Genomic DNA, 53,603 nt, shown 5'->3' on the forward strand with positions numbered 1-53,603 from the left:
CCGGGAACCACGACTCGGCCCGCCGCCTCGGCGTCGGCGCGGGACTGATCGACCGCGCGGGCATCCATCTGCGCACCGAGCCGTCGGCCTGCGGGACGCCTGTGGTGATTCCGGACGCGTTCGGCGACGTGGCCTTCTACGGGCTGCCGTATCTCGAACCCGCCCTGGTGAAGGCCGAGTTCGGGGTGGAGAAGGCCGGGCACGAGGCGGTGCTGGCCGCCGCCATGGAGCGCGTCCGCGCCGACCTCGCCGGCCGCCCGCCCGGCACCCGTTCCGTGGTCCTCGCCCATGCCTTCGTCACCGGCGGCGAGGCCAGCGACAGCGAGCGGGACATCACCGTCGGCGGGGTCGCCGCCGTACCGGCCGGTGTCTTCGACGGCGTCGACTACGTGGCGCTCGGGCATCTGCACGGCTCCCAGACCATCACCGGACGCGTGCGCTACTCGGGCTCACCGCTGCCGTACTCCTTCTCCGAGGCCGACCACCGCAAGAGCATGTGGCTCGTCGACCTGGACGCCGACGGGACCGTCGGCGCCGAGCGCGTCGACTGCCCGGTTCCGCGCGAACTGGCCCGGATCCGGGGCGCGTTGGAGGACCTGCTCGACGATCCGGAGCTCGCGCGGCACGAGGAGGCGTGGGTCGAGGCGACGCTCACCGACCCGGTGCGCCCGGCCGACCCCATGGCCCGGCTCACCGAGCGCTTCCCGCACACCCTCAGCCTGGTCTTCGACCCCGAGCGGTCCCCGGACGACCCCGACGTGTCGTACGCGAGGCGCCTCGCGGGCCGCACCGACCAGGAGATCGCCGACGACTTCGTGGCCCATGTGCGCGGCGCCGGACCCGACGACGACGAACAGACCGTGCTCCAGGAGGCGTTCGACGCGGTGCGCGCGGACGCGGTGGTGCGGGAGGTGTCGCCGTGAGCGCGCGGCTCTCGGTCGGAGAGGGTGTGCGATGAGGCTGCACCGGCTCGACATCACCGCCTTCGGGCCCTTCGGCGGGTCCCAGACCGTCGACTTCGACGAACTGTCCTCCGCGGGCCTCTTCCTCCTGCACGGACCGACCGGCGCAGGCAAGACCTCCGTCCTGGACGCCGTGTGCTACGCGCTCTACGGCTCGGTGCCCGGCGTCCGCCAGAGCGGCCAGGGGCTCACCCTGCGCAGCGACCACGCGGCGCCCGCCACCCGCACCGAGGTCCGGCTCGAACTGACCGTCGCCGGACGGCGGTTGGAACTCACCCGGCAGCCGCCCTGGGAGCGCCCCAAGAAGCGCGGCACCGGCAGCACACTGGACAAAGCACAGAGCTGGCTGCGCGAGTACGACGCGACGGCCGGCGACTGGAAGGACCTCAGCCGCTCGCACCAGGAGATCGGCGAGGAGATCACCCAGCTGCTCGGGATGAGCCGGGAGCAGTTCTGCCAGGTCGTGCTGCTGCCCCAGGGGGAGTTCGCGCGGTTCCTGCGCTCCGATGCCGAGGCGCGCGGCAAGCTGCTCGGCCGGCTCTTCGACACCCACCGCTTCGCCGAGGTCGAGAAGCGGCTCGCCGAGCGCCGGCGCGCCACCGAGGCCCAAGTCCGCCAGGGCGACGCCGAGTTGCTGGCCGACGCGCACCGCATGCAGCAGGCCGCCGGAAACGCAATGGAGCTGCCGGACCTCGCACCGGGCGAACCCGGCCTCGCCGCCGAGGTGTTGGGCGCGGCGGCCGTCGCCCGCAGCACCGCGCGCGAACAGCTGACCATCGCGCACAGCCGCCTCACCGCCGCCGAGTCCGCCCGGGCCGCCGCCGACCGGAACCTGGCCGACGTACGCGAACTGGCGCGCCTGCAGCAGCGGTTCGCGCAGGCGCGGGAGCGGGCCGCGCTCCTGGAGGAACGCGCCGACGGCTATCGGCAGGCGCAGGCGCGGATGGAGCGGGCGCGCAAGGCGGAGGCGGTGGCGCCGGCGCTGGAGCTGCGGGAGGCCGCCGAGGGCGAGCACCGGGACGCCGCCCGGGCCGAGGCACGCGCGCGTGACCTGCTGCCGGAGACCTTCGCGGGTGCCGGAGCGGCCGGGCTCGCCGCCGCCGCCCGCCGGGCCGCCGAGGAGCTCGGCGGCCTGGAGTCGGCCCGCCGCGCCGAACAGCGCCTGACCGAACTCGGCGTGGAGCGCGCCGAGTTGGACCGGCAGGAGCGCGCCGACGAGGACGTACGGCAGGAGGCCGAGGCCTGGCTCGCCGGGTGGGACACGAACCGCGCGGAGCTGCGGACCCGGATCGAGTCGGCCCAGGAGGCCGCCAACCGGGCCGAACAGCTCGCCGTCCGCCGCGAGCCCGCCGAGCGGCGGCTCCGGGCGGCCCGGCAGCGGGACCAGTTCGCCAGTGACACGGAGGACGCCCAGCGGCAGGTGCTCGCCCGCGCCGAACGCGCCGTGGAGGCCCGCGCCCACTGGCTCGACCTCAAGGAGCAGCGGCTGAACGGCATCGCCGCCGAACTCGCCGCCCACCTCACCGACGGCGAACCCTGCGCGGTCTGCGGCGCCTCCGAACACCCCGCCCCCGCACGCAAGTCCGCGGAACACGTCGACCGCGCGGCCGAGGAGCAGGCCCTCACCGCCCACCAGCGCGCCGAGGAACAGCGCACCGAGGCCGAGCGCCGCCTCGGCGTCGTACGGGAAGCGCTCGCCGCAGCCACGGCGGAGGCGGGGGACGCGCCGACCGATCAACTGGCCGGCGAAGTGGCGGAGTTGGAGCGGCTGTACGAGCAGGCGCGCCGGGACGCGTCCTGGCTGCACCCCGCGACCGAGGAGCTGCGGCGGGCCGAGCAGGAGCACGACCGGCGGACCGGCATCCAGCAGCAGGCCGCCCTCAGAGCCGCCTCCCGTACGGCCCTCCGCGACACCCTGGACCGCGAACGCGCCTTGTTGGAGGAGGAGTTGGCGCAGACGCGGGGCACCGCCGACAGCGTGGCAGTGCGCGCCGCCCAGCTGGAGCGGCGGGCCGCGCTGCTCACCGACGCCGCCGACACCGCACGGGTCGCCGAGGACACCGCGCAGAGGCTGAAGGACGCCGACGCACGGCTCGCCGATGCCGCCTTCCGCGCCGGGTTCGAGACCCCGCAGGCGGCTGCCGACGCCCTCCTCGACGACAGTGCCCATCGCGAACTCCAACGGCGCCTGGACGCCTGGCAGTCGGAGGAGGCCGCCGTACGGTCGGTGCTGGCGGAGACCGACACGGCCGCAGCCGCCCAGCAGCCGCCCGCCGACCCGGACGCGGCGGAGCTCGCCGCGAGCGCGGCCGAGCGGCGGACCCGGGACGCGGCCTCCGCGCGCGACGCGGCGGCCCGGCGCTGCACCGAACTCGACCGGCTCTCCGCCCGGTCGGCGGCCGGAGCACGTCAACTGGCGCCGCTGCGCGAGGAGTACGACCGGGTGGCCCGCCTCGCCGCCCTCGCCGCGGGCACCTCGGCGGACAACGAACGCCGGATGCGGCTGGAGTCGTACGTCCTCGCCGCCCGCCTGGAACAGGTCGCCGCCGCCGCGACCGTACGGCTGCAGCGCATGTCGTCCGGCCGCTACACCCTCGTCCACTCCGACGACCGGGCCGGGCGCGGCCGCAGCGGACTCGGACTGCATGTCGTCGACGCGTGGACCGGGCGGGAGCGGGACACGGCGACGCTGTCCGGCGGCGAGACGTTCTTCGCCTCGCTCGCCCTCGCGCTCGGCCTCGCGGACGTGGTCACCGACGAGGCCGGCGGGGTCCGGCTCGACACCCTCTTCATCGACGAGGGCTTCGGCAGCCTCGACGAGCAGACCCTCGACGAGGTCCTCGACGTCCTCGACTCACTGCGCGAACGGGACCGCAGCGTGGGCATCGTCAGCCATGTCGCCGACCTGCGGCGGCGCATCCACACGCAGCTGGAGGTCGTGAAGGGGCGGGCGGGGTCGGCCGTACGCCAGCGGGGTCAGTGAGATCAGTGACCCAGCGGGCGGCGGGGGAGCGGTGAGGAGTAGACGACGCTGGTGGTCACCGAGCCCAGCGCGCCGATCCGTCCCGAGACCTCCTCCAGGTGGCGCATCGAGCGGGCCGCGACCTTGATCATGAAGCAGTCGTCGCCTGTGATGTGATGCGCCTCCAGGATCTCCGGCGTCACCGCGACCAGATCGTGGAACGGCTTGTAGTTGCCGTTCGGATAGCGCAGCCGCACGAACGCCAGGATCGGCAGGCCGAGCCGCTCCGGGTCCACGACCGCCGTGTACCCCTGGATCACCCCCGCCTCCTCCAGCCGCCGCACCCGCTCGGTGACCGCGCTCGCGGACATGGACACGGCACGGGCCAGCTCGGCGAAACCGGCCCGGCCCTCCCGCTGGAGGACGTCGAGGATGCGCCAGTCGGTGGCGTCCGGGGAATACGCGGTCATTCCTGAGAAATAGCAGGGGAATCCCCGGCAGATCAAGGGGGACGCCGGGAATCGTCACTTCAGGGGGCAGGCCGCCGACCGTAGATTTCCGGGTGTCAGGACACCTCGGTGAAAGGCCGGTCATCCATGAGCAGCACCACCCCCGCGGCAGCCGCCGCCCACTTCCACGCGAGCCTCGCCTTCCACACCGACGTCTCCGACGTGGCCGCCGCGCTGGCCTCCCGCGACCCTGCTTTCGTCCTCGTGGACTCACGCTCCACCGAGTCCTGGGACCAGGGGCACATCCCCGGAGCGGTCCACCTCCCCACCGCGCTCATCCCCGAACAGGCCGGGCGACTCCTCGACAGGTCCGTGCCGGTGGTGACGTACTGCTGGGGCCCCGGCTGCAACGGCGCCACCCGAGCGGCCCTCGCCCTCGCCGAACTCGGTCACCAGGTACGGGAGATGCTCGGCGGCTTCGAGTACTGGGTGCGCGAGGGCTTCGAGTTCGAGACCTGGGAGGGGCGGGAACGGCGCCCGGCCGACCCGCTGACGGCGCCGGTCGGCGCGGACGACTGCGGCTGCTGAAGCCGGCGCCGACCGCGAACGAGCCGTACCCGCAGGCGAGTTGGCGGCGCGCGCGGCAGCTCGAACCACGAACATGTGGGCTCGCTGTGCGTTAGGTTCTGCCCATGGCGCGATATGCGGAGCCGGACACGGCGGTGCAGTGGGTGGAATCGGGCGGCGGCCCGCTCATAGCGGTACCGGAGACGGTGCTGCCGTTCTGGACGGGAGCCGACGGCGACGAACTGGCCTCGGACTACGACCGGGCGTGCGAGGTCGGCGGGTGTGTCGGCCTGCTGCCGGTGGGGGACAGCGCGGCCCTGGTCCTGGGGGACGAACCCGCCTCGACGTCCTTCCTGCCGGAGCACGGCACGTTCGTACGGTGGTGTGCCGCGGACTCCGAGGACGAGGTGCTGGCCGGCGTACCCGCCGCGCTCGCCGGCGCGACCTGGGAGAACGAGGTGCGGTGGGACGTACCCGGACCGCTGGTGCTGTTCGACTCGGCGTGGCCCGGGCGGGACTCCGAGGGCACCGAGCATCTGAAGGTCGACCTGGAACCGGGACGCTACGCCGTCCGCGCGGGCCGCGCCCAGCCGGGCCCGGAGACCTGGCTCGGCCTCGTCCAACTGCGACGACTTCCCAACTGACCGGGGGCTGAAGGGACTTCGGCCCCTGGTGCCGGATGCCTCCGGTGCCGAATGCGGAGGGCGGGCCGGATCCCGAACTCCCGGACCCGGCCGCCGATACCGCACCCGGCGTCAGAGCTGCGACAACTCGTCCACCAGGTCGTCCAGACCCAGCGAACCCTGCGACAGCGCGGCCATGTGCCAGGCCTTCAGGTCGAAGTCCTCGCCGTGCCGCTGCCGCGCGTTCTCCCGGCCCAACAGCCAGGCCCGCTGGCCGAGTTTGTAGCCGATGGCCTGACCCGGGATCGTGAGATAGCGGGTCAGCTCGCTCTCCACGAAGTCGGCGGGACGGCTGCTGTGCGCCCCGAAGAACTCCTGCGCCAGCTCGGGCGTCCACCGTTCACCGGGGTGGAACGGCGAGTCCGCCGGGATCTCCAGCTCCAGATGCATGCCGATGTCGACGATGATCCGGGTGGCCCGCATCATCTGCCCGTCCAGAAAGCCGAGTCGCTCCTCCGCGTCGGTCAAGTAACCCAGCTCGTCCATCAGTTGCTCCGCGTACAACGCCCAGCCCTCGGCGTTGGCGCTGACCATGCCGACGGACGCCTGGTAGCGGGACAGGTCCTCGGCGACATGCGCCCACTGGGCGAGCTGGAGGTGATGGCCGGGCACCCCCTCGTGGTACCAGGTCGAGACGAGGTCGTAGACCGGGAACCGGGTCTGTCCCATGGTCGGCAGCCAGGTGCGGCCCGGCCGCGAGAAGTCCTGCGAAGGGGACGTGTAGTACGGCGCCGCCGCACTGCCCGCGGGCGCGATCCGCGACTCCACCCGCCGTACCCGCTCGGCGAGTTCGAAGTGGGTGCCGTCCAGTTCCTCGATCGCCCGGTCCATCACGCCCTGGAGCCAGTCACGGACCTCGTCGACACCCTCGATGTGCCGCCCGTGCTCGTCGAGGTGGGCGAGCGCCACCCAAGGGGTCTCGGCGCCGGGCAGGATCTTCTCGGCCTCCCGCTTCATCTCCGCGAGCAGCCGGTGGTACTCGGACCAGCCGTACGCGTAGGCCTCGTCGAGGTTCAGCTCCGTACCGTTGTAGTAGCGCGCCCAGCGCGCGTACCGCTCACGGCCCACCGTGTTCGGCGCGCCGTCGATCGTCGGCGCGTACACGTCCCGCAGCCAGTCCCGCAGCTCCACCAGGGCCGCGGTCGCCCCGCGGGCGGCCTCGTCCAGCTCGGCGCGCAGGGACTCGGGTCCCGCCGAGGCGAAGTCCTCGTACCAGCCGCGCCCTTCCCCATCCGGGTCCGACCACTCGGTGAGCTGGCCGATGAACGTGGCTGTCGGGCGCGGGCCCGCGAACAGCTTGCGGTCCAGGCCCAGTTGGAGGGACTCGCGGTAGCCGGCCAGCGCGCTGGGCACCGCGCGCAGCCGCTCGGCGATCGCCGCCCAGTCCTCTTCGGTCTGCGCCGGAGTCACCGTGAACACATCACGCACCGAGTGCGCGGGGGTGTGCAGGTTGCCCACCTCGCGCAGACCTTCGCCGGTGTCGTGCACGCCGAGTGCGGCGGTCAGCCGCTCGCGCAGCAGGCGCGCGCACCGGCGCTCGACACCACTGTCCGCCCCGGGTCGGCGCTCTGCCTCGTCGAGCTTCGCGAGGGTCGCCCGCTGAAGCTCCGCGAGTCGTTCCTGACCTGCGGGGGAGAGATCGGGCAGCCTGCTCGAACTCTCCTTCACGCCGAGATACGTACCGATGACCGGGTTGAGGGCGATGAGATCGTCGACGTAGGCGTCGGCGACCTGCCGGGGCAGCGGAGTATTGGTCTGCGACATGGGGACCATCCTCATACCTGGGACTTCTCCCCGTCACCCCGATTCAGCTACGGGCGTGGCAAGGGGCAGCAAGGGCCCGCAGTCCCACTGCTGGAAGATCAACCGGGTCTCCACGCGCGCCACTTCCCGCTGTGACGTGAACTCGTCCAGGACCAGCCGCTGCAGGTCCGCCATGTCCGCGACGGCCACATGGACGAGATAGTCGTCGGGCCCGGTCAGATGGAACACGCTCCGCGACTCCGGCAACGCCCGCACCCGCTCCACGAACGGCCCCACCAGCTCCCGCCGGTGCGGCCTGACCTGCACCGACAGCAGCGCCTCCAGACCGCGCCCCAACTTCGCCGGATCGAGCCGCAGTTGATGCCCGAGGATCACACCGGCCCGGCGCAACCGCGCCACCCGGTCCAGACACGTCGACGGCGCGACCCCGACCTGCGCCGCGAGCTCGCGATACGTCGCCCGGGCGTCGTTCTGCAACAACCGCAGCAGATGAAGATCCACCGGATCGAGTACGACACTTTCGCTCATCGGTCGAACGTAACACGGAGGTTCGGCACGCAAACCCGGTGGATGTTCACTCTTCTCCCCATGGACCCAACGAGCCTGTACCCCTCTCCGGCCCGGCGCGCACTGGACACCGAAGCCGTGCACGCCGGCCGCGACGACCTCGCCCGGCAGGGCCTGCACGCCCCGCCCATCGACCTGTCGACCACCTACCCGTCGTACGACAGCCGTGGCGAGGCCGCCCGCATCGACGCCTTCGCCACCACCGGCGCCGAACCCGACGGCCCGCCCGTCTACGGCCGCCTCGGCAACCCGACCGTCGCCCGCTTCGAAACCGCCCTCGCCCGCCTCGAAGGCACCGACAGCGCGGTCGCCTTCGCCAGCGGCATGGCGGCCCTGACCGCGGTCCTGCTGGCGCGCGCCTCGACGGGGCTGCGCCATGTCGTGGCGGTACGACCCCTCTACGGCTGCAGCGACCACCTGCTCACCGCCGGGCTGCTCGGCTCCGAGGTGACCTGGACCGACCCGGCCGGCATCGCCGACGCGCTGCGCCCCGACACCGGGCTGGTAGTCGTCGAGTCACCGGCCAACCCGACCCTCGCCGAACTCGACCTGCGCGCCGTCGCCCACTCCTGCGGCTCGGTGCCCCTCCTCGCGGACAACACCTTCGCCACCCCCGTCCTGCAACGCCCCGCCGAACACGGCGCACGCCTCGTCCTGCACAGTGCCACCAAGTACCTCGGCGGGCACGGCGATGTGATGGCGGGCGTGGTGGCCTGCGACGAGGAGTTCGCCGGGCGACTGCGCCAGATCCGCTTCGCGACCGGCGGCGTACTTCATCCGCTGGCCGGCTATCTGCTGCTGCGCGGCCTCGCGACCCTGCCGATCCGGGTACGGGCCGCTTCCGCCACCGCCGCCGAACTCGCCCGCCGCCTCTCCGCCGACCCGCGCGTGGCCCACGTCCACTACCCGCGTATCGGCGGCGCGATGATCGCCTTCGAGACCTACGGCGACCCCCACGAGGTCATTGGCCGCGTCCGCCTTGTCACCCCGGCGGTGAGCCTCGGCAGCGTGGACAGCCTGATCCAACATCCGGCGTCGATCAGCCATCGGGTGGTGGAGGAGGCGGACCGGCGGGGCGCCGGGGTGAGCGACCGTCTGCTTCGGTTGTCGGTGGGCCTGGAGGACGTCGAGGACCTGTGGGCGGACCTGGACGGCGCGCTGGCGCCATCCAGGGGCGCGGGGCTGTATTCATATGCGGCTCCGCCGAGGGGTGCGACCAGCCACAACGCACCCGCACCCGCCAACGAAACCGCAACCCCTACGGCGCTTCGGCCCTTCCGAACTCCGTGACCTCGGCAGCTCCCACCGCCGTACCCAACCGAGCCGTGACCACCAACGTCCCCTCCTCGATCTGATAGTCGAGCGGCAGCTCAAGCCCCCGCATCGCCGCCACCATCCCCGTGTTGGACGCCTGCGTCACGGCATACACGCTCTCGCACCCGGCCTCGACGGCCATCCCGACCAGCCGCCCCAGCAACTCGCTCCCGATCCCCCGCCGTTGCCAGTCGTCCTCGACAAGCAGCGCGACCTCCGTCTCGTCCCCGTCCCACAGCAGGTGCCCGAGTCCGACGATCCGTCCCGACGCTGTCTGCACGGCGAGTGTCCGGCCGAAGCGCGGGGAGAGCAGGTGGTTGAGATAGCGGTCGGCGTCACCGATCGGCCCGTGATACCGCATGCCGAGCGTGCGCGCGGAGCAGCGCTCGTGCATCTCCCGCGCCGCGTCCAGGTCGCCGGTGTCCGCGCGCCGCACGGTGATCGCGTTGCCCTCGGGCAGCGTCAGCACGTCCTGGCTGCGCGGGATGCGCGGACCGAGCCGGGCGTCCAACTCCACCAGCGCCCGCGCCCGGGCGAACTCGGTGGGAGTGAACGGCAGATACGGCCGCTCCACGGTGATCACTCCGCCTTCCGGCGCCCGCAGCCGCATCACCGTGTCCTCCAACGCCCCGTCCGTCGGCACCGACTCCGGCTCGCGTCCCTTGCCCGAAGTGGCCGCGGGCAGCGAACGAATGGTGCAGCGGCCCAGCAACTGCCGCAGCGCCAGCGGCAGTTCCGCCGCGTCCAGGGCCGTGCGGGTGGCCAGGCCCAGGACCCGGGTCGGCGCGTCCACCAGATCGTGGGCGTCGGCCCGCTCGATCCAGGTGCTCGAACCGCCGGCCGCCGCCACCACCCGGGTGATCTCGGACGCCGCGATCTCGCCCGGCGCCCGCAGCAGGAACTCGTCCACCGTGCCCTCGGCCAGCGGATGCGTCTGCAGGCTCAGGATGTCGACCTGCCGTCCGGCCAGCGCCGTGCACAGCGCGGCCAGCGATCCGGGCGCGTCCCGCACCGTGGTCCGCATGCGCCACAGCGTGGCCGGCTCGGCGACGCCGTCGGGCGCCACGGACGACTTCTGGGACTCCGACTCGGACTCGTGCGGGGACTCCGATTCGGAGGGCCCGGCCTGCCGCACCAGCGCGGCCGACCGGGCACCGGTATCGCCCGCAGGAGGCGCATGACCGTGGCGGCGTGACCACCATGTGTGGAACCCCGCCGTGGCGATCAGCGCCAGCGCGGAGATCGCCAGCAGCGCCGGGCCCCCGGGCCCGTGCCCCACCAGATTCGCCACGACGTCCGCCACCGCGACCGCCGTGAACAGCGCCGCCAGCTCCACCAGGTCGCGCCGCCAGTGGTGCACCGGACGCCCGTGCCTGGCACGCGTCACATCAGACATGTCTCGACTCATGCAACCACTGTGAAGGAAGGGTGTTGCGTGATCACGAACGCTCTGTGACCGACCGGTAAAAGCGTGGTTCTGTACCTTTTGCAGTTCTTTTTACGAGTGTGCTGCCCTGAAGGTCAGCCCCGGCGTCCTACGTCATGCGGCCACCCCGGTCACCAGCGCGCTGCGCAGCCGACGTGCCTGCGTGACCAGTCGGGACGAGCCGGTCCGGTCCGCCGTCTGCGCCAGATGCGGCAGCTCGCCCCGCGCCCCGGACCGCTCCGCGCACTCGGCGGCCACGGCGAGCAGATCCCCGAGACCCCGCGCCGGCGCGGGCTTGATGTCCCCGTCGAGATCGGCGAGCAGCGCGGTCAGGGTGTGCCGGAGGATCCCCCATATGCTCGTGTTCGCCCCGGTGGCGGCCCCCGTCCGCATCGACTCGGCGAGCCGCGAGGGCTTCACCGCACCGCTCCGCACCAACTGCCCGAGATCCGTGCCCAGCCGGTCCCCGTCCAGCTGTCCCCGTGCCGCGAGCACCAGCAACGCGTCCACCGCGGCGAGCCGGTCCCCGGGGTGCCGGGCGCCGAGCCCGTACGCCAGACACAGGTGCGTCGCCTCACCGGCCGCGCCGTCGGACTCGGCGAGCGACGGGAGGACGGTGGCCGCGCCCCGGGTGTCGTCCACGGCCGCGGCGGACACCTCCCGCACCAGCCGCACCGCCACCAGCTCGCGCAGCTCGGGAAGTATCGCGAGCCAGTGCTGCTGCATGTCCCGGTTCCAGTGGTAGCAGTACCAGCGCTCGCCGTAGACCGTCGTTGGCTGCCCCAGCTCCCGGAACCCCGCCGGGAAGTCGGCCTGCAGCGACACGAGTTCACCGAATTCGAGCTGGACGCGGGCCCCGGCGGACCGTCGTCGGCTCGTGGGCAGCACGGGTTCCCCGGACGACAGCCATCGGGCGAGCCGGCCTCCCTCCGCCGTACCGAGCGCCGCCGCGCGCTCGGCTGCCGCCGCTGCCGCCGCCCGGTCCCCGCGGCGCACCCGCAGCAGCGCCTGCGCGAAGTCCGCCGTCGAGACCCGCGCGCCCAGGCGCCGATAGGTGTCGAGTCTGGCCACCAGCTCGTCCGGCTCCAGCAGGCCGGTGCTCCAGCTGGGGGTCGACAGCAGGAACGGCAGCGGCTCCGCGCGGATGCGGTACGCCACCTCCCAGATGCGCGCGTCGAAGGCTCCGGACAGCGGGCTGTGTCCGCACACCGGGGACCGGGAGCCGCCGTGCTGGACGGCGTCGTGGAGTGTGGCGGTGTGCACGCTGTCCCGGAGGGTGGCCAGCAGGAGGTCGAGACTCTCTGCCGCGCTGTTGAGTCCGTTGTGTTTCCTGCTGAAGTGGTTGTCCGCACGGACGCTCACTGGATCGGGGCTGTCCCACCAGCGGCGCGCGAACACCGGGCCCAATGCCTCCACCAGGGCGTCCCGGTCCTGGTAGGTGTGACGGACGAGTCCGTCCAACGCGCGCTCGAACGCCGTCACATCGCCGTCGGACGCCAGCAACGCCCCCACTTCCTCGGCGAGTTCGACCGCCGACACGGGTACCGGCGCGAGGCGGGTCGGCACCGGGGGCGGCGGAAGCACCTCCTCGTGGACTACCGCCGCCGCTGTCGCTGGTGCCGCTCCCAGCGTCTCCACCGCGCGGGCGCGCAGGGCGGGGATCAACTGGTCGGCCGCCGCGGCGAGTTCGGCCCGTACCTCGGGGGAGTCGACCTTCTTGAGGTGCCGCTCGACCAGTTTCAGCGCCCGCTCCTGCACCTCGGTGTCCGCGTGCCCGAAGGCGAACGCGAGGGCGGGCAGCACCTCGGCGGCGGCAGACGCGTCCCGAGCCAGCACCTTTCCCAGCAGCACGAGCTGTGCCCGGACGAGCTTCTTCTCGGACCTGAACAGCACCGCGTCGGACATCTCCGCCAGTCGGCGCGGCGTCAACTCCCCGTCCAGAGCGAGGGAGCCGAGCACCCCCTGGGCGTGCGAGGCCACGGTGGGCACCGCGTCCGAGGCCAGGGCCAGCCAGTCGGCGATGTGCGCCCGCTCCTCCTCGCGGGTGAGGGCGAGCCCCTTCAACACGCGAAGGAACGCCCGCTGATCGAGAGTCGAACCGCCCCGCAGCAGCCGGGTCACACAGGCGTCCGCCGTCCGCTTCCGGTCCAGGGCGCCCTCGACGGTGAGCCGGGCGATCGCGTCGACCCAGCCGTCCACGTTCTCCCTCGAGGACCACTCCATGGGGCCGGCGACCTCGTTCGTCTCGAAGAGCGCGGCCGTCAGCTCCGCCAGGTGAGGATCCCTGCGCAGCCGCTCGAACAGGGTGTCCCCGAGCTGCCACAGCTGACCGGTGTGCGACACCCAGGCCTGTACATAGGTCTCCGTCGTCGGCACCGGACAACCGGAGAGCCGGACCAGACCCGCCATCAGCTCGTACGACACACCGGCGGAGGCCGGACGCCCGGCAAGGCGGTGCGTCACATCGGCCAGCCAGGAGGCATCGCGGTCGCCCAGGATGTGGATCAGCAGCGCCGCCGACGACTGCGACCAGCGCATGTCGCTGCCGGCGATCCAGCTCACCGCGGCAGCTGCCCCCGTCTCACAGGCGGCACCGGCCGCGTGCAGCGTGGGATAGGCATGGCGGGACGGATGACCCCACGGCGCCGTGCGCAGCTCCTTGCGGAGGTCCTTCAACTCCGGCAGGAACGCCCGGCGTTCGGGATCCGTCAGCCCGTCGAGCAACCCCACCACCTCGGCGGTCCGCCCCGCCCGCACCGCTTCCATCAGCGCACTCATCGCACACCCCCGTCGACCCGAACCATGTTCCGCTCCACCGGGGCACCCCGCCGCACCATCCGCACCGCCAGCGCGTGCTTGCACGGCCCGCGCCCGCCCCGGTACTTCGCCCACCACACACAGCTGCAACTCAGCACCCCCGCCTCGTCCCGCACCCGGTGCACATGACCGTCCTCGGCCGTCACCGTGCCGATCGCGCCCTCCAGACGCACCGCGCCCGCGGCCACCAGCGCGCGGGCCGAGCGCAGCCGCGGATTGTGACGCTCCACCCGCTGGGCGTCGTACGGCAGTTCACGGTGGAAGTAGGCCGCCTCCGCCGTGTCGTATCCGACGCGCCCGGAAGTGCCCAGCCGGATTAGCGCGGCGCGGACCCGCAGGGGGGTGAGCCCCGAGGCGGCGGCCAGGTCGGCGACGTCGATGCGGGGCTCCCAGGCCAGCAGCACGGCGATCAACTCGGCGTCCGCACCGGCCTCGTCGGTCGCGAGCGCGTCCAGGACGCCTCCCTCGCCGGAGAAGCCGCGCGACGCGTCCGGCGACAGCGTGAGGGTCAGCCGCATCCCCGGCAGGACGGCCTCCCACGCACCGGCCGTGGCGTCGGCGCCGACGACCGAGGGGCCGTAGATCCGCAGGGCCGTCGCGTGGCGCAGGACCCGCTGGAGGGCGATCAGCCGCTCCGGGCCGGGCAGGCACACCGCGCCCGGGACGGGGCGGGTGGTGGGGCGCAGGCCGCGGCCCGCCGGTACGACCCAGCGGGGGCCGCTCGTGGTGCCGCGCGCGCCGGCCTTCGGGAGCGAGCGCAGGAAGCGGACCGCCTCCGCCGCGGGCAGCTCGGCCCGCAGGTCGAAGCCGGCCGCTATGACCTGCGCCTCCGCGAAGCCACGCAGCCAGCGGTCCGGCAGCGGCACCTTCTTCTCCAGCACCGGGCCGTCCAGTGTCGTCACGGCCAACTCCTCGGGGCCGACCCGGAGATGGAGCGGATCGTCCGAGCCGATCCGTGACAGGGCCTCGCGCAGGGGGTTGTTGACGTCGACGTTCGTCGTGCCGTGTCCCACCTCGCCGCCGTCGAGACCGGGGCCGAGGACGTCCAGTCGCGCGTACACCCCGCCGCAGCCGGAGAAGGACTCGAAGCGCAGCCGGTCACCGCCCGCCGTCACCACCGGGTCCAGGGAGGCGGCCAGTTGGCGCTGGTAGTACCGCGCACCCGCCACGTCGGCCACCGCCAGCAGCGCCGCCGAGGCGACCTGAGGCGAGGTCAGGAAGCCCGCGAAGAAGCGAGGATGGTCGGTGACACCCGAAGGAGTCGCCCCCTGTGAGGTCTCCAGCCCGAGGCGTCGTCCACTCTCCGACGACTCCAGCGCGGAGGGTCGGCGATAGGTCACGGCCTGCAAAGATCGCGTCATGGAAAAACCGTAAAGGCCACCACTGACAATCGGCCTGACCTGCGAAAACGCGGTCCGTGCGCGGATGTTGGCGCGCCGCGAAGCGCACCGCGCACCGGGGGATGACGCCGGTGCGCGGCACAGGTTCGAGGGTAGTGGAGTTACTGACCGACCCGTCCCGGCTGAAGGGTCTGCGTGAACAGCACGGTGCCGTCCGACTCCCGCAGACGCACCGTCAGTTCCCCGCTGTGGCCGTCGATGTCGACCTCGCCGAAGAACTGGTAGCCCTCGGCCGGCGACACGTTCGCCACGGTCGGCGCCTTCACGAACACCCGCTCCGGACCGAAGGTGTTGTCGAGGTCGTTGGCCGGGAAGGCGCCCGCGTTCAGCGGACCGGAGACGAACTCCCAGAACGGCTCGAAGTCGGTGAACGCGGCCCGCGAGGGCTGGTAGTGCTGGGCGGAGGTGTGGTGCACGTCGGCCGTCAGCCACACGGTGCCGGTGATCCGCCTGTGCTTGACGTACCGCAGCAGTTCGGCGATCTGCAGCTCACGCCCCAGCGGCGCGCCCGGGTCGCCCTGCGCGACCGCCTCGATGTTCGCCTTGCCCTCGGTGGCGTCGGGCACGACCAGGCCGAGCGGCATGTCGGCGGCGATCACCTTCCACACCGCGCGCGACCGCGACAACTCCCGCTTGAGCCACTCCAGTTGCTCACGGCCCAGGATGCCCTGCGGGTCCACGGTCTGCTTGTCGGGCGAGTTGGCGTTGCGGTAGGTCCGCATGTCCAGGACGAACACGTCGAGCAGCGGACCGTGCCGCATCACGCGCTGGACCCGGCCCTCCTTCGCGCCCGGCCGCAGCGTCGAGATCGGGAAGTACTCGCTGAACGCCCGCCGGGCACGTACCGCCAGGGCGTCGACGCTCTTCTCCGTGTAGCGGGTGTCGGTGGCGGCGATCACCTCGCCCGGGTACCAGTTGTTGCGGACCTCGTGGTCGTCCCACTGGATGATCGACGGCACCTGGGCGTTGAACCGTTTGAGGTTCTCGTCCAGCAGGTTGTAGCGGAAGTTGCCGCGGAACTCGGCCAGGGTCTCGGCGACCTTGGACTTCTCCTCCGTGGTGACGTTCCGGTACAGGCTGCCGTCGGGCAGGGCCTGCGTCGCCGTGATCGGACCGTCGGCGTAGATGTTGTCGCCGCTGCACACGAAGAAGTCCGGATCCAGCTTGGCCATGGCGTCGTAGATGCGGTAGCCGCCCAGGTCCGGGTTGATGCCCCAGCCCTGGCCCGCCAGGTCTCCGGACCAGAGGAAGCGCACACCGCGCCGCCCGGTCGGCACCGTACGGAATGTGCCGGCGACCGGTTCGCCGGTGCGGCGCGGGTCGTCGGGGTCGGCGAGCAGGACCCGGTAGTGGATCTGCTGCCCCGAGGGCAGCCCGCGCAGCCGGGTGGTGCCGGTGAAGTCGGTGTCCGGGCCGAGCAGCGGACCGTGCCACCGGTGCGGATTGCGGAACGACTCGGTGGCCGAAGTCTCAACGATCATCCGGGCCGGGCGGTCCGAACGCACCCACACCAGACCGGAGTCGGAGGTCACGTCCCCCGCCTGCACACCCCAGCCCGCCTTCGGACGTCCGGACAGGGCGAAGGCCGGCGCGGCGCCGAGGGCGGCGGGCACGGTCAGGGCCGCCGACGCGGCCAGGGTGCCGCGCAGGACGCTGCGGCGAGCGGGGAACGGACGTTGCGACATGGGTTGCGCCTCCACGGACGGGATGCGGTCAGGGTGCACCGCCACAACTACTGGTGCGCCGCAGCGCGTACGGAAACCACGGGTGAACAACGGAACGCGTGACATCAGAGGCCGTCCGGGTGCAGGGCGCCGGCCATCAGACGTACACCCGCGCGGATCCGACCGGGAGACAGATGCGCGTACCCCAGGACGAGCCGTACGACGGCGTCGTCCGCACGCGGGTGTGCGTGTGCGTAGGCGGTGAGCGGGCGCACCGCGACACCGGCGGAGGCCGCCCGTTGCAGGAAGTCGTCCTGGGGGCCGTACTTCTCCGGGAGTTCGGCGATGACGTGCAGTCCCGCGGCGATCCCGGTGACCTCCGCTCCGGGAAAGTGTTCCTCCAGGGCGGCGACCAGGGTGTCACGCCGCTGCCGGTAGGCGCGCTGGCAGCGGCGCAACTGGCGGTCGTAGTCGCCGCGCTCCAGGAAGCGTGCGAACAGCGCCTGGTCGAGGGTCGGGTGGCCGAGATCCATGGTCCGCTTGCGCTCTACGACCTCGACGGCCAGCGACTCGGGCACCAGCAGCCAGCCGAGCCGCAGCCCCGGGGCGAGCGATTTGCTGACCGAGCCCGCGTAGGCGACATGCTCCGGGTCGAGGCCCTGGAGTGCGCCCACGGGGGCCCGGTCGTAGCGGAAGTCGCCGTCGTAGTCGTCCTCGAAGACCAGGCCGTCCACCGACCGCGCCCAGTCGAGGAGTTGGGTCCGCCGTCGCGCGGAGTAGGCGATGCCGGTCGGGAACTGATGGGCGGGCGTCGCCACCACCGCCCGCACGCCGGACGTCCGTAGTGGCCCGATGGCCAGGCCTTCGCCGTCCAGGGGCAGCGGTACGGTGCCGACGCCCGCCGAGGCGTACAGGGCGTCGTGCTGCGGGCTGCCCGGATCCTCGACGCCGACGGTGCGCATCCCGCGCGCGTGGAGCACGAATCCGAGCAGCGCCGTAGCCTGCGCCACTCCGGAGACCACGATCAACCGCTCCGGATCGGCGACCGCACCCCGGCGGCGCGCCAGCAGTTCCGCGAGAGCCGTACGCAACCGGGGCAGCCCGCGTGGATCGGGATAGCCGAGCAGGTCGTGCGGCGATTCCGCCAGCACACCGCGCTGCGCGGCGGCCCAGGCTGCGCGCGGGAACAGCGACAGGTCGGGCGTCCCGGGCACGAAGTCGACCCGGGCGCCGGGGGAGCGCGGTGCGAGATCACGCGCGCGTGGCCGCGCCGCCCGCACGGCACCGCCCACCCAGGTACCCGCACCCCGGCCGCTGCGCAGATACCCCTCCGCCGTCAACTGCTCGTACGCCTCCGTGACCAGCCCCCGCGACACCCCGAGGTCGGCCGCCAGGTCCCGGCTCGACGGCAGCCGCGTGCCCGGCGCCAGCCGCCCCGAGCGCACCGCCTCGCGCAACGCGGCCTGAAGCGAACGGCCACGCGTGCGTGCCGGTGCCGAGACGGCGGGCAGCAGCAGCTCCCACGCGGCGGAACCCGTCAGACCCTCCGGATCGGTCGGCCCCTCCGGATTGGTCCGCGATGACGTCATGGAAGTGGACCTTAAACCGGACCGCCACGCTCCCTAGCGTCGCGGCCATGACCTCAACCGCCGCCCGCGGCGCCCCACTCGCCGCCTTCGCCTGCGTCCTCGTCGGCGCGTCCTTCACCGCCAACAGCGTTCTCGGCCACTACCCGTACGCGGGCGGCCAGTTCCTGCGCTACGGCCTCGCCTGTCTGCTGCTGCTTCCATTCACCGGCAAGGACGCGACATACCGGCTGCGCGCACTCACGCCACGCCAATGGGTCCGACTCGCACTGCTCGCGGCCATCGGCATGGTCGGCTTCAACCTGGCCGTCATCGCCGCCGAACACGGCGCCGAACCGGCCGTCCCGGGCGTCTTCGTGGGCTGCGCCCCCGTGGTCGTCGCGACCCTCGTCCCGCTTCTGGAGGGACGTCGTCCCCGCAGGATCGTGCTCTACGGGGCGTCGCTCGTCGCCGTCGGCGCGTTCACCGTCCAGGGGTGGGGCCGTACGGACGCCGCCGGAATCGCCTTCTCCGGGTGCGCACTTGCGGGAGAGGTGGGCTTCGCGGTGCTCGCGGTGCCCGTGCTGCGACCCCTGGGGCCGCGGTTGTTGTCGGCCACCGTGTGCGGTGTGGCCGCGATCGAGGCGGCGACGGCCGGGCTGCTCCTCGACGGGACCGGTTGGCTGCGGCGCCCCGATGCCACCGAGGCCGCCGCGCTGCTGTGGCAGGCGGCGGTCGTCACGGTCGTCGGCTTCGTGTGCTGGTACATGGGCCTGCAGCGGATCGGCGCGGAGCGCGCCACGCTCTTCTCCGGCCTCATCCCGGTCGCGGCGGCCGGAACCGCGCCGCTCGTCGGAACGGGCTCCTACGGGGTCGCCCAGGCCGTCGGCAGCGCCCTCGTCGGCGCCGGAGTGGCCCTGGGAGCAGGTGCGTCGACGCGGTTCCCACGCCTGTCAGCGGCTGCCGTCGAGGATGACGCGCGCGACCAGCGCCGGGTCGTCGCTCATCGGGCAGTGCCCGCAGCCGGGCAGCCGCACGAGCCGCGCACGCGGGATCAAGTGCTTGGCCCGGACGCCCTGGCGGCGCAGCAGCAGCCGGTCCTGGGTGCCCCAGGCCACGGTGACCGGCAGGCCGGGGAGGTCGTCGGTGAACTGGACGTCAGTGCCGGCCCGGAGCGTGTCGTCGAACCCGGGGGCGTTGACCAGCGCGAGCGTCTCGGCGACCACGGCCTCGGGTGAGCGGCGGCCGGGGCGGGCGTAGATGGTGCTCGTCAGGGCGGTGCGGCCGGCCGCCGTGCGCGACAGGCGCTCGACCATCGGGAGCGGCATCCGGCGGGCGATCTGCCGCATGGTGAGCAGCACCCCGAAGGCGTAGCGGCGTTCGGCCTGGGACCAGAACCCGGCCGGGGAGAGCGCGGTGACGGACCGTACGACCTTCTCGCGGCCCAGCTCCAGGGCCAGCAGACCACCGAGGGAGTTGCCCGCGATGTGCGGACGGTCGAGTCCCAGCGCCTCGCAGAACGCGCTGAAGACGGCGGCCGTCGTGGACAGGTCGTACGCCAGCCCCTCCGGCAGCGCGGGGGAGGCGCCGAACCCGGGGAGGTCCACGGCGATCACGTCCCGCTCGGTCGCCAGGATGTCCACCACCGGGTCCCAGGCCTGCCGGTGATGACCGATGCCGTGCAACAGGAGCAGGGGTTCGCCGCTGCCCACGCGCGCGTAGGACAGCGTCACGGTCCGCGGGCCGTGCGGAGAGGGGACCGGGAAGGAGACGGTGGCGGACATGGGGATGCTCCTCGTCTGGACTCGCTGACAGACGCCGTACAGGCCGTGTAGACAGCTTGTCAGCAAAAGCTACCGACTGGTAGCCCCCATGGTGGAAGACCTCGCCGACCTCAACGCGCGCTGCGCACCTCAAGGTTGAACTCGGCGTGCCCGAGGCTCCGGAACAGGCTCACCCACAGGGGCAGCACCATCTCCACGGCGCGCGCCGACTCGATGCCGCCCAGGTCCAGCACCCGGTGCGCGGGCCAGCCGAACTCCCCGAGCAGGGCCGTCACCCGCGCCTTCGCCTCCGTGTCCTGGCCGCACACGAACACCTGGTGCTCGCCCGGCACGAGTGAAGGGTCCACCATCACCTGGCAGTTCACGGTGTTGAGGGACTTCACCACGCGCGCGTGCGGGAAGGCGCGCTGGATCTGCTCACCCACACTGTCCGACTCCACCGGCGACAGCCTGAGCCGGCCGTCCTCGAACGCCAGGGGATTGGAGACATCGAGGACGACCTTGCCGTCGAGATGCTCCGCCCCGGCCGCCTCCAGCGCCGCGAGCGCCACCCGGCCGCCCACCGCGTTCACGATCACCTCGCCCGTCGCGGCGGCCTCCGCGAACGTACCGGCAGCCGCTCCGGCACCGGCGCTCTCGGCCCACTTCAGAGCGGCCGGATTGTCCTTCGTGCGCGAGCCCAGGGTCACCTGGTGCCCCAGCTCGACCAGCTTGCCGCCCAGGGCCCGGCCGACCTCGCCCGTACCCAATACTGCGTACCGCATCGCCACCTCCGGAAGGGGCCGCCGGACGCCGTCGGCCCATGGCCAATTCTGCTCCAGGACACACGGTTTTCTCCTGGACAGGGCCGCGCGCGTCGCATGGGATGGGAGGGTGACCACCGACACGCCGACCGACGTCTTCGAAGACCACCGCCCCGTCCTCATGGGGGTCGCCTACCGCATGCTCGGGCGTGTGGCCGACGCCGAGGACGTGGTCCAGGAAGCCTGGCTGCGCTGGTCCGGAGCCGACCACCGCGCGGTCCGCGAACCGCGCGCCTACCTGGTGCGCGTCACTACCCGCCTCGCGATCGACCGACTGCGCCAGATCAAGGCGCGCGGCGAGACCTACGTCGGCCCCTGGCTGCCCGAGCCGTACGTCACCGACTTCGGGGACACCGTCCCGGACGCCGCGGAACGGGCGGTCCTCGCCGACTCCGTGTCCCTCGCCGTACTCGTCGTCCTGGAGTCGCTGTCGCCGCTGGAGCGCGCCGTGTTCGTCCTCAGGGAGGCGTTCGGCTACCCGTACGCCGACATCGCGGCCATGCTGGACCGCGGTGAGCCCGCGGTGCGCCAACTCGCCGGACGGGCCCGCAAACACGTCGACGAAGGGCGCCCGCGCTACGAGGTCGACCCGGCCCAACGCCGCGATCTGACCGAGCGGTTCCTCGCCGCGGCGGCGGAGGGCGACCTGGAGGGCCTGATGGAGCTGCTCGCGCCGGACGTCCGACTCGTGGGCGACAGCGGCGGCAAGGCGAAGGCGCCGCTGCGCATCCTGGAGACTGCGGACAATGTGGGCCGCTTCCTGATCGCCGTCGCGGGCAAGGGCATCCCGGAGATCTCGTTCCGCTTCCTTGAGCTGAACGGCGGACCCGCGGTGCTGGTTCTTTCGGGCGACAAGCCCGACAGCGTCTTCCAGGTGGACGTATCCGCCGGACGAATCCGATCCGTGTATATCGTCCGCAACCCCGACAAGCTCCGGTCGCTGGCTTCCGCTTAGTCGAGCCACCGACAGGGCCCCCGTTTCGCGACGGGGGCTTTGCCGTCGTGTCACGAAACGTGCCCTTTACGAACGCCCCGTGAACGCTCTATGGCAACCGCTCTCTGTGTTGCCTGCGGGATCGAGGATTGGTCTTGACCAAGGGTGTGGGCCGTCCTATGGTCACTGATAAGTGAAACAACCTTTAATAAACAAGGGCGCTAAAACGCGGCCGGACCACGGCGATTGCGGAGGACAGGGTGGGGACCACGCAGTTGGAATCGGTGCCGGAGCCGAAGTACTGGCATCTCAAGACAGTGCTGAGTGAGGCACTGGACTCCGAGTTCTCCGTGGGCGAGATCCTGCCCAACGAGCGAGACCTGGCCGCCCGCTTCGGCGTCGCCCGGGCCACACTCCGGCAGGCTCTGGAACAACTCGAACTGGAAGGCCGGCTCCAGCGCCGGCGCGGTGTCGGTACGACCGTCGCGCCGCCGCGCGTGGGTGTCGCCGTCGGCACCGAACAGCACGCCTGGCCGGGCGCCGCGGAGGACGCCTGGCAGTCCGTCGGCTGCGTCCTGGCGGCACCGCCGGCGGCCGTGGCCGACGTCCTGGAGACCGGTTCCGAGGAACCGGTGCACACCGTACGGCGCTCCCGGGTGAGCCACGGCCAGCCCGTCGCCGCCGAGCTGCTCTACATCCCGGAGTCGTCGGTGCCCGACCTCTCGGCGATAGACACTCCGTCCGCGACGGCACGCGCGCGTGCGGTGCTGCGCGAGCTGCAGCGCCTCGAACTGGAGGGCCAGGACCGCGCCGTCGAGCTGGGCTCGGCCCGCGCGGACGACGCCAAGGAGCTGGACCGCCTCCCCGGGGCACCGGTGCTCGTCGTCACGACCCGCTTCTTCGCCGAGGGCCGCACCGCCGCGGTCTCCGTCGCGACCTACCGCGCGGACACCTGCCGCCTGACCTTCGCCGACTCCGGCGGCGTGGAAATCCACCACGGCCCGGAACGCCAGGCCTCCTGACGACAGTCACAGCTCACCCGTCGCGCCCCGGAACTCCACCGGGGCGCTAGGCGTTTTCTCTCAACGCCGGGGACGGCAGCGCCCCTTCAGGGGCGCGGGGAACTGCGCGACCAGCCACGACGGTGCGGCAGTCGAAACACGACCCGAGCGCCGGCCACAATGGCGCCGCAGCCGACAAACAACCCCACGGCCAAGCTAGCGCCGCGTCACCGTGCCCTCGACCGCGAACAGTTGCTCCTCGACATGATCGAGAGCCAGCCGCAGCGCCCCCGTGGCCGCAGCCGCCTCGCCGAGCAACGACAGGGCCACCTTCGGCGGCCGGAGACAATACCGCGCCAACTCCCGCCGCAGCGGCTCCAGTACGCCGTCCAGACCGGCCGCCCAGCCACCCACGACGACGAGTTCGGGGTCGAGGGCCAGGACCAGTGCCGCCACGTCGTGCACCAGGCGCTGTATGAAGCGGTCGACGGCCGCGCGGGCCCGCTGGTCGCCGTCGCGGGCCAGCGCGAAGACCTGCGCGACCGCCTGTTCGTCCAGGGGATGCAACGGCTCGTCCGTCGTGGACAGCAGCGTCTCCGGAGTCACGTCCCGGCCCAGCAGATGCAGCGCGCCGATCTCACCGGCCGCCCCGCGATACCCCCGGTGCAGCCGCCCCCCGATCAGTGAACCGGCGCCCGGGCTCAGCCCGGCCAGCACCATCACCATGTCGTCGGACTCGGTCGCCGCGCCCTTCCAGTGCTCGGCGACCGCCGCCGCGTTCGCGTCGTTCTCGACCAGCACCGGGCACTTGAAGGAGCGGCTCAGCCGCTCGCCCAGGTGCAGTCCCGTCCACTGGGGCAGCGCGGTGCCCAGCCGTACCGTGCCGTCCGCCTCGACGATGCCCGGTGTGGCGACCCCGACCGCCCGCAGTGAGCCGCGTGCCACTCCGGCCCGGCGCAGCAGCTCGGCGACCGCCGTGCGCAGCCGCTCCAGGCGCTCGTCCGCCGACGCCGTCTCGTCGACGTCCTTGGCGGTCGCGCCGAGCACCCGGCCGTCCAGGTCGGCGAGGAGCACGGCGACGCGATGTGCGCCGATCTCCAGGCCCAGCAGATGCCCGGCCTCGGCCCGGAACCTGAACCGCCGCGCGGGCCGCCCCTGGCGCCGTACAACGCTCTCGTCGGCCGCCTTCTCGACGACGAGCCCGGCCTCGATCAGTCCCTCGACGACGCCCTCGACGGTCGGCCGGGACAGACCGGTCACCCGGGTGATCTCCGTCAGCGTGGCGCAGTCCGTGGCACGCAACGCGTGCAGCACCACCGCGGAGTTGATCCTCCGCAGCAGCGAGGGGTCCCCGCCGGTCAGCCCCGCCAAGGTCTGTCCTCCCAGCTCGTGCGCGTGTTGGGCGGATCGTACTCGGCGCGGCGGACCCCGGCGAGTGCCGGGCGCCACGGACTCACGAGCCCCACCGGATCACCCGGGCGCCACAAACCCCGACTCGTACGCCGCGATCACCGCCTGCGTACGGTCCCGGGCCCCCAACTTCGCCAGTACGGCGCTCACATGCGACTTCACCGTCTCGGTGCCGACGACCAGCCGGGCGGCGATCTCCGCGTTCGACAAACCTCTGGCCATCAGCCGCAGCACCTCCGCCTCGCGCTCGGTCAGCCGGGCCCGCTCCAGCACCGCGCGCGCCGCCCGGTTCCCGCCGCCGTCGCCGTACTCCGCCGCCAACTGCCTTACGGAGGCCGGGAACAGCAGCGACTCGCCCTCGGCCACCAGCCGCACCGCGTGCACGATCTCGGCCGGCCGGGCCCGCTTCAGCAGGAACCCGTCGGCGCCGGCCCGCAGCGCCTCGTACACGTACTCGTCGTTCTCGAAGGTCGTGATGACCAGGATCTTCGGCGGGTCCTCGACCGTACGCAGCACCGCGCGCGTGGCCTCGATGCCGTCCAGGAGCGGCATCCGTACGTCCATGGCGACCACGTCGGGCCGCAGCTGCCGCACCAGCGGGATCACCGCAGCCCCGTCGGCAGCCTCCCCGACCACCTCGATGTCCGGCTGCGCCTCCAGCACGGCCCGCAGACCCGCGCGTACGAGAGGTTCGTCATCGACCAGGAGAACGGTGACCGGCATCCGGCCACCCTAGATCAGCCCAGCGGAAGCTCCGCGTGCACCTGCCAGTCACCCTCGTCGGGCCCCGTCTGCGCCCGGCCCCCGAGCAGCGCGGCCCGCTCGCGTATGCCCCGCAGCCCACTGCCCCTGCCCGGTCCGGATATCGCCGCCGTCAGCGGATTGCGGACCTCCAGATCGAGCGTTCCGTCCGCGACCCGGATACGGACCCGGACGGGTACCGATCCGGCGTGCCGTAGCACATTCGTCAGCGCCTCCTGAAGAATCCGGTACCCCTCCCTGGAGACCGGCCCCGACACCGTCTCCAACGGCCCGGTCACTTCCGCGTCGACCTTCGCCCCGGACGCCCTCGCGGACTCCCACAGCCGGTCGGCGTCCACCAGCGTCGGCCGACTGCTCACCGGCCGCTCCGCCTCACGCAGTACACCCAACACGCGCTCCAGGTCCTCGAGCGCGGCCCGGCCGGTCTCCTCGATGGCACCCAGCGCGCGCTCGGTGAACTCCGGGTCGCCCGCCGCCCTGGCGGCACCCGCCTGCACCACCGCCACTGTCAGCGCGTGCCCGATGGAGTCGTGCAACTCCCGCGCGATCCGGTTGCGTTCCAACAGCTGCTCGGTGCGCTCCTCCAGGGCGGCGAGCCGCTCCGCGCGCGAGGGGCCGAGCAGCACGCGGGCCGTCGACGTGGCCACCTTGCCGAGGCCCACGATGGCGCCGTACAACGCGATCAGGGGGAAAGGCGCGAGCCAGGCGTACCACCCGCTCGGTGACGCCTCCTTGAGGACCCATACGTCGTCGGGCACGCGCCCGCGTGCGATCTCGATCAGCTGGAAGGTGATGACCGGCAGCCAGACGCAGGCGAACGTGGTCACCCAGCCCAGCGCCATCCGGGCCTCCAGCCACAGCACGGTCCGGCCCCGGTCCCGCCAGCTCCCCGACGGCGCCACGGAGATCCCCGGGTCCTGCTGCCCCGGCGTCAGCAGCAGCTGCGCCTGAACCCCCTCGCCGATCCGCACGGCCGGGATCAGGCCGACAGGGATCAGCATGAGCGCGGGTGCGTACGGAGTCTCCGGGCTGATGAAGATCCACACGCTGGTGATCAGCATCGGCACCCAGAGGTGCAGCAGACGTGTGTACGTGGTCCCCCGGAGCAGCGGGCGCAGGAAGCGGGCCATTCCGACATCGTGACAGCCGGTACTGACAATCGGCCTCCCCCGGACGGGGGAGACGATCACCACCGGCGGGGGAGGCCCCAACCCCCTTGAACAGCAAGGCTGTTGGCCATGACCAGCATCGACGTACGAGACCTCACCAAGGAGTACGGCAACCGGCGGGCCGTGGACCATGTCACCTTCGGCGTCCGTCCCGGCAAGGTGACCGGCTTCCTCGGCCCCAACGGCGCCGGAAAGTCCACCACCATGCGCCTCGTCCTCGGCCTCGACCGGCCCACCTCCGGAACCGCCACCATCGGAGGCCGCCCCTACGCCGAACTCACCGAGCCGCTGCGCCATGTTGGCGCGCTGCTCGACGCCCAGGCGGCCCACGGCTCCCGCACCGGCCGCGACCACCTGCGTGCCCTGGCCGCGAGCAACCGCATCCCGGTCACCCGGGCCGACGCGGTGCTGGAGGAGACGGGACTCGCGTCGGTCGCGCGACGCCGGGTGAAGACGTACTCCCTGGGCATGCGGCAGCGGCTGGGCATCGCGGGTGCTCTCCTGGGCGACCCCGAAGTCATCCTGCTGGATGAGCCGTCGAACGGTCTCGACCCCGAAGGCATCGTCTGGATCCGGGAGTTGCTGCGCCGACTGGCGGCGGAGGGCCGCACGGTCCTGGTCTCCAGCCACCTGATGAACGAGACCGGCTCCTTCGCCGACCACCTGGTCGTCCTCGGACGCGGCCGACTCCTCGCCGACACCCCCATGCGGGACTTCATCGACGCACGTGTGCAGCCCCACGTACGGATCCGTACGACGGACGCCGGTGCCCTCAAGGCCGCGCTCGCCGGGCACGGTCACGACGCCGTGGAGCACGGGGACGGGCACTGGACCGTGACGCACGCACGCGTGGACGAGATCGGCACCCTGTTGTCCGCGGCGGGCGTACCGATCCTCGAACTGACCTCCGCAGAGGGCACGTTGGAACAGGCCTACCTCGATCTGACCGCCGCCGAGACCGAGTTCACCGCACCGCACCAGGAGGCCTGACCATGGCATTCACGCCCGTGTTCCACTCCGAGTGGATCAAGATCCGTACCCTGCGCTCCCAGATCGCGTCCCTCGCCACGATCCTCGCGGTGACGGCCCTCTTCTCCGCGCTCGCCTCGTCCGACACCGGGGGAGACGACTTCGACCCGCTCTTCTCGGTCTTCTTCGGCGTGAGCTTCGGACAGATCGCGGCGATCGCCTTCGGCACGGCCGCCGTGTCCTCCGAGTTCCAGGGCGGAGCACTACGGCTGTCGCTGGCCGCGGTGCCGCGCCGGGGCCGCTGGTTCGCGGCCAAGGCGACGGCGATCGCCGTACCCGTGCTGACCGTCGGCCTGGTCACCGGTGTCGTGACCCTGCTGGTGGGCCGGGCGGTCCTCGGCTCCGAAGCCGACGGGCTCGGCTGGGCGGAGCAGGTGCGCGGTGTCGTCGGCTGCGCCGTCTATCTCACGCTGATGGCGCTGTTCGCGGCCGGTCTCACGGCGCTGCTGCGCAGCGGTGCGGCGACGCTGGGCATCCTCATCCCGTTCCTGCTGATCGTGTCCTTCGTGGTCGGCGACATGTCGAACAACATCGCGGACCTGCTGCCCGACCGGGCCGGCCAGGTGGCGCTGCACGCGACCTGGGACGGCGCGATGGGCCCCTGGACCGGGCTCGCGGTGACCGCCCTGTGGACGGCGGCGGCGCTGGCGGCCGGGGCGTGGAGTGTGCGGCACCGGGACGCCTGATCCGGGGAAGCCACTGACGCCCTGCCGATTGTCAGTGGTGGCCGGTTCACTGGAGCACATGGACATCATCGCGAAGCACCTCGCCACCTATCGACCGGTTCTGCGCCCAGAAGCTCCCTGCGGAGCCGAGCACCTCGGGTCGCTGCACGCCTGGGCCCGGGGTCCGCATGGAGCGGGGCGAGGAGATACCGGTGCCCTGACCCACCGTGACCCGTCACCCCAGCGCAGCGTCCCGCAACCGCCCGAACTCCTCCGCCATCGTCGCCGCCGTCCAATGCGCGTTCAGCCCGCTCGGATTGGGCAGCACCCACACCCGCGTGTCCCCGAACATCCGCTGCTGCGGCCCCACTTGAGCCCGACGGTCGTCGAATGCGGCCCGGTAGGCCGTGACGCCCAGCACTGCCAGCCACCGCGGCTTCCACCCCGCCAGCTTCGACGCGAGCGACTGCCCGCCCTCCCGGTACTCCTCCGCGCTCAGTTCGTCGGCCCGTGCCGTCGCCCGAGCCACCACATTCGTGATGCCGAGCCCGAACGACAGCAACTCGCCCTGCTCCGCAGGCTTCATGAGTCTGGGTGTGAAGCCCGACAGGTGCAGCACCGGCCAGAAGCGATTGCCGGGACGGGCGAAGTGATGGCCCGTGGCCGCCGTCATCAGTCCCGGGTTGATGCCGCAGAACAGCACACCGAGGCCGTCCGCGACGACGTCCGGTACGAGACGGTCGCGGGCGGCCTCCAGCTCGGCCTGGGTCAAGCGGGTCAGAGGATCGCCCCCGGGGCGTAGCCCGCGGCCTCCGGGTGCTGCTTCGCGATCTCCTCGACGCGGGCGACCACGGCGGCGACCTGGTCGGCGGCGGCACCGGTGAAGGACAGCTTGTCGGCCATCAGGGCGTCCAACTGGGCGCGGTCCAGCGGGACGCGCTCGTCGGCGGCGAGCTTGTCCAGCAGCTCGTTGCGCTCGGCGCCCTGCTCCCGCATCGCCAGCGCGGAGGCGACGGCGTTCTCCTTGATGGCCTCGTGCGCGACCTCGCGGCCGACACCGGCGCGGACGGCGGCCATCAGTACCTTGGTCGTCGCGAGGAACGGCAGATAGCGGTCCAACTCCCGCGCCACGACGGCCGGGAAGGCGCCGAACTCGTCGAGCACGGTCAGGAACGTCTCCAGCAGACCGTCGAGCGCGAAGAACGCGTCGGGGAGGGCGACCCGGCGCACCACCGAGCAGGAGACATCGCCCTCGTTCCACTGGTCGCCCGCCAGCTCGCCGGTCATCGACGCGTAGCCGCGCAGGATGACCATCAGGCCGTTGACGCGCTCGCAGGAGCGGGTGTTCATCTTGTGCGGCATCGCGGAGGAACCGACCTGGCCCGGCTTGAAGCCCTCGGTGACCAGTTCGTGCCCGGCCATCAGCCGGATCGTCTTCGCGAGCGAGGAGGGCGCCGCCGCGACCTGCACCAGCGCGGTCACGACCTCGTAGTCCAGCGAGCGCGGGTACACCTGGCCGACCGAGGTGAACGCCTGCGAGAAACCGAGGTGGGAGGCGATCCGCTGCTCCAGCTCCGCGAGCTTCGCCGCGTCACCGCCGAGCAGGTCCAGCATGTCCTGAGCCGTGCCCACCGGGCCCTTGATGCCGCGCAGCGGGTAGCGGCCGAGCAGCTCCTCGACCCGGCCGTATGCCACGAGGAGTTCGTCGGCCGCGGTCGCGAAACGCTTGCCGAGGGTGGTGGCCTGCGCGGCCACGTTGTGCGAGCGGCCGGCCATGACCAGCTCGCCGTACTCACCGGCCAGCTTGCCGAGCCGGGCCAGGACGGCCACCGTACGGTCGCGCATCAGCTCCAGGGAGAGCCGGATCTGCAGTTGCTCGACGTTCTCCGTCAGGTCCCGGGACGTCATGCCCTTGTGGACCTGCTCGTGCCCGGCGAGATCGTTGAACTCCTCGATCCGCGCCTTCACGTCGTGCCGCGTGACCTTCTCGCGCTCGGCGATCGAGCCCAGGTCGACCTGGTCGAGGACGCGCTCGTAGTCCGCGATCGCCGCGTCCGGCACCTCGATCCCGAGGTCCTTCTGGGCCCGCAGCACAGCGAGCCAGAGCTGCCGCTCCAGCTTCACCTTCTGCTCGGGGGACCAGAGCGTGGCGAGCTCGGTGGAGGCGTAACGTCCGGCGAGGACGTTCGGGATGCGGGGCTTGGCGGCAGCGGAAGTCACGTGTACGGAGTTTACCCGGCGTCCATAGGGGGTCCGCACCGTCCATGGAGTCCAGAGAGCGCAGGTCGGGTACGTTCCGACCTGCGCTCTTCGGTGGGTCTGTGAGATGTGTGTGAGACGGCCGTCGGCTCGTCAGGATTCGGCGGCCGTCTCGGCCTCATGGATGCACCGCGCCTCGCCGCTCGGCGAATGCGGCTCGCCCGAGGCGCTCACGGATACGTGGCTACCGCACTTACGGCAGCGCCAGATCCGTCGGCCGTGGGCGTCCGTCTCGGGGGCGTCGAGGTCGACGTCGTGGCCGAGCGAGGCGAACCACGCCACGGCGGCCTCGGCCTGAGCCGGTGAGCAGTCGTCGCCGGCCAGCACGATGCGACGCACCTGTTGGCGGGTGTAGCCGGTGGCCTCGCAGATGTCTTTCTGCGGAACGTCGTCGACCGTGGCCTGCCTGATCGCTGCCGCCAGCTCTTGCCGCAGGATCTCGGTCCGCGCTTCGGAGTCTCGGAACCGTTGCGCCAGCTGCGTCAGTGATCGCTTATCCATGACACATAGTGTTCCATCTGAAGTCATGGAACCTGATGTTACGCACGACATGCCGATTGTCCAGTGCGTGAACCCCTTGACGAGGGAACACCATGTTCCCTAGAGTGGAGGTGTCGGAAGGGAAACCAGCCGACAACGCAAGCGGCCCCCGGCGGAGGTACGAACTCCGACCGAGGGCCTACGGAATCCACCTGATCCACCAGGGAGACCCGCGTGTTTCACCTTCTCACGTCACCCCGTACGGCCCGTACGGTCCGCGCCATGATCGGCAGCCTCGTCGAGTCGGCCGCCGACACCCTCCGCTCCCTCGCCCCCGCCGGGCAGGCGGACGCCGAGGTCGTCGAGGCCCCGGACCCCGCCGACGTCCTGGACGCCGACGAGCTGCCGCCGGTCGAGCAGATCGAGACGGCCGCCCGCGAGTACGAGCGTGCCGCCGACCAGGCCCGCCGCGCCGACCGCGGCAAGCGCGCCGCAAAGAAGATCCTCGACAAGCTGCCCGCCGGCCTCTACGGCACGTGGCGCGTGTTCCGCACCCCGTCGTCCCGGCAGACCCCGGACCTCGCCGCCATCACCGCCACCTACAAGAAGCTCGGTCTCGGCCCCGTCCCCATGAAGGAGTGCGCCCCGTCCCTCAAGGTGGAGCGCGTCGAGGTCCTGGCCGGCATCGAGACCCTGACGGCGGTGGCTGCCTGATGCGTACCAACCACGCCCCGGCCGCCGGCCTCGCCCCGGTCCCGCAGGTCTCCCCCGGTCACCGCCTGGTGCCCGCCACGATCGGCCACCTCGGCCTGGCCCCCCAGGTCGTGTGGATCGAGTGCCCCGACTGGTGCGTCACGGACCACGTCGTGGACGTGCAGCTCGCCGTCGAGGACATCATCCACACGTCGCGCGCCGAAAGCCTCGCCATCGCCACCCTGGAAAGCCCCAGCCCGGCGTTCGACCTGCACGTGCAGATCAAGTTGGACCCGGCCACCACGGACTGGCACACCCGGCAGGCGCACATCGTGGTCGACGAGGGAGGCGAGCTCGCGTTCCTCACCCCGGACATGGCCGACGCCCTCGCCGACCGCATGGTCGCGTTCGCTGCCCAGGTCCGCCAGTTGTCCCGCACCGCCCGCGCGCACCACCAGCAGGAGGTGGCGGCATGACGACCGCCCTCGACTTCGACGAGGTCATCACCGCCGCCGTCCACCAAGCGATGCAAAAGACCCTCCCGCAGTGGTACACGGCCGCCCTGGCTGACGAGATTGCGGTGGACACGATCGCCGCACTCGGAAAAGGCCGCACCAACACCCCGCGCTCGGGAGAGCCGACCGCCCACATCCGGGTCGAGGCCAAGCAGATCCTCGCCCAGTGCTGCCAGCGTCGCCCCGACCGCGACCCGGCCACGGGAGACCTGCTGTCGGGCGTGGAGGACACCGACGAGACGTTCCGCGACCGGCTCCTGTGCGTCGAGCGTCACGACCACGACGGCGATCACCGCGACGCCATGCGCCGCACCTGGCCGCGCCAGGGAGTCACGGTATGAACAACCGGCCCACACCGGCCGAGCAGGCGCCCACCCTCGCGGTGGGCGCCCTGCCCGGGCCCGTCACCAACCCGTCCGCCGAAGCCCGCGAACTGCGCCGGCTGCTGTCCGCCGTCCTCGACGCGCTCACCCTCGACTACGCCACCGTCGATTACGACGAGCGGATCAGGGACCGCGGCGGCTGGGCCCACACCGTCCTCAAGGCCGTCAACGACGGCACCAGCAGCGACATCGGTTGGGAGGCCGACTTCCTCCGCAGCAAGCTCACCGCCGAGGAGGCCGAGGCCGCCGACAAGGCCGTCCGCCGCTCCGTCGACCGTGCGTTCCCCACCGTCGCCGCCTTCCTCGCCGACGAGCGAGGTGAGGGCCGATGAGCACCGCGCCCCGCACCAGCAGCGGATCCGCCTTCACCCGCTGGGACTTCCTGACCATGCCGTACGACGACCTGCTGTACACCCTCGGCGTGACGGTCGTGACCCGGCCGGCGCCCGACGACTGGCCTGTGGGCCGCGAGTTCATGGCGGGGGTCATGGTCACCCCGTCCGGCCAGCTCTCCCACGTCATCGCCGCCCCCTACATCGTCGGTCTGGAGCGGGAGTACACCGTCCGCGGCCTCCTCGCGAAGTGGCACGGCGCCGACGCCACGGACTGGCCCGTCGCCATGGCTTGGAGCACGAAGGGCGTGCCCCATGCCTGAGCCCCGCATGGTCGACGTCACCGTCATCGAGACGCGGATCGTCCCGATCCCCGAACCCGACTGGTGCGTTGCCCCGCACGACGGCGCCCAGTACTTCACCGACCTCACGCACACCGGCCGCGAGACCTCGGCCAGCGTCGAGACCCCTCTCGGCAGCGCCCGATTCCTGGTCGCTCAGATCTCGCACGCCCCGTACTTGGTGTCGGTGCCGGAGCCTCATCCGGTGGTGTCGGTGTCGTTGGACATGGAGGCCGACTTCACCGCCGAGGCGATCCCGGGTGTAGCGGCCCGGCTGCGGGAGGCCGCCGACCTCCTCGACGAGGTCGCCGCCGAGGCGCTCCGGCTGCGGGGGGATGCGTGATGGCTGCCATGTCCCGTGCGACTCGCAGGATCGTTGTCGCGCACCTCACGGAGCACGGCATGAACCCGGCTGATATCGCGTCTGAGCTGGAGGTTTCCGCCGACACCGTACGCAGGGACCTGCGCGAGGCGCCCCCGGCAGTTGTGACCGAGACGGTCACGGTTGCGGCAGAGCCTGCGCCCGGCCTGCTGCTGCCTGAGAGCCCACAATTGCGGCAGGACTTGAACCTCCTCGCCGCCTCATACCGGGCGCAATCCGAGGACGTCGCACGGTTCGCGATCCACGTTGCTGCGGAGGCAATCCGCCGGCGGATGCAGGCCCGGTTCGCCGCCGACGACCGGCAGGGGGTGCGGTCGTGAGGTGGTTGGTCGTAGGCGCGCTCCTCGGTCTGCTGGCCGTGTTCCCGTCGCTCCTCGCGGTCGTCGCCGCCATCGCCGCGGCGATCCTCGGCAAGCCCGTCCTGGTCGCGTTCGGTGTCGGTCTCGCCGTGCGGCCGACCGTCACCCGGCGGGTCAGAGGGTGGGCGCCGTGACCGAACCCTCTCCACTGGACAAGGCGGAGGCCGCGGTGACGGAAGCGGCCGTGAACACTGCGGCCGTACAAGTCGCCCTGGCCGCAGTCGAGCTGGCGAAGCTCGCCAGCACCCAGCAGCAGCCCGCACCGCCGACGTGCAGTCACCAGGCCAAGCCCGGCCGCAGTGCCGGCGAGTGGCTGGCCATCGCCTGCGCTGTGTGCGTCGGCGGGATCGGCATCGCGTTCGCGTCGATCGCCATCGCGATCGGTGGCCTGTCCGTCGCGATCCTCGCCCTCGTCCTCCGCTCCATCTGGCGCGACGTCATGAAGGGCCGCTGACCTGCCCTTCCGTGCTCTCTGGTGATCACTTTATGGGCTTCCGTAAAGCGATCACCGGGGGTGCGGTGGGGCCGGACAGTCCGGCCCACGACCAGAAGGACCCACCGTGACCTTCCAAGACCGCATGTTTCTCGCCTCGCAGGCCGTGTACGAGGAGATCACCCGAGGCGAATGCCCCGACGTAGAAGCCGCCCTGCTGGACGCGCAGATGAACGCCTCCGTAGAGGACGACGACCGATGAGCAAGACCACCCAAGAGCAGTACGTCCAGCTTGCGTGGAACGCCACCGCCAGGGCCGAGAAGCTCGCCCGGGACGCCGAGCGGTACGCCCGCGACGAGGACTTCCGGCACAAGGTCGAACCCCTCGCCACCGCCGGCCGGTTGTGGGCCGAGGTCGCGCAGTCCTACACCGCCATCATCGCCGCCGTGCTGCCCGAGCCGCTGCCCGAACTCCCCACCGCCGGAACGGAGTACTGACCCATGGCTGACGACCTCAAGCTCTCGGACTTCACGGGCGGCGAGAAGTTCCACCTTGCCCTGCTGCACACCCGCATGGCCAAGCGCGGACTCGCCGGCCCGACCGTCTACATCGACGACCTGAAGAACAAGGTCAAGCGCATCGAGAAGCGCGCGCTCAAGCGCAAGAACGGCACGAAGTAGCTACACCCCGGGGACGGCGTCCTGCCTGCAAGCTGCCGCCGTCCCCGGGTCCCGGACCACACGTGAAGCGACCGGAGATTCAAGAATGACCGTCGACCTGATCAAAACGCCAGAGGGCATCCACGACACCCCGCCCGAGACTGCGGCCCCGGCCGCCGCCGAGCCCATCGAGGACACCTCACGGCCCCGCCGTCGTATCCGCATCGACAGCCTGAGGCACGTCGTCGTCGAAGCCCGCGAGCACACCGCCTACCGGGCCGCCGTACGACACAGCGCCTACGTGTTCGGCGGGTCCCGCATCGTCGCCCGCCGCACATGGGACGGCCGCACCGTCTCCCGCTACGAACGCATGATCCGTGCCGCTGAAGCCGCCGGGCTGATGGAAGAGATCAAGGAGTGGGAGCAGCGCGCCCAGAGCTACCGGGCCGCCCGCCACCGCCGCCGCATGGACCTCATCCGCACCATGATGTACGCGCCCAAGGCCATCGGCTACGCCACCGCCACCGGCGCGGGCATCCTCTTCCTGCTCGGCATCCTGCTCGCCTGGGCCAATCACGACGTCCACGACGTCCTCACGCCCATCGAGACCGTCATCGACCTGGTGCGCTGGGTCGCGGTCATCGGCGGCATCGTCTGGGACCCGTTCCTGTTCGCCGCCCCGTGGATCGGCCTCGCCGCCGTGTGGGCCGTCGGCCGCCACCAGCACACCGCGCCCCAGTGGGCGCTCCCGATCCAGGACCGCGACATGGGCGGCCCGATCACCCCGTCGATCGTCGTCGTCGCCTTCCGCGACCTGGGTATTTCCGCCCTGCGCAAGGGAATCGAGGCCATGGGGGATGTGGGCGCGGCCATGCTGTCCGGGATCCGGATCGCCGGTTGCGGCGTCGAGGTCGACGTCACCCTGCCGTCCGGTGTCTCCACCGAGGAGATCCAGAACCGGCGCCGCAAGCTCGCCGAGAACCTCAACCGGCATGAGCACGAGGTGTTCATCAGCATCCCGCCGCAGCCCCGCACCGTCCGCCTGTGGATCGCCGACTCTGGCGCTCTCGACGAGCCCATCGGCGTCTCGCCGCTCATGCTCAGCGAGGACGTGACCGCCGACTACTACACCGGCGCCGCACCGTGGGGGCAGAACCTGCGCGGCGACCTTGTCGACGTCTCCGTGTTCCAGCGGCACATCCTGCTCACCGGCCTCTCCAACCAGGGCAAGACCGCTTCCCTGCGCGCCCTCGCCCTGTGGCTCGCCCTCGACCCGACCGTCGACTTCTACATCGCCGACCTCAAGGGAGTCGGCGACTGGCGGGCCTTCCTCGGTCTGGCCCAAGTCCTCATCCAGGGACCGACCGACGCCCACGTGGCGCAGGCCACGGACGTCGTCGAGTGGGGTGTCGACGAGATGCAGAAGCGCATCGGCCTGCTCGAAGAGTCCGGCTCGACCGAGGGCGTCACCAGGGACATGGCCCGCACGGACTCCCGCTTCCGGCCGGTCGTCATCATCGTCGACGAGGCGCAGGTCGCCTACGGGTCCACCGCCAAGAGCCCAGACGGCCGCCCCTACGGCGGCAGCAAGGCCACCAGCCGCTACTTTCAGGCCGTGAAGAAGATCCACGACCAGGGCCGCGCGGTGAACGTGACGATCTGGGAGGGCACGCAGGACCCGACGGACGAGAACCTGCCCAAGCGGTCCCGCGAGGGCAACCACATCCGTGGCAGCCTGGTCCTGGGCACCGAGTCGCAGGCCAAGATGGCGCTCGGCGAGGCCCCGGTCGACGCCGGCGCCGCCCCGCACAAACTGCGCCGCGACCTCGACCGCGGAACCCTCGTCGTCGCGGGCGGGGTCAGGATGGAGCCGGGCCAGGTCTCCGTGACCGTGCGGACGTACTTCATCTCCGGCGACGACGCCGTCGTGCTCACCGACCGGGCGAAGGCTCGCCGGCATGGTGTCGCCACTGTGCAGACGCTGGACGTCGAACGGCCCGTCGACCACCTCTCCGACATCTGCGTCGTCCTCGGCGAGGACAGCCGGGTGCGCACACAGGAAGTACTGCACCGCCTCCAGACCCGCAACGACGCCGTCTATGCGGACTGGACGTTCGGCGACCTCAAGGCCGAGCTGGAGCCGTACGGGGCCGAGCCGTACAAGAGCGACGGCGTCATGGTCGTCGCCCGCGACCGCGTCCAGGACGCCGTCCTCGAACGCCTCGCCGCCTTGGAGGACGGCTCCGAAGACGAGGGAGGCACCGAAGACTGAGGGAGTTCTCCCTGACCGCCTCCCTGATCTACCTCCCTTCCCTGACCTGCCAATACATCGCTCAGGGAGGCGAGGGAGGACAGGGAGGCGGACCCCGGGGAAACGGGAAACGGGCACTTCAGCCTCCCCCGCCCCGCCTCCCTCCCTGGCCGGCGCACAACCTCTGCGCCATCACAGGAGTCTCCTAACAGCCGCCACCCAGATCGTCCGACAGGATCCCGTCACGATGCGCACCACTACCGCCTGCATCGCTGCGATACTCGCCGCCGCGATGCTCGCCAGTTGCTCAAGCGGCAACGACAGCAACGAGGCCGCCACCAAAGTGCAAGGCGTCTGCGAAGACCTCGGAGTCAAGCCAGGCGGTAGGGACGACTGGAACGACGGATCCAGTACCGATTGGGCGGGCATGGCACGTCTGCAAAACGACGTGGCCAACCGGGCCGCTGCAGCGGCCGTCTCGGATCCTCTGTGGAACCGGCTTGCTGACACCCTCAGTGATCTAGCCGCTATCGCGCAGCGCTACGCCGACGCCAGCCCCGCGCCAAGTGCGTTGTCCCCTGAGGATTCGGACGCCGTCAGGCAGTCCGGCCTCGTCGTCCACGCCGAGTGCCGTAAGGCGTACGCGGCCGGGTAGCCGTCGTACGTACGAGGACGGCGCCCACTGACCCCAGCGCCGCTGTCGGACCCGCCCGATAGCTTGGACAGTTCGGCCCCCTGCGTGGTCCTCACGACCACTCTGGGGGCCTTTCGTCATGCCGGGTCCGGTTGCGCGCACGATCCCAACAGACCCTCAGCGGGCGCAATCTCGCGCAATTCCCCAGCGGACACGCATGGGCCGCAGCATGCTGAGACTCCAACCAGCGCAGATGGAGGGCGACATGACGCTCAAGTTCATCGGCACCACATCCGAGCACGGCAACTGCCCGACCCTGTACGAGGTCGTCGAGACCGGCGAGATCCTCGTCCAGGGCGAACGCGAGACCGACCCCGAGCATCTCGCCCAACTCCGAGACGTGAAGGACTCCGAGACGTTCGTACGGATCCCGCGCGAGCTGCTCACCCGCTTCGCCCCACGGGACACTGAGTCGACCGCCGAGCCGCAGACCAAGGAGTAGAACGCGTGCCGGACCTGATCCCGTTCGACGAGATCACCCACCTGTTCACCGACTTCGAGCACACCGCCTGGCGGCTGGAGACCCAGCGCGGCTACGCGACCGACCGCGTCAGCCCCAACTGGCCGCGCTTCCAGCGAGGGGAGACCTTCGGCTACGACCCGGCCAGCCCCTGGCATGTGGGCGTGCGCGAGCAGACCCAGGCCGGGAAGCGTTACGGGCGGGTGCGCCTGGTCGACGATCCGCCGACCGAGGGGCAGCGGTTCCTGCTAGCGACCGGCCTGGGCAACGTGGCCGCCGGCGAGGACATCCGCAACCTCTACCGCACAGACGCCGTACGGATCGGATTGCCGGACTACGACTTCTGGCTCTTCGACTCCCGCACCCTCGTGAAGTTCGTCATCGACGACCAGGGCGTGACCCTCGGCGTGCAGGTCCTCGAAGACGCCGAGAGCGTCGTACGCGCCTGCCAGGCCCGGGACGCTGCCCTGCACTTCGCGGTACCTACCAGCCAGTTCCAGGCGCAGGTACCGTCTGTCGGGTGAGCACCGATTTCCAGTCCGGCCGCGAGGCCCTCGGTGTGCGGCTACGCGAGCTGCGCACCGAGGCCGGCCTCCAGGGCAAGGACCTTGCGGAGCGGCTGGGCTGGCAACGGTCGAAAGTGTCGCGGCTGGAACTGGGGAAGCAGACCGCGACCGCCGAGGACCTCGACGCGTGGGCACACACGCTCGGCGTCCCGGCCGAGGCCGAGGATCTCAAGAGCCGCCTGCGGGGTCTCGAGTCCCAAGCCCGGTCGTGGCGCCGCCAACTCTCCACCGGACACCGCGGCGTGCAGGAAAGGTATGTCGCCGAGTACCGCCGGACGTCCACCGTGCGCGGCTATGAGGCCACCGTCATCCCCGGGTTGTTCCAGACCCCGGACTACGCCCGGCATCTGCTGCTCCACAACGCGGAGTTGATGCAGTCGCCACGCGATACCGAGGACGCGGTACGCGCCCGCATGAAGCGCCAGGAGGTGCTGTACGAGGCGCACAAGGCCTTCCGCGTCCTGATCTGGGAGGGCGCCCTCCATGCCCTCGTGTGTCCGCACGAGACGATGGCCGGCCAGCTTGACCGGCTCGTCGGGCTGATCGGCCTGAACACCGTGGCGCTCGGCATCGTGCCGTTCGGGGTGCAGTTGAAGCTCAGCCCGAAGCACGGGTTCTGGATCTTCGACGAGGAACGCGTCATCGTCGAGACCATCAACACGGAGTTCACCCTCGAATCAGCCGAGGACGTCGCCCTATATGGACGGGTGTGGGATCGCCTCGACGAGGGTGCCGTCTACGGCCCCCAGGCGCACCGGCTCATCGGCCGTGCGCGGGCCGCTCTCGACCTCGCGTGAGCAATCCGCCCCAACCCCGGTAGCAGGTCCGCAATCGCGCGCAATCGGCGCGCGCGTCCGTGGCGCAGGTTCCTAACGTCCTGGTCATGGCCACAAAGCCCGCCCTGTCGCTCAGGCAGCAAGGCCAGGACTGGTTGCTGTCCTGCACTGCTGAACCCACCGGCGCGCGCCGCCGATGGGACCGCGAGGAACTCGCCCCCTTCCCCACCGGCATTCACTGGCGTGCCGCCGAGGCACCCCTCCTGCCGTCCGTCCACGCCATGCATCGGATCGGCTCCAAGCGCCTGGGTCCGGTCCTCGCCAACGTGGACACCGAACTGGTCTGGTGGCTCCTTCCGCCCGATGTGGGCGACCAGTTGGACGACGTACGGCAGCTCACCGTCCGGTGTTCCGGCTGGGTCCTCGACTGCCCGCCAGTCCTGTACGCGGTGGACGGCTGCATGTGGCTGGAACGGCCGGACGGTACCGGCCGGTTGACCGATCCCGTACTGCTGGGTGCCGCGTTCGGCCCGGGCGGACGACTCTCGGAGGCTGCTCGATGAGAACGGACATGGACCCGCCCATCACCCTCGGACTTCCCCTCGACGAACCGACGCCGCCGGCAGACTGCGGGGTGTGCGCCGCGCTGGCCCGACAGCGGACCGAAGCCACCCGGGACGGGGACCTCTCGCGGGCGACGGACTGCAGCGTCGAGATCCGCAACCACCACCGCCCGGCCGGTACTGGGAGCGCTTCATGACCGTGCGCTTCTGCCGGTATTGCGACGGCCCGCTTACCGACCCGGACGACACTCTGCTCCTGTGGCACGAGGAGGGCATGAGCGGCCCGGGACGGGACGTCTACGCACACCGCGCCCATGCCGACCTCGTCGAGCCGGATCCGGTCCTGCTCCGTATCTTCGCCCGCGTCCTGATCGCGAAGGCCGCACGGTCGGGCGACTGACTGCCCCGTAACCCCTGCTGCTGGCGAAGGTTGTCGGTAGCAGGATGGGCGGCCGTCTCCGCACCCCCGTCGGGGACGGCCGCCGTACGAACTCCCGCCCGTCCTCGGTACCCCAGTCTCAGCGGAGGGCGGGCGGGTCCAGGCCCCGGCCGTAGGTGCATCCTGGCCGGGGCCGCTTCATGCCTGGCTGCTATCGCCGTGGCCGCCGTCGTGTACGCCGCCGCTCCCGACGTGGCAGCTCCACGCTGACTGGCTCACCGTCCTCGCCGACGACCATCTCCGGACTGTTCCGCAGCTTGGCCGCGATCAGCTCGGCACCGAGCCGGCGCGGCACCCGAGGTTCCAGCCACTCGTGCCGGTCGTCGCAGAGCATCGTCGATGGGTCCTCGGAGAAGTCGTCGCTGTGCATCACCAACGTGAGATCGTCGAACTGGCCACACACCGGGCACTCCACGACCTGCTTGTCCTTGACCAGGACGGGAACCTGCATCTCGCCAGTCATGCCCATCAGAGGTGGCTCCTGTCATTCCTGCGGATGGCTTCCTTTACCGGGACGGCGATCGCCTCAGCGAACCGCTTGGCCTCGGCAGGGGTGGGCATCGTCATCGACTTGACCTCGACGGACACCTGAACCGTGGTGCCGCCAACGCCCGACGTGCTCAGCCCGGTGACGATGCTGCGGAACGCCTCATGCTCATCGGCAGTGAGGACGGCTTCGGGCTTCCGGGTGTTATTGATCGCCATGGTGGCGCCGGGCTGGAGTAGCCCGCCGGAGTCGTACTTCGCGGCGGGCGCGAATCCCCAGTGGCTGGTGAACAGGCTGTTGTTGTAGCCGCGGGCGGACTTGCCCATGTGGACTCCGGCGCCACCGGACGATTCGACGTTCATGCCGGCGAGTGTTCCCGCAGTGTGGCCGACGCCTGCGTTGGTGACGCCGATCATGAACGGGGAGTTCAGGTTGCGGACCCAGCCCGCAGGGCCGTTGTTCCCGACGAAGCTGCCCGTCGCCCACCGGCGGTGCGGCTTCTCCCCGCGGATGACGGACTCGATCGCGCTCATCAGACCGGAGCAGTCCCAGCTGGGGTTGCCGTTGCCGGCCCACTGATACGGCAGGCCGTTCTGGGTCTTCACCCACGACAGGGCCTTCTGTACGGCCGGGCCACCAACCGCCTTCTTGTCCTCATTGCCGAACCAGCCGAGCATCCCGTCGACGGCCTTGTTCGCGGTGTCCTTCATCAGGCCGCCGATGCCTGCGTTGCCGCCGGGGATGCGGCTGATGAGTGGCCGTACGAGCGCGGACAGGGCCTTCTGGGCTGCGCTCTTCAGTCCGCCGATGACGATGTCTTTGGCCCAGGAGGTGGCGGAGCTGATGGCGCCGCCGATGGCGGAGGTGACGTTGCCGACGATGCCGCCGCCCGCGAAGTGCTGGGTGCCGCCCTGGTAGCGGCGCTTCTCTTCCTGCCTGCTGGGGTTGCCGCCGGTCTTGGTGGGCTTGTCTTGGCCGAGGATGGCGTCGACGCCCTTGTGGCCGCCGAGCTTGGCGACTTCGGGCTTGGAGAGGATGCGCTCGCCGGGGGTGAGCATGGCGGGCACGGTGTCGGAGTTGCCGGTGCCGGGGACGACGCCGCCGCGGTTGAAGCCGAGACTGATCGCGGGCAGTGTGATCTTTGAGCTGACCTTGCCCGCGATCGAGTTCCACATTTTGCGGATGCCGTTGTTGTAGACGGTGCCCACGACGAACTTGATCGGTGCGGCGATCTTCGATTTGACGCCGTCCCAGATGGTGCCGAGCGCGTTCTTCAGGTTGGTGAACGCGTTCCTCATGCCGGATGCGAACCCGCTGATCTTCGAGTTGATCGTGGAGAACACTGATGTCACAGCGTTTTTCGCGCCCGTCCACAGCGTCGACCAAGTGTTGGAAATGGATGTCTTCAGGCTGCTGAAGCTGTTTTTCACCCACGCCCATGCGCCGGTCAGTGCATTCTTCAGCCCGCTGTAGAAGGTGTCCCACTTCGTTTTGAGATCACCCCACAGTGCACGCCAGAGGGCGACGACCCACGTCTTCAGCTCGTTGAAGATCTGCTTCGTCTTCGTCCACAGCGACGTGAACCAACCGGTGATTGCATTCACCAGATCGGGGATGATGCTGTGGCCGACGAGAATGTCGTACAAATCCTTGAACGGCTGGACGATGTAGGTATTGATCCAATCCCAGGTCGCCGCGAAGGCCGCCTTGACTGCGTCCCAGACGCCGATGACCACGTCTCGGAACGTCTGAGAGTGCTGCCACGCGTAGGCGAGACCAGCCGCCAGGCCGGCCACAGCGAGGACGACCAGGCCGATCGGGTTGGCGTCCATGACCGTGGTCAGGATGGCCTGCACCGTGGTGACCGCGATCGTGGCCAGCTCCCACAGCTTCATCGCCGTGACGATGGCGAGGATCCCGGCCGCGATCGATCCGACCAGCGTCTGATGGTCGCCGAGGAACTGGAAGAACGACGTGAGAGGGCCCGCTGCTTTCTCCGCGATGCCCGCGATCATCGAGACGAACGGGGCCGCGATCGGCACCAGGTTCTCCAGCGCGACGCCCACGACGTCGATGAGCACCGACGCAATCTTGTGCAGGGAACCGAAGATCGAGCCGAGGGCTTTCTGCATGTCCGGCAGGCCCGTGACGCGGCGCAGTTCCTTGAACGCATCGCCGAGCGTCGTGAGCGCGTTGGCGCCCCCAAGCTGCGCTGCGTCCATGACGTTTCCGAGCGTCCCGAAGACGTCCCCGACCAGCTTCCCGAACTGTTTCGCCAGGTCGATGGCGTGGTTGATGGCCCTCTCCATCGCCCCGGACTTGAACGCGTCGCTGATCTTCTTCGCGATCCGGTCGGAAGCGCCGGCCGCACCGTCAGACAGCCGCTTGAACGCGGGCGAGGCTGCGACGGATATCTGCGTAAGCCCCGTGATGAACTGGCCGGGGATCCGCGTGAGTGGGCGCATGCCGTTGTTGAGGCCGTCGAACAGCTTGCGGAGCATGCCCGTCTTGCCGAGCTCCGTCACCGCGCCGGCGGCGTTCTTCGCGGTGGTGTTGAGGATCCCGGCAGTACCCACCAGGCCGTCATGGACGGACGGCAGGGTCGCCCGTGCCATCGTCGTGAACGTGTCCCCGAGGCCCTTGAAGAGCCGCTCCTGAATGTCCAGCTTCAGGGCCCGCCAGGCGCCGGCCTGCGCGACGACGGCCTTGACGAACTCCCGCGCGGAGGGGGCGAGCTTCGCCATGGCGTTGGCAACCTTGCTCGTCGCGGCGGCTCCGGCGGTCTGAGCGTCCGCCACGTTCCGGGCCGCGTCGGCTACCTGCTGCTGCGCGTCGGCGATACTCCGGGCGCCGTCGACCGCGGCCTTCGCTGCTGCGGCCCGCGCGTCGGCAACGTCCCGTTCGGCCTTGGCGACCTTCTGGGCGCCGTCCACCGCAGTGCGGGACTGTTCGATCTCGGCGTCCTTCAACGCTTGCGTCTTGTCCGTGACGGTCTGCGTGGCATCCGCGACACCCTTCTTCGCCTTCGTGACCGTCGCCGAGCCCTCAACCCCGGCCTTGTTCGCGGCATCCGCCTGGTCCTGGAGGCGCTTCGTCTCGGTCTGCTGCTCTTCGAGCGCCTGCACGGCCCTGTCGTAGGCCAGCTGATCCTTCGCCAACTGCTCCGCGGACACCTTCGACCCCGCGGCCTTGTCCGTCGCAAGCTGCTTCTCGGCGTCCGACAGGTCCAGGACCTTTTGCCGCTGGTCGAGCTGGGCGTCCGCGAGCCGGTTGTTCAAGTCCTCCAGCTCTTGCGCGGCATCCTTACGCGCCTGCGTGAGATCGAGCTGCGCCTGTCGCGCCGCCTTCTGCGCATCCGCCAAGTCCCGCTCGGCGCCGGCCACGGACTCGGCGGCACGCCGGTTTGCGTCGGCGACATCGGAGACGGTGGACTTCAGCGAGCGCTGCGCGTCCTCGATCTGCCGGGCGGCCTGCACGCGAGCTTCCGCGGCCCGCACCTCGGCGTCCTTCACGCCCTGCTGGGCTTTCGCCAGCGACCGCTGTGCGTCCTCGACGCGACGGGTCGCAGCGGCAGCCGCGTTCCCGGAGGAAGTGGCCGGCGCGAAGGCCTGCTTGAAAGCGGCCCCGATCCCTGACGTGCCGAGCTTGATGGCGGCGAACGCGCTTCCCAGCGACAGCACGGCGGGCGCAGCGATGGCGGCGGCGGGGCCGAGTTGGATGAGCGAGGCACCCAGCGACGCGATCGTCGGCAGCGCCGAAAGGGCAGCCGCTGCGAGGCCAACGAAGCGGGAAGACAGCGCGCCGACGCCACCGGCCGAGCCGCCGAGGCCGGCGAGGATGCCGAGAGCGGACCGGTCGACGTCGACGCGGACGTTGACGGTGCGGGAGCGCGTCAGCAGGGCGAGGTCGTCGGCCGCCGAGCGGGTGTCGGCATCCGCAGTGATGCGCGCCGTACGGGCCCGGGTGAGGATCGCCAGGTCGTCGGCGGCTGCACGGGTGTCGAGGTCCGCGATGATCCGGACCGTGCGGTCGCGCGTGAGGGTGGCGAGCTGTTCCTCGGCCCTGAGGCGGGCGGCCTCGTTCAGTTCCGCGAGGATGTTGAGGCTGCGGTCGCGCAGGTTGAGGGCGCTGAACGCGGTGCCGTCGAGGTTGACCTTGACGCGCAGCGAGCGGTCGCGGAGGAACCGGTCGAGGCTGGCCTTTGCGTCTTTGTCGTCGAGGCCGAGTCGGACACCGACCTCATTGCGCTTCGACTTGAGGCGGTCCATCGCCCGGTCGTAGGCGCTCTCATCTGCGGTTACTTCGACATAGCCCTCTGCGATCCTAAAACTTCCGGCCATCAGGCAACCGCCAACTCTGCGGTGTGCGTGAGGAGTTGGTCGAGGCGGAGGTCGAGGGCATCGGCCAGGCCGGCGGCTACGTCGACTGAGGGCCGTACGCGGCCGGTCTCGTACGCCCAAACCGTGTGCTCGGTCCGTCCGACAGCGGTGGCGAGTTGGGCGGCGGTGAGTCCGGCGAGGCGGCGTTGATCGCGCAGCGCGGCACCGTTGAAGGCACGGGTGGCCATGGGGGCTCCACAAGAGCGGCGTGAGAAAGGGGGGCGTGCCCCGACCTGGGCGATCTGTGAGCGACCTGCTCCGTGCCGGTGAGCCCTGCTCGACTGCCCTGGTGCCCATCACGGGCGCTCTGCGGCCCCATCACGGTGTCCGCGGACTACTTGAGTCTAGCTCAGGCGTCCTGCGAATCGAACCCTGTAGGCATCTCTTGCCTTCGATTCATCGCCGCATGGATGCTGTGGGGCATGGCATCCACTCCATCGCCGCGCTGGGCGGCCTTCCCGGTAGGACTTGGGATCATGCTCCGGAACGCCCGCATCGACGCCGGTCTTTCCTGTCGTGCACTCGCGCGAGCCGTCGACCGCTCGCATGCCTGGGTCAGGGACCTGGAAGCGGGCGCACGGCCGCCGTCGACCACCATGGCCGGTCGCGTCTCGGAGGTGCTCAATCTCGACCCGTGGACCGATGCGATCCTGCGGTCGGTCGCCGTCGACGACGTGCAGCTGAGTGCCCGGCAGGCGACGCGGTGACGGGCGCAGTTGTGCGGGAGCGCCGTACGCCGCCGGAAGGGCTGGGCCCGCTGCTGCGCTCCGCACGGGAGCGGGCAGGGCTCGGACTGCGGGAGGCCGCGCGGGAGGCTGGGGTGTCCTCCGGCTATCTGGCGAACCTGGAGGCCGGGACACGCTCTCCGTCCGCCACTGTGGCCAGCCGCATTGCCGACGCCCTCAGCCTTGACGAGGCGCAGCGTGGGCAACTGCTCACCGCGGCCGTCACGGACGCAGGAGCAGACCATCCTGCCCGCCGCCGGGCCGCCGTCAGCTAGCCGAGGCGGCCCTTCACATACCTGACCAGCCACTCGTCAGGCGTTGCACCAGTGGGCGTTTCCACATCGAGCAGCCGCTCAGCGGCGAGGAACCACGGCGCGGGACGGATACCCACCGCGGCCTCGATCTCCAGTTCACTCAAGGCGCGAAGGGGTTTGGGCTCCATGAGGGCGGCGGCTGCCACCTCGATCAGCGGGTACAGCACGTGGGCTGCGACGGCGGCCGAGTCGAGCACGTCGTGAGGGGCAAGGCCGTGCTCCTTGGCGAGTTCGCGCACATCATCGAAGTCACCCTTCGCCCGCCGGTAGCTCCGAGGCAGAGCGATCATGCCTTCCGGTATCTCCTCTCTGGCCTGTTCCAACTCCTCGATCCCGCACGTATCCGCGATGGACTCTGCCGCGAATCCAGCCAACGTCACGATTGCTTCGAGTCGGGGAGAAGGGCACCTCGTCACGCGAACGTGGCCCGCAACTGTGCCGTATTCCGACTTACGGAGAGTGGCACTACGGAAGGCGCCGCCTACGGCGAGGCAGACAACGGCGTGTCCAGCCTCATGGACGGCCGTCAACCACAGTTGCGAGTTCGGGTTACCCACAAGGTGGGCGCGGTGCGCAGAGTCGGCGATAGCGACGCGCTGGGGCATGGCGAATCCTTCGAGAGAAGTGTCGGATCCATGCCGCGCCAAGGGGTTCAGAATACCCCGCAACCCGCTTCCCTAGGGCAGCATTCAGAGGGAAGGATAATTACTGTTATCCTTCCCTCTATGGATGCTGCGTCAGAACCCGTTCCCGGCGCGGAAGTTGCGCTCCCCTCGGCCGAGCTGACAGTCGAACTCCCCGATGCCGCCAAGGTCCGCTGCGAACTCGAAGCGCACTACGACGACGACCTCCCCCGGCTCGTCTCCATGTGGCTCATGTCCAAGCGCTCGGCCCACACCCGCCGTTCGTACGCCCGCGGCTTCCGGCGATGGGAAGCGTTCTGCCGCTCCGTCGACATCCACCCCATGCAGGCACGCCGGCCACACGCCGACGCGTGGATGCGCAGCATGGAACAGGCGGGCTCGCCCACATCGACCGTCGCGCACGCCCTGTCGACGGCCAGCTCGTTCTACCGGTACGCGATCAGCGTCGAGGCCACCGACCGCAACCCGCTGCTGCACGTCGACCGGCCGGCCGTCGACCCCGACCACTCCGGCACCGAGGGTCTGACCGAGCAGGAGACGGCCCGGCTCATCGCCGCCGCACGGGCCAACTCCCCCAGGGCGTACGCGCTGGTGATCCTGCTCTACACGCTCGGCCTGCGGGTCGACGGCGCCCTCGCCGCCGATGTGTCCTCGCTCGGCTACGACCGCGGGCACCGCACGCTGACGATCGTGAAGAAGGGCGGGGCCACGGCGAAGCTGCCGCTGCCGCCCATCACCGTGGACGCGATCGAGACGTACCTCGACGGCCGTACGGACGGGCCGCTGTTCGTCACCCGGACCGGGGCGCGGCTGCGGGAGCCGGAGGTGTGGAAGCTGCTGCGGCGCCTGGCAAAGCGGGCCGGCCTGCCTCAGGCCGACAGCATCCACCCGCACGTGCTGCGGCACGGGTTCATCACGGACGCCCTCGATCAGGGCGTGCCGCTGCATGTGGTGCAGGACGCTGCCGGACACAAGGACCCGCGTACGACGCAGCGCTACAACCGGGCCAGGAAGCGGCTGGACGGGCATCCGGCGTACGCGGTGGCGGCGGCCATGGCGGAGCGGCTGGAGCACCGCGAGGAGGGCGAGGATGCGTAGCTCCATCTCCGCCCGCCACGGCTTCACCCCATGGCACGATGCCCCACACCAGCAAGGGGGGCTCAACATGATCGAAGTCAAAGGCCATACCGGAGAGATCCAGTTCGACGGCCAGTTCGTCACCATCACCCGCAAGGGAATCGGGGCGCGGCTCACTGTCGGAAAGGGTGAGAAACGGCTGCACGTCTCCCAGATCAGCGCCATGCAGTGGAAGCCTGCCGGCCTGATGGTGAACGGCTTCATCCAGTTCACCGTGCCGGGCGGCACCGAGCGCCGTAGCGCTTTCGGCAGCCAGACGTCGAGCGCGGTGCAGGACGAGAACTCTGTCGTCTTCACGAGGAAGCAGCAGGCGGAGTTCGAGAAGCTCCGGGGGGCGATCGACGCGGCGATTGCGGCGCAGCGCCAGCCGCAGGCCCCGGCTGCCGCGGTGGCTCCGTCGGTTGCCGACGAGCTGACCAAGCTCGCGCAGCTGCATCAGCAGGGGCTCCTCACGGATGCGGAGTTCGCGCAGCAGAAGGCGCGGCTGCTCGCGCCGTAGTCGGCCGGCTGACTTCTCCGGGCAGCGCCGCGCCCGGTCATCCTCGGGAAGCTGGACGTGTGTCTCACACGTCCAGCCTTCTGACCAGCGTTTTTCCGGGATCCCGAAAGGACTCCAGGGGTCGGGACTGACGCGTACCCGGACGCGACTGCGCCCGGCCACCATCGCGGCGACCGGGCGCAATTCCGCAGCGGGTGAATTCAGCGGGTCGCGTTCCTCCAGGCAACTTGGGCCGACCGGCGTTCCGGCGAGTCCATCGGGTCGTGCACCCCTTCGGGCTCGGCCTCCTCGGTCTCCGCGGTCTCCTCGTCGCCCTCCTCGTCGGTGGTCTCGTCGTCGCCCGGCGCCCACTGACCGCGCGCCAGCCGCTCACGCTTGAGCGCCGCCTCGCGAAGCGTCTGGTCCGCCCGTGCACCGGCGATTGCATGCTCGGCGAGTCGCTCGTGGGTGGGCCGGCTGTCCGGCTCCGTGGACTCCCTACCGGCGGCAAGCTCGGCGTCGCGCTCCTGGAGCCGCTGGACGTGCCGGACCGCAGACGACGGTACGGGCTGCATGGGATCGATGATCTCGGTCATGTGTTCCTCACTTCATGGGGGTTGAAGGGGTGGGCGCTGTTGTTGCCCACCCCCAGTGGTCACGCGGCAGGCGGGGGTCCGTCCCAGCTGTCCCAGGCTTCGCCGAGGGCTTGGCCCGCCACCTGTCGCTCCCACTCGGTCATCGGCCGGCGGGCCGCTGCACGCAGCCGTACGCCCTGCTGCACGCGGGCCGCGATCTTCTCCGCGCGCTCCTGCTCCGCCTCGGTACGCGCCTTCCGCGTGGCCTCCGCCTTCTCCTCCGGCGTCTGCTCCTTGGCCGCTTCCGCATCGAGCTCTGCGGCTTTGGCCTCTGCCGCCTTGGCTCGCTCGGCCTGCCGCGTGCGCATGCCGTCCACCGCAAGGTCCACCCAGTCGGACATGTCGTTCTCCTCTGATCGCTGCAAGGGCCGGGCCGCCGTAACAGCCCGACCAGGGGCCGCTAGTTGATGTCTTCGGGAAGTCCGGCGAGCGTGTCGCGGAGGTAGCCGCGGAGCATGGCGAGCTGCCCCCGGATGGGCGCCTCGGAAGCCGCGTTGGTGTCGAGACGGACGGGGGCCCGTCCGGACTTCGTGGACGCGTGCAGGGCTGCGGCCTGGCCGGCCTCGGCGAGCCGGTCGAGGGCCTCACGGATGGCGGCGGCGGTGGCTTCCACAGCCTTGTGGAAGGAGCTGGCGGCCGAGTCGTGAATGGCGGTGGTGGACGTACCGCCGACGTCCCCGTAGGCGGCGAGGGCCTGGTCGACGGCGGCCTGCGCCGCGTCGGCCTTGCCCTGGAGGCGCACCTTGTCGGCGGGGACCGCGGTGTGCAGGGCCTGGTCGGCGCCGGCCTTGACGGCGGCGGCCTGGGCGAGGGCTTCGAAAGCCTGGCGGACGGCGACGGGCAGGTGCTCCGGGTTGAGCTCGACTCGCAGCGGCGGGTTGAGGGGGCGGTTGACGCCGATCGTGGTGAGCGTGCTGGCCATGGTTTCTCCTGGGTGTCAGGCGCCGGATGCGGCGGGGCTGGAGTTGTTGAGGTGGTCGCGCGGGACCAGGTCGAGGCCGCGTTCGGCGAGCGCACGGAGCTTCTGCGCGTGCCGTGCGGCGAGGCCCCGACGTCGGGCCGCGGCGAGTTCGGCGCGGCGCAGCTTCTCCGCCTCCGCCTTCAGACGGGCCCGCTCTATCCGCTCGCGTACGACGTCGTCGACGTTCATGTCCGCCCTCGCTTTACGGCGGCGAGGCCGGTCTCGATGACCTGATCCAGGAACTGCCGCCTACGGCGCGGCGACGCCCCAGACGGGAGGGTCAGCGGGCGCGGGCGGGCCGCCGGCCGGGCTGGGGTGAGTCGGGCTTCGGCCTCGGCGAGTTGCGCCATGACCGCGTCACCGTCCAACGGTCGCCGGTCGACGACCTCGCGGAGTGCGGTCAACTCTTGGGCGAACGCAGGTTCCTGACGCCACCGGACGACCGTGGGCGCGGTGACGCCGGCAGCAGTCGCGGCCTGGCCCACTGTCTTGTCGCTGGCGAGCGCGAGGAGTGCGGCGGCCCGGCGGCGGGCGGGTGTTGCTGCGGTCATCGCGCTGTTCCTTTCCGGGCGGGGGCGGGGTCGTCGAGCGTGGGCAGGTACGGCCGGCCGCGGGGGCAGGCGGCCGTGCCTCGCTGAGGTGGGACCGGTCCGGGCGCGCGGCCGAAGTGGCGGGGCAGGTTGAAGTCCCGGATCCACCAGGCGCGCCGCCAGGCGGTGGTGGGTGAGAGGCCGGTTGCGGCTGCGGCTTGCCGGAAGGTGGCGCCTGCGCTGACGAGGTCGAGGACGGCGATGCCTTGGCTGGTCTTGATGGCGGCGCTGAGTCGGCGGTGTGGGTAGGGCCCTCCGCGACGGTTGATCATCCTGGTTTCACTTTCTCCGGTCGGGTGTTGTCCATGGGTCGGCGGGATTCGGGGGGTTACATGGGTCGTGGTTGTCTGGTCGGGTGGCCGACCCCGATATCCGCGGGGCCGGCCGTCCTCGTGCGGGTCAGGCCGGATCGTCGTCACCAGTGCCGTTGGCGCCGTCGAGGTCTTCGACGACCGCGAGGTCGAGGGCGGCGGCGGTGTCGCCGAGCGCCAGGCAGACGTCTTCGTCGAGCTTCTTGCCGAGGACGTTGACGGCCTGGTTGAGGGCGGCTGCTGCGTAGGAGCGGCCAGCCGTGGCGATGGCGGCGTACAGAGCTTCCTCGCGGGCGGTGGTCTCGGGCTGCTCTTCGTGGTGGCGGGCCTGGTGGTACCTGATCTCGTATGCCTCCATGGCTGCGCCGAAGACGCGGTGGAAGGCGAGGAGGCGGTGGGGGTCGTCGTCGCCGTGGACGGTGGTGAGGACGAACTGGGTGACGGGTTCGATCGCCTGCGTCTTCAGGTCGAGGTCAGTCACGGTGTTTCTCCTTCGGTGGCGTTTGCGTCCGTCGGGGTGACGGAGACAGATCCGGCCGCCAGTTGACGGCCGGAAGTCTGCGGTCAGGGTTCGGGGTGGGATGTCGGTCGCCCTGTACGTAAAGGGGAATGAATGACATACATGGCAAAGATGGGGATGACCTGCGGTTTTGAGGTGACATTTATGGGTGACAAGGGGTGACACGAATGGCATGAATGGCCGTCCATGCGTGTCACCATGCGTGCCATGTCTGTCACCTGACCCGTATGACATCGGCGCAGGTCACGGCCATGTCTGTCATTCGTGCCATGTGTGTCGTGGGTGTAGTGAGGCAGGCGTTCACGACTCGTCCCCGTCTTCGGCGACGGCTTCCGGCAAGCTCCACGTGGAGCGCCGGTCCTTGCCGAATCCGGACTGATGCATCGACACCCCGAGCTTCTTCCGGGCCCGTTGAAGACTCGACTCGCTGATGCCGTCCTTCTTGGCCGCGGTCTTGACGTCGGCGGCGAGGTCGGAGCCTCCCTGATCCGTGAGGTAGGCGCGCAGCCATACGACGGTTTCGTTCGTCTCGCCGCGGTTGGTGTCGGGCATGGACTCGTCCCGCATGACCTCGCGGACGCTGGTCGTCGTCTCCCCGCCGAGGACGAACCGGGAGACGTGGGACGGCCCTTCGTCGGTGTCGATCGTGACGGGCTGGATCATGTACTCGTACGAGGGGAGCCCAAGCCGACCGAGGTTGTTCTTCTCCAGCGACATCACGAACCGGTCGGGCTCGTCGCGCTCGCCCTCTTCCTTGGCGAACGCGATCAGGCTGCGGATGAGCTGGCCGAAGGCGCCAGATCCTGCGACCCGTGCAAGGGGGTCAGCCGTACCGGACTTGGTGAAGTGGGCCAGCCCCAGGATTGTGAAGCGGTGCCGGTCGGCCGCCTCGACGAGGGGCTCAAGTGCCTGCCGGACTTCGGCGGCGCGGTAGTCGTTGACGCCCTTGTCGATGTACGAGAGAAGCGGGTCCATGACGAGCAGCGCGACGCTGTACCGCTCGGCTTCCTTCGCCAACAGAGACGTGTCGACCGGGAGGGTGAGCCGGGCGTAGAGCCGTTCCTCGTCCTGCACGGAGACGTGGAACACCATGTCCATGTCGGCTCCGGCGGCGAGCAGGCGGGGCGCGATAGTGAAGGCCCACGAGTCCTCGGCTGCGGCATAGATCACCGGGCGCGGCTTCCCGTACAGCTCGCCGGGCAGTGTGCCCGTGGTGATGCGGGCGGTCATCCAGACGGCGAACTGCGACTTCCCCAGCCCCGGGCCGCCGGCCGCGAGCACGAGGGAGTGCAGCGGGATCCGGCCGTGGCTGGTAGGTGGCGCGTCGGCGGGAGTGGTGTCCCACAACCAGCGGACCGGACGGATCCTGATACCGGAGGCAGGCCGCAGCAGCAGCGACCGGGGAACCTTCTCTTCCGCCTCCTGCGTTCCGTCGTCCGACGACCACGCAGGAACCCCGATGTCTGCCATGGCAGACACGGCCTCGGCGGCGGCTTGGCACTGAATGTGCTGGCAGGGAAGCGTCTGGTCGTGCCGATCACACCTGCCAGGCATGGCGCCCATGAGGTTCGTGGCGAGGTCGAAGGTGTCGGTCACGCGACCATCTCCGCGCGCGGCCAGTCAACCTGCTGACCGTTGACGAGGTGCCGATACCAGCCAGGCCTGCCCGGAATCGCGACCGGCGGCCACCCCTGGGAGGCCTGCACTGGGTTGGTTGGCTTGGGCTTGGCAAGCCTGTCCAGCTCGGCGATCGTCATCCGGTTGGCGACCGGCCCGCGCGACCTGGAGACGTCCCTGAACCAGGCCAACAGGCCGACCTCATCCCCGTACTTACGCCACCATTCGGCGGCTTCGATAAGCGCGGCGGCCTTGCGCGGGTCGTTCTCCGCAAGGAGGTGCCACTCGCGGGTGCCGTAGCGGGGCGGCGGCGCATCGTGGCCATCGAGCAGAGCAGTCACGCGGTGAGACGCCCAAAGGGCTATCGGGTCGTCGTATCGGGAGGTGACGGTCATGGCCGCGCCTCCCGCTCCTGGAGGACGGAGTCCGCTGTCATCTGAACCTCGGCGGAGATCCGGCGGGCCGTGGTCCGTACAAGGTGTGGTGAAGGCTGGTCGCCGAGGATTGTCCGTAGGGCTTCCC

Annotated in this window: 63 protein-coding genes and 1 pseudogene (2 of these 64 cut by a window edge); 34 read left to right on the forward strand and 30 right to left on the reverse strand. The window is 70.9% G+C overall.

From position 1 onward, the window contains the following. Together OH768_RS44000 and OH768_RS44005 are read left to right on the forward strand one after the other, a co-directional pair. Positions 1 to 923, forward strand: partial view of an exonuclease SbcCD subunit D gene (locus tag OH768_RS44000; protein ID WP_406462247.1) — the 3' portion only. The gene continues 241 nt to the left of window position 1, outside the view; only the last 923 of its 1,164 coding nucleotides appear in the window; its start codon lies beyond the left edge, outside the window; it ends in the stop codon at positions 921 to 923. A 31-nt stretch (positions 924 to 954) separates the two neighbouring features. Further along, entirely contained in the window at positions 955 to 3,945 is a 2,991-nt protein-coding gene (locus OH768_RS44005) for an AAA family ATPase (protein ID WP_406462249.1), read from the forward strand. A 2-nt stretch (positions 3,946 to 3,947) separates the two neighbouring features. Here the strand turns inward: OH768_RS44005 and OH768_RS44010 are convergent, their stop codons facing one another. Further along, positions 3,948 to 4,394, reverse strand: coding sequence for an Lrp/AsnC family transcriptional regulator (locus OH768_RS44010; RefSeq protein ID WP_406462251.1), 447 nt, complete (start codon positions 4,392 to 4,394; stop codon positions 3,948 to 3,950). A gap of 126 nt (positions 4,395 to 4,520) precedes the next feature. Here OH768_RS44010 and OH768_RS44015 point away from each other — a divergent pair, with 126 nt between their 5' ends. Both OH768_RS44015 and OH768_RS44020 read left to right on the forward strand, forming a co-directional pair. Next, entirely contained in the window at positions 4,521 to 4,961 is a 441-nt protein-coding gene (locus tag OH768_RS44015) for a rhodanese-like domain-containing protein (RefSeq protein ID WP_406462252.1), read from the forward strand. 104 nt (positions 4,962 to 5,065) lie between these two features. Beyond that, positions 5,066 to 5,584, forward strand: a complete 519-nt coding sequence (locus OH768_RS44020) for an immunity 21 family protein (RefSeq protein WP_406462254.1) — start codon at positions 5,066 to 5,068, stop codon at positions 5,582 to 5,584. A gap of 111 nt (positions 5,585 to 5,695) precedes the next feature. On the opposite strand, the gene OH768_RS44025 is transcribed toward OH768_RS44020, so the two are convergent. Beyond that, complete coding sequence (locus OH768_RS44025) at positions 5,696 to 7,387, reverse strand: DUF885 domain-containing protein (RefSeq protein WP_406462256.1); 1,692 nt, start codon at positions 7,385 to 7,387, stop codon at positions 5,696 to 5,698. A 33-nt stretch (positions 7,388 to 7,420) separates the two neighbouring features. Continuing rightward, positions 7,421 to 7,915 (reverse strand): Lrp/AsnC family transcriptional regulator, encoded by a 495-nt coding sequence (locus OH768_RS44030; protein WP_359610470.1) that lies wholly within the window; start codon positions 7,913 to 7,915, stop codon positions 7,421 to 7,423. 42 nt (positions 7,916 to 7,957) lie between these two features. Between OH768_RS44030 and OH768_RS44035 the strand changes: the two genes are divergently transcribed. Beyond that, positions 7,958 to 9,244, forward strand: coding sequence for a trans-sulfuration enzyme family protein (locus tag OH768_RS44035; RefSeq protein ID WP_406462257.1), 1,287 nt, complete (start codon positions 7,958 to 7,960; stop codon positions 9,242 to 9,244). On the opposite strand, the gene OH768_RS44040 is transcribed toward OH768_RS44035, so the two are convergent. The 5 genes from OH768_RS44040 to OH768_RS44060 form a co-directional block, all read right to left on the reverse strand. After that, positions 9,213 to 10,664, reverse strand: a complete 1,452-nt coding sequence (locus OH768_RS44040) for a GNAT family N-acetyltransferase (RefSeq protein WP_406462258.1) — start codon at positions 10,662 to 10,664, stop codon at positions 9,213 to 9,215. The two genes, OH768_RS44035 and OH768_RS44040, sit on opposite strands and share 32 nt — an antisense overlap. 144 nt (positions 10,665 to 10,808) lie before the next feature. Continuing rightward, positions 10,809 to 13,472, reverse strand: coding sequence for a DUF6493 family protein (locus tag OH768_RS44045; protein WP_406462260.1), 2,664 nt, complete (start codon positions 13,470 to 13,472; stop codon positions 10,809 to 10,811). After that, on the reverse strand, positions 13,469 to 14,872 hold the full coding sequence (locus tag OH768_RS44050) for an SWIM zinc finger family protein (RefSeq protein ID WP_406462262.1): 1,404 nt from the start codon (positions 14,870 to 14,872) through the stop codon (positions 13,469 to 13,471). Before OH768_RS44050 ends, OH768_RS44045 begins: the two co-directional genes overlap by 4 nt. Positions 14,873 to 15,012: 140 nt before the next feature. Continuing rightward, positions 15,013 to 16,596, reverse strand: a complete 1,584-nt coding sequence (locus tag OH768_RS44055) for an alkaline phosphatase D family protein (protein WP_406462264.1) — start codon at positions 16,594 to 16,596, stop codon at positions 15,013 to 15,015. 104 nt (positions 16,597 to 16,700) lie between these two features. Beyond that, positions 16,701 to 18,164 (reverse strand): PLP-dependent aminotransferase family protein, encoded by a 1,464-nt coding sequence (locus OH768_RS44060; protein ID WP_406462265.1) that lies wholly within the window; start codon positions 18,162 to 18,164, stop codon positions 16,701 to 16,703. 47 nt (positions 18,165 to 18,211) lie between these two features. Between OH768_RS44060 and OH768_RS44065 the strand changes: the two are divergent. Next, positions 18,212 to 19,048: pseudogene (locus OH768_RS44065) on the forward strand (DMT family transporter); the annotation flags it as partial. A 45-nt stretch (positions 19,049 to 19,093) separates the two neighbouring features. Here OH768_RS44065 and OH768_RS44070 read toward each other — a convergent pair. Both OH768_RS44070 and OH768_RS44075 read right to left on the reverse strand, forming a co-directional pair. Beyond that, on the reverse strand, positions 19,094 to 19,924 hold the full coding sequence (locus OH768_RS44070; protein ID WP_406462267.1) for an alpha/beta fold hydrolase: 831 nt from the start codon (positions 19,922 to 19,924) through the stop codon (positions 19,094 to 19,096). 110 nt (positions 19,925 to 20,034) lie between these two features. Next, the gene (locus OH768_RS44075) at positions 20,035 to 20,688 is read right to left on the reverse strand and encodes an NADPH-dependent F420 reductase (RefSeq protein ID WP_406462269.1); all 654 of its coding nucleotides are present in this window, start codon (positions 20,686 to 20,688) and stop codon (positions 20,035 to 20,037) included. 109 nt (positions 20,689 to 20,797) lie between these two features. On the opposite strand from OH768_RS44075, the gene OH768_RS44080 reads away from it, so the two are divergent. Both OH768_RS44080 and OH768_RS44085 read left to right on the forward strand, forming a co-directional pair. After that, on the forward strand, positions 20,798 to 21,682 hold the full coding sequence (locus OH768_RS44080; RefSeq protein WP_406462271.1) for an RNA polymerase sigma-70 factor: 885 nt from the start codon (positions 20,798 to 20,800) through the stop codon (positions 21,680 to 21,682). A 239-nt stretch (positions 21,683 to 21,921) separates the two neighbouring features. Beyond that, positions 21,922 to 22,683 carry a GntR family transcriptional regulator gene (locus OH768_RS44085; RefSeq protein ID WP_406462272.1) on the forward strand — a complete coding sequence of 254 codons (762 nt, stop codon included), beginning with the start codon at positions 21,922 to 21,924 and terminating at the stop codon, positions 22,681 to 22,683. A 195-nt stretch (positions 22,684 to 22,878) separates the two neighbouring features. Here OH768_RS44085 and OH768_RS44090 read toward each other — a convergent pair whose 3' ends face one another. From OH768_RS44090 to OH768_RS44100, 3 genes are all read right to left on the reverse strand, one after another. Beyond that, on the reverse strand, positions 22,879 to 24,033 hold the full coding sequence (locus OH768_RS44090; protein WP_406462274.1) for an ROK family transcriptional regulator: 1,155 nt from the start codon (positions 24,031 to 24,033) through the stop codon (positions 22,879 to 22,881). Between the two features lie 99 nt (positions 24,034 to 24,132). Continuing rightward, positions 24,133 to 24,795 carry a response regulator gene (locus OH768_RS44095; protein ID WP_406462275.1) on the reverse strand — a complete coding sequence of 221 codons (663 nt, stop codon included), beginning with the start codon at positions 24,793 to 24,795 and terminating at the stop codon, positions 24,133 to 24,135. A gap of 14 nt (positions 24,796 to 24,809) precedes the next feature. Then, positions 24,810 to 25,964 carry a sensor histidine kinase gene (locus OH768_RS44100; RefSeq protein ID WP_406462277.1) on the reverse strand — a complete coding sequence of 385 codons (1,155 nt, stop codon included), beginning with the start codon at positions 25,962 to 25,964 and terminating at the stop codon, positions 24,810 to 24,812. A 108-nt stretch (positions 25,965 to 26,072) separates the two neighbouring features. Here OH768_RS44100 and OH768_RS44105 point away from each other — a divergent pair, with 108 nt between their 5' ends. Together OH768_RS44105 and OH768_RS44110 are read left to right on the forward strand one after the other, a co-directional pair. Then, positions 26,073 to 26,993: an ABC transporter ATP-binding protein gene (locus OH768_RS44105; protein WP_406462279.1), complete on the forward strand. Its 921-nt coding sequence runs from the start codon at positions 26,073 to 26,075 to the stop codon at positions 26,991 to 26,993. Between the two features lie 2 nt (positions 26,994 to 26,995). After that, positions 26,996 to 27,718 (forward strand): ABC transporter permease, encoded by a 723-nt coding sequence (locus OH768_RS44110; protein ID WP_406462281.1) that lies wholly within the window; start codon positions 26,996 to 26,998, stop codon positions 27,716 to 27,718. Between the two features lie 214 nt (positions 27,719 to 27,932). Here OH768_RS44110 and mug read toward each other — a convergent pair whose 3' ends face one another. The 3 genes from mug to OH768_RS44125 all read right to left on the reverse strand — a co-directional run bounded on the left by mug (position 27,933) and on the right by OH768_RS44125 (position 30,457). Further along, positions 27,933 to 28,478: a G/U mismatch-specific DNA glycosylase gene (mug, locus tag OH768_RS44115; protein WP_406465690.1), complete on the reverse strand. Its 546-nt coding sequence runs from the start codon at positions 28,476 to 28,478 to the stop codon at positions 27,933 to 27,935. After that, entirely contained in the window at positions 28,475 to 29,917 is a 1,443-nt protein-coding gene (gene purB / locus OH768_RS44120; RefSeq protein WP_406462282.1) for an adenylosuccinate lyase, read from the reverse strand. Before purB ends, mug begins: the two co-directional genes overlap by 4 nt. Before the next feature lie 132 nt (positions 29,918 to 30,049). Then, complete coding sequence (locus OH768_RS44125) at positions 30,050 to 30,457, reverse strand: hypothetical protein (protein ID WP_406462283.1); 408 nt, start codon at positions 30,455 to 30,457, stop codon at positions 30,050 to 30,052. Positions 30,458 to 30,670: 213 nt separating this feature from the next. On the opposite strand from OH768_RS44125, the gene OH768_RS44130 reads away from it, so the two are divergent. The 20 genes from OH768_RS44130 (at position 30,671) to OH768_RS44225 (ending at position 40,244) form a co-directional block, all read left to right on the forward strand. Further along, positions 30,671 to 31,150, forward strand: a complete 480-nt coding sequence (locus OH768_RS44130) for a hypothetical protein (RefSeq protein WP_406462285.1) — start codon at positions 30,671 to 30,673, stop codon at positions 31,148 to 31,150. Continuing rightward, entirely contained in the window at positions 31,150 to 31,605 is a 456-nt protein-coding gene (locus OH768_RS44135) for a DUF6907 domain-containing protein (protein WP_406462287.1), read from the forward strand. Before OH768_RS44130 ends, OH768_RS44135 begins: the two co-directional genes overlap by 1 nt. Beyond that, positions 31,602 to 31,985 (forward strand): hypothetical protein, encoded by a 384-nt coding sequence (locus OH768_RS44140; RefSeq protein ID WP_406462288.1) that lies wholly within the window; start codon positions 31,602 to 31,604, stop codon positions 31,983 to 31,985. The genes OH768_RS44135 and OH768_RS44140 overlap by 4 nt, the downstream gene beginning before the upstream one ends. Beyond that, positions 31,982 to 32,359, forward strand: a complete 378-nt coding sequence (locus OH768_RS44145) for a hypothetical protein (RefSeq protein WP_406462290.1) — start codon at positions 31,982 to 31,984, stop codon at positions 32,357 to 32,359. Before OH768_RS44140 ends, OH768_RS44145 begins: the two co-directional genes overlap by 4 nt. After that, positions 32,356 to 32,682: a hypothetical protein gene (locus OH768_RS44150; protein ID WP_406462291.1), complete on the forward strand. Its 327-nt coding sequence runs from the start codon at positions 32,356 to 32,358 to the stop codon at positions 32,680 to 32,682. The genes OH768_RS44145 and OH768_RS44150 overlap by 4 nt, the downstream gene beginning before the upstream one ends. Continuing rightward, positions 32,675 to 33,043: a DUF6907 domain-containing protein gene (locus OH768_RS44155; RefSeq protein WP_406462292.1), complete on the forward strand. Its 369-nt coding sequence runs from the start codon at positions 32,675 to 32,677 to the stop codon at positions 33,041 to 33,043. The genes OH768_RS44150 and OH768_RS44155 overlap by 8 nt, the downstream gene beginning before the upstream one ends. After that, on the forward strand, positions 33,043 to 33,402 hold the full coding sequence (locus tag OH768_RS44160) for a hypothetical protein (RefSeq protein WP_406462294.1): 360 nt from the start codon (positions 33,043 to 33,045) through the stop codon (positions 33,400 to 33,402). Before OH768_RS44155 ends, OH768_RS44160 begins: the two co-directional genes overlap by 1 nt. Continuing rightward, positions 33,399 to 33,575 carry a hypothetical protein gene (locus OH768_RS44165; protein ID WP_406457078.1) on the forward strand — a complete coding sequence of 59 codons (177 nt, stop codon included), beginning with the start codon at positions 33,399 to 33,401 and terminating at the stop codon, positions 33,573 to 33,575. The genes OH768_RS44160 and OH768_RS44165 overlap by 4 nt, the downstream gene beginning before the upstream one ends. Beyond that, positions 33,572 to 33,895: a hypothetical protein gene (locus OH768_RS44170; RefSeq protein WP_406457080.1), complete on the forward strand. Its 324-nt coding sequence runs from the start codon at positions 33,572 to 33,574 to the stop codon at positions 33,893 to 33,895. Before OH768_RS44165 ends, OH768_RS44170 begins: the two co-directional genes overlap by 4 nt. Positions 33,896 to 34,001: 106 nt before the next feature. Continuing rightward, a complete protein-coding gene (locus tag OH768_RS44175; protein ID WP_406457082.1) occupies positions 34,002 to 34,136 on the forward strand; it encodes a hypothetical protein in 135 nt (44 codons plus the stop codon). Continuing rightward, on the forward strand, positions 34,133 to 34,372 hold the full coding sequence (locus tag OH768_RS44180; RefSeq protein WP_406462296.1) for a hypothetical protein: 240 nt from the start codon (positions 34,133 to 34,135) through the stop codon (positions 34,370 to 34,372). The genes OH768_RS44175 and OH768_RS44180 overlap by 4 nt, the downstream gene beginning before the upstream one ends. Positions 34,373 to 34,375: 3 nt before the next feature. After that, the gene (locus tag OH768_RS44185; protein WP_406462298.1) at positions 34,376 to 34,555 is read left to right on the forward strand and encodes a DUF6257 family protein; all 180 of its coding nucleotides are present in this window, start codon (positions 34,376 to 34,378) and stop codon (positions 34,553 to 34,555) included. Positions 34,556 to 34,640: 85 nt separating this feature from the next. Then, positions 34,641 to 36,806 carry an FtsK/SpoIIIE domain-containing protein gene (locus OH768_RS44190; RefSeq protein ID WP_406462300.1) on the forward strand — a complete coding sequence of 722 codons (2,166 nt, stop codon included), beginning with the start codon at positions 34,641 to 34,643 and terminating at the stop codon, positions 36,804 to 36,806. A 226-nt stretch (positions 36,807 to 37,032) separates the two neighbouring features. Then, positions 37,033 to 37,440, forward strand: a complete 408-nt coding sequence (locus OH768_RS44195) for a hypothetical protein (protein ID WP_406462302.1) — start codon at positions 37,033 to 37,035, stop codon at positions 37,438 to 37,440. A 244-nt stretch (positions 37,441 to 37,684) separates the two neighbouring features. After that, positions 37,685 to 37,921 carry a hypothetical protein gene (locus tag OH768_RS44200; RefSeq protein WP_406462303.1) on the forward strand — a complete coding sequence of 79 codons (237 nt, stop codon included), beginning with the start codon at positions 37,685 to 37,687 and terminating at the stop codon, positions 37,919 to 37,921. Positions 37,922 to 37,926: 5 nt separating this feature from the next. Further along, on the forward strand, positions 37,927 to 38,463 hold the full coding sequence (locus OH768_RS44205) for a DUF6879 family protein (protein ID WP_406462305.1): 537 nt from the start codon (positions 37,927 to 37,929) through the stop codon (positions 38,461 to 38,463). Continuing rightward, positions 38,460 to 39,302, forward strand: coding sequence for a helix-turn-helix domain-containing protein (locus tag OH768_RS44210; protein WP_406462306.1), 843 nt, complete (start codon positions 38,460 to 38,462; stop codon positions 39,300 to 39,302). The genes OH768_RS44205 and OH768_RS44210 overlap by 4 nt, the downstream gene beginning before the upstream one ends. Positions 39,303 to 39,388: 86 nt before the next feature. After that, a complete protein-coding gene (locus OH768_RS44215; RefSeq protein ID WP_406462307.1) occupies positions 39,389 to 39,844 on the forward strand; it encodes a hypothetical protein in 456 nt (151 codons plus the stop codon). An 8-nt stretch (positions 39,845 to 39,852) separates the two neighbouring features. Then, positions 39,853 to 40,041, forward strand: coding sequence for a hypothetical protein (locus OH768_RS44220; protein WP_406462308.1), 189 nt, complete (start codon positions 39,853 to 39,855; stop codon positions 40,039 to 40,041). Further along, positions 40,038 to 40,244, forward strand: a complete 207-nt coding sequence (locus OH768_RS44225; protein ID WP_406462309.1) for a hypothetical protein — start codon at positions 40,038 to 40,040, stop codon at positions 40,242 to 40,244. The genes OH768_RS44220 and OH768_RS44225 overlap by 4 nt, the downstream gene beginning before the upstream one ends. Before the next feature lie 190 nt (positions 40,245 to 40,434). Here OH768_RS44225 and OH768_RS44230 read toward each other — a convergent pair whose 3' ends face one another. The 3 genes from OH768_RS44230 to OH768_RS44240 all read right to left on the reverse strand — a co-directional run bounded on the left by OH768_RS44230 (position 40,435) and on the right by OH768_RS44240 (position 45,337). Next, entirely contained in the window at positions 40,435 to 40,752 is a 318-nt protein-coding gene (locus tag OH768_RS44230) for a hypothetical protein (RefSeq protein ID WP_406462310.1), read from the reverse strand. Continuing rightward, on the reverse strand, positions 40,752 to 45,038 hold the full coding sequence (locus OH768_RS44235; protein WP_406462312.1) for a hypothetical protein: 4,287 nt from the start codon (positions 45,036 to 45,038) through the stop codon (positions 40,752 to 40,754). Before OH768_RS44235 ends, OH768_RS44230 begins: the two co-directional genes overlap by 1 nt. A gap of 71 nt (positions 45,039 to 45,109) precedes the next feature. Next, complete coding sequence (locus OH768_RS44240) at positions 45,110 to 45,337, reverse strand: helix-turn-helix transcriptional regulator (RefSeq protein WP_406462314.1); 228 nt, start codon at positions 45,335 to 45,337, stop codon at positions 45,110 to 45,112. 234 nt (positions 45,338 to 45,571) lie between these two features. Here OH768_RS44240 and OH768_RS44245 point away from each other — a divergent pair, with 234 nt between their 5' ends. Next, complete coding sequence (locus OH768_RS44245) at positions 45,572 to 45,856, forward strand: multiprotein-bridging factor 1 family protein (protein ID WP_406462315.1); 285 nt, start codon at positions 45,572 to 45,574, stop codon at positions 45,854 to 45,856. Further along, positions 45,853 to 46,149, forward strand: a complete 297-nt coding sequence (locus OH768_RS44250) for a helix-turn-helix domain-containing protein (RefSeq protein ID WP_406462316.1) — start codon at positions 45,853 to 45,855, stop codon at positions 46,147 to 46,149. Before OH768_RS44245 ends, OH768_RS44250 begins: the two co-directional genes overlap by 4 nt. Here the strand turns inward: OH768_RS44250 and OH768_RS44255 are convergent. Next, positions 46,146 to 46,793 carry a hypothetical protein gene (locus tag OH768_RS44255; RefSeq protein ID WP_406462317.1) on the reverse strand — a complete coding sequence of 216 codons (648 nt, stop codon included), beginning with the start codon at positions 46,791 to 46,793 and terminating at the stop codon, positions 46,146 to 46,148. The two genes, OH768_RS44250 and OH768_RS44255, sit on opposite strands and share 4 nt — an antisense overlap. A 120-nt stretch (positions 46,794 to 46,913) precedes the next feature. Between OH768_RS44255 and OH768_RS44260 the strand changes: the two genes are divergently transcribed. Together OH768_RS44260 and OH768_RS44265 are read left to right on the forward strand one after the other, a co-directional pair. Next, positions 46,914 to 47,930, forward strand: coding sequence for a tyrosine-type recombinase/integrase (locus OH768_RS44260; protein ID WP_406462318.1), 1,017 nt, complete (start codon positions 46,914 to 46,916; stop codon positions 47,928 to 47,930). Beyond that, positions 47,923 to 48,468, forward strand: a complete 546-nt coding sequence (locus tag OH768_RS44265) for a DUF4429 domain-containing protein (protein WP_406462319.1) — start codon at positions 47,923 to 47,925, stop codon at positions 48,466 to 48,468. The genes OH768_RS44260 and OH768_RS44265 overlap by 8 nt, the downstream gene beginning before the upstream one ends. A 200-nt stretch (positions 48,469 to 48,668) precedes the next feature. On the opposite strand, the gene OH768_RS44270 is transcribed toward OH768_RS44265, so the two are convergent. The 10 genes from OH768_RS44270 to OH768_RS44315 form a co-directional block, all read right to left on the reverse strand. Further along, entirely contained in the window at positions 48,669 to 49,043 is a 375-nt protein-coding gene (locus OH768_RS44270) for a hypothetical protein (protein ID WP_406462320.1), read from the reverse strand. A 59-nt stretch (positions 49,044 to 49,102) separates the two neighbouring features. Further along, on the reverse strand, positions 49,103 to 49,423 hold the full coding sequence (locus OH768_RS44275; protein WP_406462321.1) for a hypothetical protein: 321 nt from the start codon (positions 49,421 to 49,423) through the stop codon (positions 49,103 to 49,105). 59 nt (positions 49,424 to 49,482) lie between these two features. Then, complete coding sequence (locus OH768_RS44280; RefSeq protein ID WP_406462322.1) at positions 49,483 to 50,004, reverse strand: hypothetical protein; 522 nt, start codon at positions 50,002 to 50,004, stop codon at positions 49,483 to 49,485. Between the two features lie 15 nt (positions 50,005 to 50,019). After that, positions 50,020 to 50,232 carry a hypothetical protein gene (locus OH768_RS44285; protein WP_406462323.1) on the reverse strand — a complete coding sequence of 71 codons (213 nt, stop codon included), beginning with the start codon at positions 50,230 to 50,232 and terminating at the stop codon, positions 50,020 to 50,022. After that, positions 50,229 to 50,594, reverse strand: a complete 366-nt coding sequence (locus OH768_RS44290; RefSeq protein ID WP_406462325.1) for a hypothetical protein — start codon at positions 50,592 to 50,594, stop codon at positions 50,229 to 50,231. The genes OH768_RS44285 and OH768_RS44290 overlap by 4 nt, the downstream gene beginning before the upstream one ends. After that, positions 50,591 to 50,905, reverse strand: a complete 315-nt coding sequence (locus tag OH768_RS44295) for a hypothetical protein (protein ID WP_406462327.1) — start codon at positions 50,903 to 50,905, stop codon at positions 50,591 to 50,593. Before OH768_RS44295 ends, OH768_RS44290 begins: the two co-directional genes overlap by 4 nt. A gap of 127 nt (positions 50,906 to 51,032) precedes the next feature. Continuing rightward, positions 51,033 to 51,425 carry a hypothetical protein gene (locus tag OH768_RS44300; protein WP_406462329.1) on the reverse strand — a complete coding sequence of 131 codons (393 nt, stop codon included), beginning with the start codon at positions 51,423 to 51,425 and terminating at the stop codon, positions 51,033 to 51,035. A 339-nt stretch (positions 51,426 to 51,764) separates the two neighbouring features. Further along, complete coding sequence (locus OH768_RS44305; protein ID WP_406462330.1) at positions 51,765 to 52,934, reverse strand: AAA family ATPase; 1,170 nt, start codon at positions 52,932 to 52,934, stop codon at positions 51,765 to 51,767. Positions 52,935 to 53,056: 122 nt separating this feature from the next. Further along, positions 53,057 to 53,476 (reverse strand): DUF2742 domain-containing protein, encoded by a 420-nt coding sequence (locus OH768_RS44310; protein WP_406462332.1) that lies wholly within the window; start codon positions 53,474 to 53,476, stop codon positions 53,057 to 53,059. Then, positions 53,473 to 53,603, reverse strand: the 3' portion of a protein-coding gene (locus OH768_RS44315; protein WP_406462333.1) for a hypothetical protein. 127 nt of this gene lie beyond the right edge of the window; only the last 131 of its 258 coding nucleotides appear in the window; its start codon lies beyond the right edge, outside the window — the gene reads right to left on this strand; the stop codon is at positions 53,473 to 53,475. Before OH768_RS44315 ends, OH768_RS44310 begins: the two co-directional genes overlap by 4 nt.

Source organism: Streptomyces sp. NBC_01622 (assembly GCF_045209635.1).
In the GTDB taxonomy this organism is placed as follows: Bacteria; Actinomycetota; Actinomycetes; order Streptomycetales; family Streptomycetaceae; genus Streptomyces.

Excerpts from the sequence above, each read along its gene's own strand:
- OH768_RS44150 (WP_406462291.1), top strand. The coding sequence starts at position 32,356 with ATGAGCACCGCGCCCCGCACCAGCAGCGGATCCGCCTTCACCCGCTGG.
- OH768_RS44040 (WP_406462258.1), bottom strand. The coding sequence starts at position 10,664 with ATGTCTGATGTGACGCGTGCCAGGCACGGGCGTCCGGTGCACCACTGG.
- OH768_RS44125 (WP_406462283.1), bottom strand. The coding sequence starts at position 30,457 with ATGGATAAGCGATCACTGACGCAGCTGGCGCAACGGTTCCGAGACTCC.
- OH768_RS44285 (WP_406462323.1), bottom strand. The coding sequence starts at position 50,232 with ATGAACGTCGACGACGTCGTACGCGAGCGGATAGAGCGGGCCCGTCTG.
- OH768_RS44030 (WP_359610470.1), bottom strand. The coding sequence starts at position 7,915 with ATGAGCGAAAGTGTCGTACTCGATCCGGTGGATCTTCATCTGCTGCGG.
- OH768_RS44105 (WP_406462279.1), top strand. The coding sequence starts at position 26,073 with ATGACCAGCATCGACGTACGAGACCTCACCAAGGAGTACGGCAACCGG.
- OH768_RS44270 (WP_406462320.1), bottom strand. The coding sequence starts at position 49,043 with ATGACCGAGATCATCGATCCCATGCAGCCCGTACCGTCGTCTGCGGTC.
- OH768_RS44240 (WP_406462314.1), bottom strand. The coding sequence starts at position 45,337 with ATGGCCACCCGTGCCTTCAACGGTGCCGCGCTGCGCGATCAACGCCGC.
- OH768_RS44200 (WP_406462303.1), top strand. The coding sequence starts at position 37,685 with ATGACGCTCAAGTTCATCGGCACCACATCCGAGCACGGCAACTGCCCG.
- OH768_RS44155 (WP_406462292.1), top strand. The coding sequence starts at position 32,675 with ATGCCTGAGCCCCGCATGGTCGACGTCACCGTCATCGAGACGCGGATC.
- OH768_RS44020 (WP_406462254.1), top strand. The coding sequence starts at position 5,066 with ATGGCGCGATATGCGGAGCCGGACACGGCGGTGCAGTGGGTGGAATCG.
- OH768_RS44050 (WP_406462262.1), bottom strand. The coding sequence starts at position 14,872 with ATGACGCGATCTTTGCAGGCCGTGACCTATCGCCGACCCTCCGCGCTG.
- OH768_RS44160 (WP_406462294.1), top strand. The coding sequence starts at position 33,043 with ATGGCTGCCATGTCCCGTGCGACTCGCAGGATCGTTGTCGCGCACCTC.
- OH768_RS44280 (WP_406462322.1), bottom strand. The coding sequence starts at position 50,004 with ATGGCCAGCACGCTCACCACGATCGGCGTCAACCGCCCCCTCAACCCG.
- OH768_RS44055 (WP_406462264.1), bottom strand. The coding sequence starts at position 16,596 with ATGTCGCAACGTCCGTTCCCCGCTCGCCGCAGCGTCCTGCGCGGCACC.
- OH768_RS44145 (WP_406462290.1), top strand. The coding sequence starts at position 31,982 with ATGAACAACCGGCCCACACCGGCCGAGCAGGCGCCCACCCTCGCGGTG.
- OH768_RS44245 (WP_406462315.1), top strand. The coding sequence starts at position 45,572 with ATGGCATCCACTCCATCGCCGCGCTGGGCGGCCTTCCCGGTAGGACTT.
- OH768_RS44180 (WP_406462296.1), top strand. The coding sequence starts at position 34,133 with ATGAGCAAGACCACCCAAGAGCAGTACGTCCAGCTTGCGTGGAACGCC.
- OH768_RS44060 (WP_406462265.1), bottom strand. The coding sequence starts at position 18,164 with ATGACGTCATCGCGGACCAATCCGGAGGGGCCGACCGATCCGGAGGGT.
- OH768_RS44015 (WP_406462252.1), top strand. The coding sequence starts at position 4,521 with ATGAGCAGCACCACCCCCGCGGCAGCCGCCGCCCACTTCCACGCGAGC.
- OH768_RS44135 (WP_406462287.1), top strand. The coding sequence starts at position 31,150 with ATGCGTACCAACCACGCCCCGGCCGCCGGCCTCGCCCCGGTCCCGCAG.
- OH768_RS44225 (WP_406462309.1), top strand. The coding sequence starts at position 40,038 with ATGACCGTGCGCTTCTGCCGGTATTGCGACGGCCCGCTTACCGACCCG.
- OH768_RS44075 (WP_406462269.1), bottom strand. The coding sequence starts at position 20,688 with ATGCGGTACGCAGTATTGGGTACGGGCGAGGTCGGCCGGGCCCTGGGC.
- OH768_RS44255 (WP_406462317.1), bottom strand. The coding sequence starts at position 46,793 with ATGCCCCAGCGCGTCGCTATCGCCGACTCTGCGCACCGCGCCCACCTT.
- OH768_RS44310 (WP_406462332.1), bottom strand. The coding sequence starts at position 53,476 with ATGACCGTCACCTCCCGATACGACGACCCGATAGCCCTTTGGGCGTCT.
- OH768_RS44095 (WP_406462275.1), bottom strand. The coding sequence starts at position 24,795 with ATGCCGGTCACCGTTCTCCTGGTCGATGACGAACCTCTCGTACGCGCG.
- OH768_RS44190 (WP_406462300.1), top strand. The coding sequence starts at position 34,641 with ATGACCGTCGACCTGATCAAAACGCCAGAGGGCATCCACGACACCCCG.
- OH768_RS44185 (WP_406462298.1), top strand. The coding sequence starts at position 34,376 with ATGGCTGACGACCTCAAGCTCTCGGACTTCACGGGCGGCGAGAAGTTC.
- OH768_RS44025 (WP_406462256.1), bottom strand. The coding sequence starts at position 7,387 with ATGTCGCAGACCAATACTCCGCTGCCCCGGCAGGTCGCCGACGCCTAC.
- OH768_RS44010 (WP_406462251.1), bottom strand. The coding sequence starts at position 4,394 with ATGACCGCGTATTCCCCGGACGCCACCGACTGGCGCATCCTCGACGTC.
- OH768_RS44070 (WP_406462267.1), bottom strand. The coding sequence starts at position 19,924 with ATGTCCGCCACCGTCTCCTTCCCGGTCCCCTCTCCGCACGGCCCGCGG.
- OH768_RS44195 (WP_406462302.1), top strand. The coding sequence starts at position 37,033 with ATGCGCACCACTACCGCCTGCATCGCTGCGATACTCGCCGCCGCGATG.
- OH768_RS44235 (WP_406462312.1), bottom strand. The coding sequence starts at position 45,038 with ATGGACCGCCTCAAGTCGAAGCGCAATGAGGTCGGTGTCCGACTCGGC.
- OH768_RS44230 (WP_406462310.1), bottom strand. The coding sequence starts at position 40,752 with ATGGGCATGACTGGCGAGATGCAGGTTCCCGTCCTGGTCAAGGACAAG.
- OH768_RS44045 (WP_406462260.1), bottom strand. The coding sequence starts at position 13,472 with ATGAGTGCGCTGATGGAAGCGGTGCGGGCGGGGCGGACCGCCGAGGTG.
- OH768_RS44140 (WP_406462288.1), top strand. The coding sequence starts at position 31,602 with ATGACGACCGCCCTCGACTTCGACGAGGTCATCACCGCCGCCGTCCAC.
- OH768_RS44260 (WP_406462318.1), top strand. The coding sequence starts at position 46,914 with ATGGATGCTGCGTCAGAACCCGTTCCCGGCGCGGAAGTTGCGCTCCCC.
- OH768_RS44215 (WP_406462307.1), top strand. The coding sequence starts at position 39,389 with ATGGCCACAAAGCCCGCCCTGTCGCTCAGGCAGCAAGGCCAGGACTGG.
- OH768_RS44295 (WP_406462327.1), bottom strand. The coding sequence starts at position 50,905 with ATGATCAACCGTCGCGGAGGGCCCTACCCACACCGCCGACTCAGCGCC.
- OH768_RS44275 (WP_406462321.1), bottom strand. The coding sequence starts at position 49,423 with ATGTCCGACTGGGTGGACCTTGCGGTGGACGGCATGCGCACGCGGCAG.
- OH768_RS44265 (WP_406462319.1), top strand. The coding sequence starts at position 47,923 with ATGCGTAGCTCCATCTCCGCCCGCCACGGCTTCACCCCATGGCACGAT.
- OH768_RS44110 (WP_406462281.1), top strand. The coding sequence starts at position 26,996 with ATGGCATTCACGCCCGTGTTCCACTCCGAGTGGATCAAGATCCGTACC.
- OH768_RS44290 (WP_406462325.1), bottom strand. The coding sequence starts at position 50,594 with ATGACCGCAGCAACACCCGCCCGCCGCCGGGCCGCCGCACTCCTCGCG.
- OH768_RS44005 (WP_406462249.1), top strand. The coding sequence starts at position 955 with ATGAGGCTGCACCGGCTCGACATCACCGCCTTCGGGCCCTTCGGCGGG.
- OH768_RS44100 (WP_406462277.1), bottom strand. The coding sequence starts at position 25,964 with ATGGCCCGCTTCCTGCGCCCGCTGCTCCGGGGGACCACGTACACACGT.
- OH768_RS44035 (WP_406462257.1), top strand. The coding sequence starts at position 7,958 with ATGTTCACTCTTCTCCCCATGGACCCAACGAGCCTGTACCCCTCTCCG.
- OH768_RS44220 (WP_406462308.1), top strand. The coding sequence starts at position 39,853 with ATGGACCCGCCCATCACCCTCGGACTTCCCCTCGACGAACCGACGCCG.
- OH768_RS44305 (WP_406462330.1), bottom strand. The coding sequence starts at position 52,934 with ATGGCAGACATCGGGGTTCCTGCGTGGTCGTCGGACGACGGAACGCAG.